The 55,284-nt window shown below is 67.0% G+C and carries 55 protein-coding genes, 1 pseudogene and 1 riboswitch (1 of these 57 only partly in view); of the genes and pseudogenes, 12 read left to right on the top strand and 44 right to left on the bottom strand.

All coding sequences use genetic code 11. From position 1 onward, the window contains the following. The 5 genes from ACOMG5_RS10745 to ACOMG5_RS10725 form a co-directional block, all read right to left on the bottom strand. Window positions 1-930, bottom strand: partial view of a PDR/VanB family oxidoreductase gene (locus tag ACOMG5_RS10745; protein ID WP_420343792.1) — the 5' portion only. 18 nt of this gene lie to the left of the window's left edge; the window shows 930 of its 948 coding nt (coding positions 1-930); its start codon is at window positions 928-930; its stop codon lies beyond the left edge, outside the window. Further along, on the bottom strand, window positions 927-1,529 hold the full coding sequence (locus ACOMG5_RS10740) for a dimethylamine monooxygenase subunit DmmA family protein (protein ID WP_420343791.1): 603 nt from the start codon (window positions 1,527-1,529) through the stop codon (window positions 927-929). The genes ACOMG5_RS10745 and ACOMG5_RS10740 overlap by 4 nt, the downstream gene beginning before the upstream one ends. Window positions 1,530-1,586: 57 nt before the next feature. Then, window positions 1,587-2,723, bottom strand: coding sequence for an aminomethyltransferase family protein (locus ACOMG5_RS10735; RefSeq protein WP_420343790.1), 1,137 nt, complete (start codon window positions 2,721-2,723; stop codon window positions 1,587-1,589). A gap of 21 nt (window positions 2,724-2,744) precedes the next feature. Then, window positions 2,745-5,102 carry a DUF1989 domain-containing protein gene (locus ACOMG5_RS10730; protein WP_420343789.1) on the bottom strand — a complete coding sequence of 786 codons (2,358 nt, stop codon included), beginning with the start codon at window positions 5,100-5,102 and terminating at the stop codon, window positions 2,745-2,747. Between the two features lie 73 nt (window positions 5,103-5,175). Beyond that, a complete protein-coding gene (locus ACOMG5_RS10725; RefSeq protein WP_420343788.1) occupies window positions 5,176-6,519 on the bottom strand; it encodes an NAD(P)-binding domain-containing protein in 1,344 nt (447 codons plus the stop codon). A gap of 184 nt (window positions 6,520-6,703) precedes the next feature. Between ACOMG5_RS10725 and ACOMG5_RS10720 the strand changes: the two genes are divergently transcribed. Beyond that, window positions 6,704-7,990 carry an ABC transporter substrate-binding protein gene (locus ACOMG5_RS10720; protein ID WP_420343787.1) on the top strand — a complete coding sequence of 429 codons (1,287 nt, stop codon included), beginning with the start codon at window positions 6,704-6,706 and terminating at the stop codon, window positions 7,988-7,990. Here the strand turns inward: ACOMG5_RS10720 and ACOMG5_RS10715 are convergent. From ACOMG5_RS10715 to ACOMG5_RS10690, 6 genes are all read right to left on the bottom strand, one after another. Further along, window positions 7,974-8,687: a FadR/GntR family transcriptional regulator gene (locus ACOMG5_RS10715; protein ID WP_420343786.1), complete on the bottom strand. Its 714-nt coding sequence runs from the start codon at window positions 8,685-8,687 to the stop codon at window positions 7,974-7,976. The genes ACOMG5_RS10720 and ACOMG5_RS10715 overlap by 17 nt on opposite strands. Window positions 8,688-8,786: 99 nt before the next feature. Further along, the gene (locus ACOMG5_RS10710; RefSeq protein WP_420343805.1) at window positions 8,787-9,458 is read right to left on the bottom strand and encodes a glycosyltransferase family 2 protein; all 672 of its coding nucleotides are present in this window, start codon (window positions 9,456-9,458) and stop codon (window positions 8,787-8,789) included. A gap of 2 nt (window positions 9,459-9,460) precedes the next feature. Beyond that, window positions 9,461-10,540 (bottom strand): ceramide glucosyltransferase, encoded by a 1,080-nt coding sequence (locus tag ACOMG5_RS10705; RefSeq protein ID WP_420343804.1) that lies wholly within the window; start codon window positions 10,538-10,540, stop codon window positions 9,461-9,463. Continuing rightward, complete coding sequence (locus tag ACOMG5_RS10700) at window positions 10,540-11,349, bottom strand: UDP-2,3-diacylglucosamine diphosphatase (protein WP_420343785.1); 810 nt, start codon at window positions 11,347-11,349, stop codon at window positions 10,540-10,542. The genes ACOMG5_RS10705 and ACOMG5_RS10700 overlap by 1 nt, the downstream gene beginning before the upstream one ends. A 156-nt stretch (window positions 11,350-11,505) precedes the next feature. Then, on the bottom strand, window positions 11,506-12,237 hold the full coding sequence (gene pssA, locus ACOMG5_RS10695; protein WP_420343784.1) for a CDP-diacylglycerol--serine O-phosphatidyltransferase: 732 nt from the start codon (window positions 12,235-12,237) through the stop codon (window positions 11,506-11,508). After that, window positions 12,237-12,935, bottom strand: coding sequence for a phosphatidylserine decarboxylase (locus tag ACOMG5_RS10690; RefSeq protein ID WP_420343783.1), 699 nt, complete (start codon window positions 12,933-12,935; stop codon window positions 12,237-12,239). Before ACOMG5_RS10690 ends, pssA begins: the two co-directional genes overlap by 1 nt. A gap of 166 nt (window positions 12,936-13,101) precedes the next feature. Here ACOMG5_RS10690 and ACOMG5_RS10685 point away from each other — a divergent pair. Continuing rightward, window positions 13,102-13,360 (top strand): annotated as a pseudogene (locus tag ACOMG5_RS10685) ((2Fe-2S)-binding protein); the annotation flags it as partial. Next, window positions 13,347-13,832, top strand: a complete 486-nt coding sequence (bfr, locus tag ACOMG5_RS10680; protein ID WP_420343803.1) for a bacterioferritin — start codon at window positions 13,347-13,349, stop codon at window positions 13,830-13,832. The pseudogene ACOMG5_RS10685 and the gene bfr, both read left to right, overlap by 14 nt. A gap of 27 nt (window positions 13,833-13,859) precedes the next feature. Here the strand turns inward: bfr and ACOMG5_RS10675 are convergent, their stop codons facing one another. From ACOMG5_RS10675 to miaB, 7 genes are all read right to left on the bottom strand, one after another. Continuing rightward, a complete protein-coding gene (locus ACOMG5_RS10675; RefSeq protein ID WP_420343782.1) occupies window positions 13,860-14,348 on the bottom strand; it encodes a DUF421 domain-containing protein in 489 nt (162 codons plus the stop codon). Between the two features lie 40 nt (window positions 14,349-14,388). Then, window positions 14,389-15,555: a methionine adenosyltransferase gene (metK, locus tag ACOMG5_RS10670; RefSeq protein WP_420343781.1), complete on the bottom strand. Its 1,167-nt coding sequence runs from the start codon at window positions 15,553-15,555 to the stop codon at window positions 14,389-14,391. Window positions 15,556-15,562: 7 nt separating this feature from the next. Further along, window positions 15,563-15,611: riboswitch (SAM-SAH riboswitch) on the bottom strand. A 9-nt stretch (window positions 15,612-15,620) separates the two neighbouring features. Next, window positions 15,621-17,084, bottom strand: a complete 1,464-nt coding sequence (gene lnt, locus ACOMG5_RS10665; protein WP_420343780.1) for an apolipoprotein N-acyltransferase — start codon at window positions 17,082-17,084, stop codon at window positions 15,621-15,623. Window positions 17,085-17,141: 57 nt separating this feature from the next. Further along, window positions 17,142-18,041 carry a CBS domain-containing protein gene (locus tag ACOMG5_RS10660; RefSeq protein WP_420343779.1) on the bottom strand — a complete coding sequence of 300 codons (900 nt, stop codon included), beginning with the start codon at window positions 18,039-18,041 and terminating at the stop codon, window positions 17,142-17,144. Between the two features lie 36 nt (window positions 18,042-18,077). Further along, window positions 18,078-18,584, bottom strand: a complete 507-nt coding sequence (gene ybeY, locus ACOMG5_RS10655) for an rRNA maturation RNase YbeY (RefSeq protein WP_420343778.1) — start codon at window positions 18,582-18,584, stop codon at window positions 18,078-18,080. Beyond that, complete coding sequence (locus ACOMG5_RS10650) at window positions 18,568-19,584, bottom strand: PhoH family protein (RefSeq protein WP_420343802.1); 1,017 nt, start codon at window positions 19,582-19,584, stop codon at window positions 18,568-18,570. Before ACOMG5_RS10650 ends, ybeY begins: the two co-directional genes overlap by 17 nt. 236 nt (window positions 19,585-19,820) lie before the next feature. After that, window positions 19,821-21,140 carry a tRNA (N6-isopentenyl adenosine(37)-C2)-methylthiotransferase MiaB gene (miaB, locus tag ACOMG5_RS10645; RefSeq protein WP_420343777.1) on the bottom strand — a complete coding sequence of 440 codons (1,320 nt, stop codon included), beginning with the start codon at window positions 21,138-21,140 and terminating at the stop codon, window positions 19,821-19,823. A 120-nt stretch (window positions 21,141-21,260) separates the two neighbouring features. On the opposite strand from miaB, the gene ACOMG5_RS10640 reads away from it, so the two are divergent. After that, a complete protein-coding gene (locus ACOMG5_RS10640; RefSeq protein ID WP_420343776.1) occupies window positions 21,261-22,115 on the top strand; it encodes a glycosyltransferase family 2 protein in 855 nt (284 codons plus the stop codon). Here ACOMG5_RS10640 and ACOMG5_RS10635 read toward each other — a convergent pair. Both ACOMG5_RS10635 and ACOMG5_RS10630 read right to left on the bottom strand, forming a co-directional pair. After that, complete coding sequence (locus ACOMG5_RS10635) at window positions 22,103-23,134, bottom strand: FUSC family protein (protein ID WP_420343775.1); 1,032 nt, start codon at window positions 23,132-23,134, stop codon at window positions 22,103-22,105. The two genes, ACOMG5_RS10640 and ACOMG5_RS10635, sit on opposite strands and share 13 nt — an antisense overlap. A gap of 7 nt (window positions 23,135-23,141) precedes the next feature. Continuing rightward, window positions 23,142-23,600: a GatB/YqeY domain-containing protein gene (locus ACOMG5_RS10630; RefSeq protein WP_420343801.1), complete on the bottom strand. Its 459-nt coding sequence runs from the start codon at window positions 23,598-23,600 to the stop codon at window positions 23,142-23,144. Between the two features lie 168 nt (window positions 23,601-23,768). Here ACOMG5_RS10630 and carA point away from each other — a divergent pair, with 168 nt between their 5' ends. Together carA and ACOMG5_RS10620 are read left to right on the top strand one after the other, a co-directional pair. Next, window positions 23,769-24,935 (top strand): glutamine-hydrolyzing carbamoyl-phosphate synthase small subunit, encoded by a 1,167-nt coding sequence (gene carA / locus ACOMG5_RS10625; protein WP_420343774.1) that lies wholly within the window; start codon window positions 23,769-23,771, stop codon window positions 24,933-24,935. Window positions 24,936-25,036: 101 nt separating this feature from the next. After that, the gene (locus ACOMG5_RS10620) at window positions 25,037-26,998 is read left to right on the top strand and encodes a glycosyltransferase family 2 protein (protein ID WP_420343773.1); all 1,962 of its coding nucleotides are present in this window, start codon (window positions 25,037-25,039) and stop codon (window positions 26,996-26,998) included. Window positions 26,999-27,010: 12 nt separating this feature from the next. Here ACOMG5_RS10620 and ACOMG5_RS10615 read toward each other — a convergent pair whose 3' ends face one another. Continuing rightward, window positions 27,011-27,652 (bottom strand): GntR family transcriptional regulator, encoded by a 642-nt coding sequence (locus ACOMG5_RS10615; protein ID WP_420343772.1) that lies wholly within the window; start codon window positions 27,650-27,652, stop codon window positions 27,011-27,013. A 108-nt stretch (window positions 27,653-27,760) separates the two neighbouring features. Between ACOMG5_RS10615 and ACOMG5_RS10610 the strand changes: the two genes are divergently transcribed. From ACOMG5_RS10610 to ACOMG5_RS10600, 3 genes are all read left to right on the top strand, one after another. Then, window positions 27,761-28,435, top strand: coding sequence for a pyrimidine 5'-nucleotidase (locus ACOMG5_RS10610; protein WP_420343771.1), 675 nt, complete (start codon window positions 27,761-27,763; stop codon window positions 28,433-28,435). A gap of 88 nt (window positions 28,436-28,523) precedes the next feature. Next, complete coding sequence (locus ACOMG5_RS10605) at window positions 28,524-28,706, top strand: hypothetical protein (protein ID WP_420343770.1); 183 nt, start codon at window positions 28,524-28,526, stop codon at window positions 28,704-28,706. Between the two features lie 63 nt (window positions 28,707-28,769). Beyond that, window positions 28,770-29,969, top strand: coding sequence for a UbiH/UbiF family hydroxylase (locus ACOMG5_RS10600; protein ID WP_420343769.1), 1,200 nt, complete (start codon window positions 28,770-28,772; stop codon window positions 29,967-29,969). On the opposite strand, the gene urtE is transcribed toward ACOMG5_RS10600, so the two are convergent. The 15 genes from urtE to ACOMG5_RS10525 all read right to left on the bottom strand — a co-directional run bounded on the left by urtE (window position 29,959) and on the right by ACOMG5_RS10525 (window position 42,606). After that, window positions 29,959-30,654: an urea ABC transporter ATP-binding subunit UrtE gene (gene urtE / locus ACOMG5_RS10595; protein WP_420343768.1), complete on the bottom strand. Its 696-nt coding sequence runs from the start codon at window positions 30,652-30,654 to the stop codon at window positions 29,959-29,961. The two genes, ACOMG5_RS10600 and urtE, sit on opposite strands and share 11 nt — an antisense overlap. A 1-nt stretch (window position 30,655) precedes the next feature. Next, entirely contained in the window at window positions 30,656-31,396 is a 741-nt protein-coding gene (urtD, locus tag ACOMG5_RS10590) for an urea ABC transporter ATP-binding protein UrtD (protein WP_420343767.1), read from the bottom strand. Next, window positions 31,393-32,619, bottom strand: a complete 1,227-nt coding sequence (gene urtC, locus ACOMG5_RS10585; RefSeq protein WP_420343766.1) for an urea ABC transporter permease subunit UrtC — start codon at window positions 32,617-32,619, stop codon at window positions 31,393-31,395. Before urtC ends, urtD begins: the two co-directional genes overlap by 4 nt. A gap of 3 nt (window positions 32,620-32,622) precedes the next feature. Then, a complete protein-coding gene (gene urtB / locus ACOMG5_RS10580) occupies window positions 32,623-34,602 on the bottom strand; it encodes an urea ABC transporter permease subunit UrtB (RefSeq protein WP_420343765.1) in 1,980 nt (659 codons plus the stop codon). A gap of 47 nt (window positions 34,603-34,649) precedes the next feature. Then, a complete protein-coding gene (gene urtA / locus ACOMG5_RS10575) occupies window positions 34,650-35,945 on the bottom strand; it encodes an urea ABC transporter substrate-binding protein (protein WP_420343764.1) in 1,296 nt (431 codons plus the stop codon). A 329-nt stretch (window positions 35,946-36,274) separates the two neighbouring features. After that, window positions 36,275-36,895 carry an urease accessory protein UreG gene (gene ureG / locus ACOMG5_RS10570; RefSeq protein WP_420343763.1) on the bottom strand — a complete coding sequence of 207 codons (621 nt, stop codon included), beginning with the start codon at window positions 36,893-36,895 and terminating at the stop codon, window positions 36,275-36,277. Further along, window positions 36,892-37,539: an urease accessory protein UreF gene (locus tag ACOMG5_RS10565; protein WP_420343762.1), complete on the bottom strand. Its 648-nt coding sequence runs from the start codon at window positions 37,537-37,539 to the stop codon at window positions 36,892-36,894. The genes ureG and ACOMG5_RS10565 overlap by 4 nt, the downstream gene beginning before the upstream one ends. Continuing rightward, complete coding sequence (locus tag ACOMG5_RS10560) at window positions 37,526-38,014, bottom strand: urease accessory protein UreE (protein WP_420343761.1); 489 nt, start codon at window positions 38,012-38,014, stop codon at window positions 37,526-37,528. Before ACOMG5_RS10560 ends, ACOMG5_RS10565 begins: the two co-directional genes overlap by 14 nt. 10 nt (window positions 38,015-38,024) lie before the next feature. Next, a complete protein-coding gene (gene ureC / locus ACOMG5_RS10555) occupies window positions 38,025-39,731 on the bottom strand; it encodes an urease subunit alpha (RefSeq protein ID WP_420343760.1) in 1,707 nt (568 codons plus the stop codon). 10 nt (window positions 39,732-39,741) lie between these two features. Then, entirely contained in the window at window positions 39,742-40,068 is a 327-nt protein-coding gene (locus ACOMG5_RS10550) for a lysozyme inhibitor LprI family protein (protein ID WP_420343759.1), read from the bottom strand. Window positions 40,069-40,109: 41 nt separating this feature from the next. Next, the gene (locus ACOMG5_RS10545; protein WP_420343758.1) at window positions 40,110-40,415 is read right to left on the bottom strand and encodes an urease subunit beta; all 306 of its coding nucleotides are present in this window, start codon (window positions 40,413-40,415) and stop codon (window positions 40,110-40,112) included. 17 nt (window positions 40,416-40,432) lie between these two features. Continuing rightward, complete coding sequence (locus ACOMG5_RS10540; RefSeq protein WP_420343757.1) at window positions 40,433-40,735, bottom strand: urease subunit gamma; 303 nt, start codon at window positions 40,733-40,735, stop codon at window positions 40,433-40,435. A gap of 61 nt (window positions 40,736-40,796) precedes the next feature. Next, complete coding sequence (locus tag ACOMG5_RS10535) at window positions 40,797-41,591, bottom strand: urease accessory protein UreD (RefSeq protein ID WP_420343756.1); 795 nt, start codon at window positions 41,589-41,591, stop codon at window positions 40,797-40,799. 101 nt (window positions 41,592-41,692) lie between these two features. Then, complete coding sequence (locus ACOMG5_RS10530; protein ID WP_420343755.1) at window positions 41,693-42,151, bottom strand: Lrp/AsnC family transcriptional regulator; 459 nt, start codon at window positions 42,149-42,151, stop codon at window positions 41,693-41,695. Further along, the gene (locus tag ACOMG5_RS10525; RefSeq protein WP_420343754.1) at window positions 42,148-42,606 is read right to left on the bottom strand and encodes an Lrp/AsnC family transcriptional regulator; all 459 of its coding nucleotides are present in this window, start codon (window positions 42,604-42,606) and stop codon (window positions 42,148-42,150) included. The genes ACOMG5_RS10530 and ACOMG5_RS10525 overlap by 4 nt, the downstream gene beginning before the upstream one ends. A 123-nt stretch (window positions 42,607-42,729) precedes the next feature. Between ACOMG5_RS10525 and ilvC the strand changes: the two genes are divergently transcribed. Then, on the top strand, window positions 42,730-43,752 hold the full coding sequence (gene ilvC, locus ACOMG5_RS10520; RefSeq protein ID WP_420343753.1) for a ketol-acid reductoisomerase: 1,023 nt from the start codon (window positions 42,730-42,732) through the stop codon (window positions 43,750-43,752). Window positions 43,753-43,855: 103 nt separating this feature from the next. Beyond that, window positions 43,856-44,224, top strand: coding sequence for a hypothetical protein (locus tag ACOMG5_RS10515; protein WP_420343752.1), 369 nt, complete (start codon window positions 43,856-43,858; stop codon window positions 44,222-44,224). Here ACOMG5_RS10515 and glmM read toward each other — a convergent pair. The 8 genes from glmM to ACOMG5_RS10475 form a co-directional block, all read right to left on the bottom strand. Then, window positions 44,221-45,564, bottom strand: coding sequence for a phosphoglucosamine mutase (gene glmM, locus ACOMG5_RS10510; protein ID WP_420343751.1), 1,344 nt, complete (start codon window positions 45,562-45,564; stop codon window positions 44,221-44,223). The two genes, ACOMG5_RS10515 and glmM, sit on opposite strands and share 4 nt — an antisense overlap. Beyond that, window positions 45,561-46,574 carry a dihydropteroate synthase gene (gene folP, locus ACOMG5_RS10505; protein WP_420343750.1) on the bottom strand — a complete coding sequence of 338 codons (1,014 nt, stop codon included), beginning with the start codon at window positions 46,572-46,574 and terminating at the stop codon, window positions 45,561-45,563. The genes glmM and folP overlap by 4 nt, the downstream gene beginning before the upstream one ends. 39 nt (window positions 46,575-46,613) lie before the next feature. Beyond that, on the bottom strand, window positions 46,614-47,525 hold the full coding sequence (locus ACOMG5_RS10500; RefSeq protein ID WP_420343749.1) for a dihydroneopterin aldolase: 912 nt from the start codon (window positions 47,523-47,525) through the stop codon (window positions 46,614-46,616). 89 nt (window positions 47,526-47,614) lie between these two features. Next, window positions 47,615-48,295, bottom strand: coding sequence for a cell wall hydrolase (locus ACOMG5_RS10495; protein WP_420343748.1), 681 nt, complete (start codon window positions 48,293-48,295; stop codon window positions 47,615-47,617). A gap of 225 nt (window positions 48,296-48,520) precedes the next feature. Continuing rightward, window positions 48,521-51,064, bottom strand: a complete 2,544-nt coding sequence (locus tag ACOMG5_RS10490) for a putative PEP-binding protein (protein ID WP_420343747.1) — start codon at window positions 51,062-51,064, stop codon at window positions 48,521-48,523. An 81-nt stretch (window positions 51,065-51,145) separates the two neighbouring features. Further along, a complete protein-coding gene (gene glyS / locus ACOMG5_RS10485; RefSeq protein ID WP_420343746.1) occupies window positions 51,146-53,476 on the bottom strand; it encodes a glycine--tRNA ligase subunit beta in 2,331 nt (776 codons plus the stop codon). Between the two features lies 1 nt (window position 53,477). Next, window positions 53,478-53,951 (bottom strand): DUF6446 family protein, encoded by a 474-nt coding sequence (locus tag ACOMG5_RS10480; protein WP_420343745.1) that lies wholly within the window; start codon window positions 53,949-53,951, stop codon window positions 53,478-53,480. Continuing rightward, the gene (locus ACOMG5_RS10475; RefSeq protein WP_420343744.1) at window positions 53,948-54,889 is read right to left on the bottom strand and encodes a glycine--tRNA ligase subunit alpha; all 942 of its coding nucleotides are present in this window, start codon (window positions 54,887-54,889) and stop codon (window positions 53,948-53,950) included. The genes ACOMG5_RS10480 and ACOMG5_RS10475 overlap by 4 nt, the downstream gene beginning before the upstream one ends. Before the next feature lie 290 nt (window positions 54,890-55,179). Here ACOMG5_RS10475 and ACOMG5_RS10470 point away from each other — a divergent pair. Next, window positions 55,180-55,284: biotin carboxylase N-terminal domain-containing protein (locus ACOMG5_RS10470; RefSeq protein ID WP_420343800.1), on the top strand; the 105-nt coding region annotated here is incomplete at its 3' end.

Below are 55,284 nucleotides of genomic sequence, written 5' to 3'. Positions count from 1 at the left end.
TTCCTGCCCCTCGAACCGCGAGACGCAGGGCATGATCTTGGTCTGGGCGGATTTTTCGTCATCGCTCAGCCAGTGGTCGTGATGCGCAATGCGGCCCTTGCAGGAGAGCACCGCCGTCTCGCACTGGCCGCAGGCGCCGCCGCGGCACAGCCAGGGCGCCTCCACCCGCGCGGCCTCCAGCGCCTCCAGCAGGCTTTGATGCGGGCCGACTTCCAGCGTAATGCCGGATTTCGCAAGGATCACGGTGAAGGGCTTGCCGGGGGCCGGCGCGAGGAAAGCCTCGGCATGCAGCGCCGCCTTCGGCCAGCCCAGCCGCGCGGCCGCATCCTCCACCGCCGAAATCAGCCCCTCCGGCCCGCAAGTGTATACATGCGTGCCCAGCGGCTGGCGCGCGAGTACGGCGCCAAGGTCCATCCGCCCGCCCTCCTCGGAGATATGCGCATGCACCTGCGGCAGCTCGGGCAGCAGCGCGAGCCCCGCCGCCTCCGCCCGCGAACGCGCCGCATAATGCAGCTCGAACGGCGCCTGCAGGCGCATCAGCTGGCGCAGCTGTGCTAGAAACGGCGTGATCCCGATGCCCCCCGCGATCAGCACATGCTTGCGCGCGCGCAGATCGAGCGCGAACAGGTTCACCGGCGCGCCCACGCGCAGAAGGTCCCCCTCCCGCACCTGCCTGTGCATGAACCGCGAACCACCCCGGCCCCGGTCCTCGCGCCGCACCGCGATTTCATAGCCCGAGCCATCCATAGGGTCCGATATCAGCGAATAAGCGTTGCGCCGCAGCGTGCCCTGATCGGGCATTTCCACCACGACATGCGCCCCCCCCGAGAACAGCGCCAAGGCCGCGCCCTCCGGATGCTCGAAGCGGAAACGGGTCACCAGCGGGCTCAGCGGCGTCACCGCCGCCACCCGCAGCATCTGGCCGGTCATGGTTTGATCTCCTGCGTTTCGGGGAGGATACCGGGGGTCTCGGCATCGACGCAGACGCCCTGGAAGGCGCCGAGCCGACGCGAGAAATGATCGCGCACGAAGAGGGTGAGCCCGCAATGGCCGCAGGTGAACGGGTCCGTGGTGACGTTCTCGGTGATGCCCTTGCAGTGTACGCATTGCATGCGCCGCGCGATGGAGCCGCGATGCTCGGTCTGGATCGCGCCTTCGGGCAGGCCCGCGGCCAGGGCCTCGGCCGCGGCCTGGCCGATCAGCCCCTCGGTCCCCGCGAGATAGAGCCGGGTGCCCATATGCGCATCGCCAAGTGCCTTGCGGTAGCGCTCCAGCGCCGCCGCGAAGCTCGGCGCCTCGTGATACATCTGCGCGCCCAGGGCCCGCAGCCGCGCACCATGGGCGGCCCCGGCAGGAATATAGATCAGATGGGCCAGGTCCATCACCGCGGCATCGGCCGCGGCAAGGTCGATCAGGGCCTCCGCGCCCTCGGCGTCGGCGAGCATGATCGCAGGTGTCGCGCCCTGCGAGACGAGCCCCGGATAGACCGGGCGGCTCGTGATCGAGGGGGTGAATTCGGTGCGTGGCATGGTGATTTCCCTGTTGGAACGGGCGGGGGCGTCTGACGCGCCCCCTGCCCCATGGCCTCAGCCCTTGACGGTGCGGCGCTTCTTCTCCGGGTCGTAGAAGGGCATCGGCGCGGTGGTGGCCGCGATCTCGCCCGCCTCCGGGCAGACCACGGTGAGCGCGGTGCCCGCATTCGCACAATCGACTGGCAGCCGCGCGATGGCGATGGTCCAGCCGTTCAGCGGCGAGTGCATCGCCTGGGTCACGACGCCCACCTCCACGCCATCGCGCAGGACCTTCGCGCCATTGCCCGGGGCGGTGTCGCCCGCGAGCTTCAGCCCCCAGATCTTGAAGCGCTCCTTGCCCTTCAGCCGGTAATGCTCCTCCGCGCCGCGGAAGCCGGTCTTGCCCGGGCTTACCGTGAAATCGAGGCCGAGCTCCCACAGGGTATCGCCGCAGGCCTCGGTCTCGAACGGGTACATCTCGGAATTGTCGTAGGGGAAGAACAGCAGGTAGCTTTCCGTGCGCAGCAGATCGAGCGTGGTGAAGCGGCAGGGGATGATGCCCATCTCCTTGCCCTCTTCGAGGATCCGGCCCCAGATCATCGGCGCGTCCTGTCCGCGCACGAACAGCTCGTAGCCGCGCTCACCGGTATAGCCCGTGCGCGAGATCATCGCCGGCACGCCGTAGAGCGACGTCTGCATATGCGCGAAATAGGGTAGATCGCGGATGCCGGGCACGTATTTGGCCAGGAAATCCACCGCCAGCGGGCCCTGCAGCGAGAGGTCGTGCAGATTGTCATCGAAGCGCACGGAGACGTCGCGGCCGGCGGCGGCCATGGTCAGCTGCTCGAAGCCCTGGCCCGAGCCATGCACCACCATGAACGCATTCGGCCCGGTGCGGTAGATGACACAGTCATCGACGAACTTGCCCGCATCGTTCAGCATGGCCGCATAGACCGAGCGCCCCGGCATCAGCTTTTCCATGTTGCGGGTGGTGGCGCGGTCGATCACATGGCTCGCCCCCGCCCCGGTGACATGGACCTTCTTCAGCCCCGACACATCCATCAGCCCCGCCTTCGTGCGTATGGCCAGGTATTCCGCCGCCGGATCGCCGTCATAGCTCCAGGCGGTGCCCATGCCCGACCAGTCTTCCAGCGCCGAGCCCAGCGCACGGTGCCGGTCCGCCAGCGTCGAAAATCTCCACGATGCAGTCATCTCGTCTCTCCTGTTGCCCGGTCAGGACCGGGGCCGTTCCTTTTTCGGGTCGTAATAGGGGAAGGGCGCCACGCGGGCGGCGATCCGCTTGATATGTCCGTCCAGCCGGCCGACCTCGACCGCGGTGCCCGGCGCGGCATGGGCCACGTCGATGCGCGCGAGCGCGATCCAGTCTCCGCTCCGGGGCGAGCGCATGGCCGAGCAGATCTCGCCCACCTGCGCGCGGCCGATGCGGATGCAATCGCCATGGCCGACGGGCTCCTGCCCCTCGATCTCCAGCCCGATGAATTTGCGCCCGGGCGTGACCTTGCGGCGCTGGAGCGCGTCGCGGCCGATGAAATCGGCGGCCTTGGATTTCAGCGGCACGGTAAAGCCGATACCCGCCTCGAACGGGTCGGTCTGATCCGAGAAATCATATCCGGCGAAGACGAGCCCGGCCTCGATCCGGCACAGATCGAGCCCCGCGAGCCCCATCGGGCGGATGCCATGCGCCTGCCCCGCGGACCACACGGCATCGAACACCGCCTTACCATCCTTCGGGTGGCAGAAGATCTCGTAGCCGAGCTCGCCCGTATAGCCCGTGCGCGAGACCACCACCGGCGCGCCCGTAGCCCCCCCGATCCGGCCCACGGTGAAGCGGAACCAGCCCATTTCGGCAATTGCGGCTTGGTGCGGCGCGGTCCAGATGATCTCGGCCATCAGATCGCGCGATTTCGGCCCCTGCACGGCGATGTTGTGCAGCTGGTCGGTGGAGGAGCGGATCATCACGTTCAGCCCGAGCTTTTCGGCCTGTTCGCGCATCCAGGCGCCGCCTTCATCGGACCCGCCGATCCAGCGGAAGTTCTGATCGCCGAGGCGGAACAGGGTGCCATCGTCGATCATGCCGCCGTGCTCGTAGCACATGGCGGAATAGACCACCTGGCCATGGCCGAGCTTCGAGACATCGCGGGTGAGCACCCAGTTCAGCAGCGCCTCTGCATCGGGGCCGGTGACCTCGAACTTGCGCAGCGCGCTCAGGTCCATCACCACCACGCCCTCGCGCGCGGCCCAGTAGCTTTCGACCGGATCGCAGCCCGGGAAGGAATTCGGCAGCCAGAAGCCCCGATACTCGACGAAATCGCGGGTCAGCTCCGCGAAACTGCTGTGGAAGGCGCTCTCGCGCGTCATGATCGGCTCCGCGTCGGGAAGGGGGCGCCAGGCGGAGGCGCGGTTGAACCGCTCCGTGGCCGCGTAGCTGCGCACATGGATATCGGTGAGGTGCCAGCCATTGGCGGGCGAGGTATCGTCCGGGCAGGCCGAGGAGACGCAGACGATATCCGTCAGCGCGCGCAGCAGCACATAATCGCCCGGGCGGGACCACGGCTCATCGGCGAACATCACGCCATGAGCGTCGATCCCGGTATTGAAGAAGAAGTTGGCCGCCATCCAGCCCGCGCGCGGCTCCACGCCATAGGCCGCCAGCGCGCCGTTGAAATTGTCGGAGCAGTTGGCATGGCCCGGGTAGCCGATATCGTCATAGTATTTCGGCGCGCAGGCGAGGCCGAACGTATCGTGCCGCCCGCAGGTATCCTGCACCACCTCGACCAGCGGCACCATGTCGTGGTCGAAGTATTTGGAATGCAGGCCAGGCATCGGATAATTGTGGCCCTGGATCGTGCGGGTCGTGGTCACATCCAGCGGATGCACGATGCCGCGGTCCAGCTTGCGCGCATCGAAGCACTGGAAATCCGTGCACTGGCGCCCGTCCACGTCGATGATCTGGATGTATTCGCCCGCCTTCACCACATAGGCCTCGGCCGTGGCGGATTTCACCCGGATGTCCTGCAGCGGATCCGCGAGCGGATCGGGCAGCGCGAACTGCCCCACCCGACGCGGCACCGCCCGGGTGATGCACAAGGTGAGCGGCGTCGCCGTATCCTGCGCTTCGGCATCCATCGGTCCGCCGGGCGCGGCCAGGATCAGCCAGCCCTTGCCCTGCGCGGTGAAGCCCGCGGATTCGCCTGCGCGTGAGGCCGCCCCGAACAGCCCGATCGCGCGCGCCTCCGAAACGTCGATCCCGCGCAGCGCGAGCGACAGCCGCAGCCTTCCCAGCCCCGCCAGCATCGCGCGCAGCCCGTCGGCCGCGCCATCCGCGCGCCAGCCGAGCAGACCGGCGTCGATGTGCCCATCCGGATGCGCCGCGATCAGCTCCGCGCGCTGGCCGCCCTCGTCATTGCTCACCGAGACGCGGTCTCCCGCCGCGATCTCGACCACCACCGCCGAGCCGCCCGGCACGGCATAGCGCTCCTCGTTGGGCGCGAGCCCGAAGGCCGCAGCCCGGCGCGGACGCGTGGGCCGCGGCGGACCCGGCCGCAGCAGGGTCTGGGTGAATTCCACCATCACGTCTCCCTCGTGATCGAAAAATGCGGGGGGAGGACAAGGACGCCGCCTCCCCCCAGTCGGGGAAGAGACCTCAGGCGCGGAGGTATGCCTCCATGGAATCGTCCAGCGCATCCTTCCACGGCGTGTGGTGCGGCGGCGCCATGGTCCCGGTCATGACCGATTTGTAGCTGTGGTTGCGGAAGGCCATGATGTCGACCTTCTTGTGGTGCTTCCACTCGAGGAATGCCTCAATGGCGCCATCCACGTTGAAGCTCGGGTAATCGGTGTCGGCGATCAGTTCCTTGACGTAGTCGCCCTGATACTTGATCGCGTATTTCACATCGTCCGAAGCCTCCTCGCGCGCCTCGCGCTCGGCCACATCGGCGATCAGCGCCTGCTTGTCGGCGGGCACGGCGATCCGGCCGAGGATGATGTCGCGCACATACCAGGCCTGGGCGTCGAACATGTTGAAGGTGAACCACTGGTCCTGCATGCCGATGTAGAACAGCTTCGGATTGTGGACATAGACGACCCCTTTATACAGGTCGGCCGTCGCCAGCCGGTTCGCCGTCTTCAGCCGCAGATCGTCGGGGAGGAACGGGAAGTAGTGCTTGTAGCCCGTGCACAGGATGATCGCGTCGATATGCTTGCTGCTGCCGTCCTTGAAGAAGGCGGTCTTGCCCTCGACCTTCACCAGCGCGGGTTTTTCTTCCCAGTTCGCGGGCCACTGGAAGCCCATCGGCGCCGAGCGGTAGCAGGAGGTGATGGATTTCGCCCCGTATTTCCAGCACTGCGAGCCGATATCCTCCGCCGAATAGGACGAGCCCATCACCAGCACGTCCTGGCCTTCGAATTCGCGCGCATCGCGGAAATCATGGGCATGGACGATGCGGCCATAGAACTGCTCGAAGCCCGGATATTCCGGCACGTTCGGGCTGGAGAAGTGCCCCGAGGCAACGATCACATGATCGAAGCGCTCCTTGTAGACACGATCGGCGACCATATCGTGGACGGTGATGGTGAAATCCTCGGCGTCCTGATCGTATTCGACCCAGCGGATCACCGAATTGAACCGGATCCAGGGCCGCACGCCCGCCTTGTTCACCCGGCCTTCGATGTAATCCATCATCACCGCGCGCGGCGGATAGGAGGCGATCTGCTTGCCGAAATGCTCCTCGAACGGATAGTCGGCGAATTCGAGCCCCTCTTTCGGGCCATTGGTCCACAGGTAGCGGTACATCGAGCCGTGAACCGGTTCCCCGTTCTCATCGACGCCGGTGCGCCAGGTATAGTTCCACAGCCCGCCCCAATTGGCCTGTTTCTCGAAGCAGACCACCTCCGGGATCTCCGCCCCATTGCGGGCGGCGGATTGGAATGCCCGCAGAGCGGCAAGACCGGAAGGACCTGCGCCGATCACGGCAACGCGTTTCGTCATTGTTGGACTCCCTGTTTTTGTTTCTTGATCCGGTTTGAACCAGATGTGGCAACTGGTTCTTTCGGCATGAACCAATCATGCGCAGGCGGTATGCTTCCCGGTCAATATTTTTTCTTGCGTGGAATGCTGCCTGTGCGAGAATTTGGGCATTCCGGGCGGTCCGAAACGGGTTGGGGATGATTTTATGAGCACAGCGTCATTCGCACAGAGGCTCGCGGTGACGGGTACGCTCCCCCGGCTGGAGGCGCGCAACCGCGCTCCGCTGCGGATCGGCTTCCTCACGCCGCTCTCGGGGCCCGAATCAGACTGGGGCAAACCGGGCCTGGACGGCTGCCGGATCTGGACCGACTGGATCAACGAACATGGCGGGCTGATGGTCGCCGGCCGGCGCCACCGGGTGGAGATCATTGCCCACGACAGCGCCGCAGGGCCCGCGCAGGTGCGCGAGGCCGCGCGCGATCTGGTGGAGAACCAGCGCGTGCGGATCGTGCTCACGCTCGGCGGCGACAGTTTCGCCCCGGCCCTGCCCTATCTGATGGCGCGCCGGGTGCTGGTGGCGACGCTGCTGCCATCGGATCTGTCGCCCGACACGCCCTATCTGATCGCGCCCGCCGAGGTGCATCCGCTGTTCAACGTCACCGGCGTATCCTGGCTCGCGCGCAACCGCCCGGCCGCGCGGCGGGTGGCGCTGTGCAGCCAGACCGACAGTCTGGGCCTGCCCTCGCTCGCCGTCTATCGCGCTGCCTTCGAGGCCGCGGGCATCGCGATCACCCGCGAAATCCGCTACGCCCCCGATGAGCGCGATGCAGACGGGCTCGTCTCGGCAATGCTGGAAAGCCAGCCCGAGATCCTGTGCTGGTGCTCCTCCGACCCGCCGATGATCGAGGCGCTGACGGAAGCTGCTTTCGCGCGCGGCTTCACCGGCGAGATCATCGCCTGCACCGCCGACGACTACGGCCGCATGATTGCGCGCACCGCACCCGAGTTCATGGCGCGCTATACCTTCCAGTTCCCGGATTTCGACGATCCGAAGCTCACCGATACCGCCTTCTTCTTCCGCCGCCCGAAGGCATTCTTCGACAGCTACAACGCCCGCTTCCCCCGCGAATGGACGGCGGTCAGCTGGGAATATGCCTCGATCCTCGATCTGTGGCACAATGCGGTGGAAATCGCCGATACGGTGGAGCCGGTCTCGGTGCTGGCGGCGATGAAGCGCGGCCAGCAGATGCCCCATGCCTTCGGCCCGGCGCGCTGGTGGGGGCAGGAAGTCTTCGGGATCGACAATGCGCTGGTGGGCGATTGGCCCGTGGTGCGCATCAGCGAGGGCCGGGCCCGCATCGTGGAATTCGGCTCGGTGACCGACTGGCTGGAGCGCCACGATGCGCTGCTGATCCGGCACATGCAGGAGCTCGGCCAGATGTGGCAGCAGCGGGTGCGGCTGCCCAGGCGCCGGGTCATTCCTCCTGCATGAGCAGCTTCTGGTCTTCGATCAGGCTCAGCTTCATGAATTCGCTGGCCGCCTCGATGTCGCGCGCGGCGATGGCGTTGAACAGGGCGTTGTAGCCGCGCTGATAGGTGGCGATGCGCGCGGGCGTCAGGTGGCGGCGGTACATCGCGGCGCGGAAGCTCTGCCGCCGCGCGTCGATCACCAGGTTGTAGCAGGCCACCAGCAGCGGATTGCCGGTGCCCTCGGCGATCTGGCGGTGGAACTCTTCTTCGAGCCGCATGAACGCGCCGATATCGGTGCTCACCGCCTCCAGCTGCGAGAGCGTCTCGCCGAGCGCCTCGATCTGCCGCGGCGGCATGGAGATGATCGCGAGCCGCACCATCTCCGGCTCCAGGATCCCGCGCATCACCTGAAGCTGCAACGGCCCGGTCTCCGCCGCGACGGGCGCGACGGAACGCGCCGTCCCCTCCGGATCCCAGATCACGAACGAGCCAGACCCCGCCCGGCGCCGGATCATGCCGCGCTCCTCGAGCTGATCGAGCGCCTCGCGCACCGTGTTGCGCGCAACGCCCAGGTCCTGCGCAAGCTGGCGCTCCGCCGGCAGGCGCTCATCGAGCCCGTATTCCTGCGCCACGATCCGCGTCGTCAGCGTATCGATCACATATTGCACCGTCGATCCGGGGATCGGCGCGGCATCGGTTCTACGCGGAGAGACGGGCATGGCGCTCCTTCGGGTCGCCCGGAAAATAGGCACAGCGCGAATAAACCGCAGATGGCGGCGAAAATCCAGTGCCGCCGGCGCTGCGGCGCGGAAAATGCCTCAGCTGCGCAGGCGGCGCATGGCCATGATCTGCGCCGCGGCAGCATGCGGCGGGATGGTGTGGAACATGTCGGAGAGCATCCGCGCATCGGCCTTGACCCCGGCCCAGCGGCCGCGCTTCGCCCCTTTCCAGGGGCTCGCGACCCCGGGCCAGCGCACGACGGCGATCCGGGCCTGCTTCGCGATCAGACGCCGGTTCATATAAACCTCGAGGCCGAAGCGCGGCAGTGCGCGCAGCGCCTCGGGCGGGCCGAGGAGCGCCTTCGGCACCACCCGCTCGCCCGAGATGTAATCGAGCCCGATCGCGCGCCAGGGCCAGGGCGAATTGCCGCGCAGGCTGATCGATACATCGGAGCGCCCCGCCCGCACCGGCGCCACCAGCGCATCGAGCGCCTCCGCGCCAAGGCCGATCAGATCACTGTCCAGCAGCATCACATGCTCATGTGCCGCGGCCTCGATGCCCACCGAAACCGCCCAGCTCTTGCCCCGGTTCTGCGGCATCGCGATCAGCCGCGCCTCCGGCACCCGTGCCGCCACCGCCGCCGTGCCGTCGGAGGAGCCATCGTCCACCACCAGCACCTCGTCGATCGCCGGATGGCCGATGACGGAGCGCAGCACCGCCTCGATCCGTGGCGCCTCATTATAGGCCGGGATCACGCAGCTGAGGCGCAGGCTCATTTCACCGCATCCATCGCCGTGCCGCGCCACTCGAACCCCTTGCGCGCCCAGGTGGCGCACCAGAGCGGCTGCAGCAGCAGATCGCGCAGCCCCATCGCCGCCAGATCGCGGCCGCCCGCAGGCCAGCCCGCAATACGGCAAAGCCCCCATTCCACCGCATACCAGAGCGCCACGAACGGCAGCACCCAGCCCCAGGCGCCGCCCAGAATCAGCGCCAGCACCGGCGGCACCGGCCCGAGCAGCAGCTCGGCCACAAACAGCCCCGGAAACCCCGCCCGCCGCACGCGGGACCAGCGCAACTGCCTGTCCCAGACGGCGCGGAAGGCGCGCAGCCCGATCGGCTGGGCGAAGGCGCGGCGGGTGAGCCGCACCCGCAGCCCCTGCCCGCGCACGACCTTGGTGGAGGCGACATCCTCGGCCAGATCGCGGCCCAGAGCCCCCGGCCCACCGGCCCGCTCCAGCACATCGCGACGCCAGACCAGGTTCTTGCCCTGCGCGAAGCCAAGGCCGAGCTGATCCGCCGCCAGCTGCCAGCGCGCCTGCATCCCGTTCAGGAAGGCGCATTCGACCGCCCCCCACAGATCCTCGCCGCGGATCCCCACCGGCGGGCTGGTCACCAGCCCGGTCTGCGCATCGAATGCCGCCATTACTTGCGCCAGATAATCCGCAGGCAGCAGCACATTTGCATCGACCATCGCCACGATGCCGCCCGCGCTTTCGCGCCAGCCCTTGACCACATTGTTGAGCTTCGGATTGCCGCTGATCAGGTCCTCGCCGATCAGCAGCCGCGCGCGCCGCGCCGGATATTCGGTGATCAGGCGGCGCACCAGCGGCACGGCGGCATCCTCCGCCCGCGCGGCGCAGAACAGGATTTCATACTCCGGCCAGTCGAGCGTGAAGGTGCTGCGCAGCGTTTCCTCATCGTAGCGGTCCAGCCCGCAGACCGGGCGCACGATGCTGACGAAGGGCCGCTCCGCCCCCGCCACGCGCCCGGGCACGAGATAGCGCCACCCGGCCAGACCGGCCGAAGCCACATGCAGCCCCATCGCCGCGACGGCAAACCCTTCGGCGAGCATCACGACCGCGACCAGATCCGCGCGCGGGCGGGCTCCGGGGTCCAGACCTCGGCGCTCTGGGTCTCACCCGACCATTCCAGCACCTGCATCGTGCCATCGGCGGTTTCCACCAGCGCAGTCTGGTTATCCACCCAGTCGCCGCAATTCGCATAGACGACGCCATCGCGCATATGCAGCGCGGCCTTGTGATAGTGGCCGCAGATCACGCCCTCATGCCCCCCAGCCCGCGCCAGCGCCGCCAGCCGCTCCTCGAACCGGTTGCCCACCAGCATCAGCGCATTCACCCCCATGATCGCCAGCTCGAACAGGCCCCGCTCCGCGCCATGCGGCAGGCGCTGCTTAAGCCATTGATCGGCCAGCCGCAGGATCGCATTGCCGCGGCTGCCGATCCGGGTCATCACATGCCAACGGAAAATCCGCGCATCGCACTGATCCCCGTGCAGGACCAGATAGGTGGTGCCGTCCGCCGCCGCATGAACGGCCGTCTCGCGCAGCTCGAATTCGGAAAACTGGGGGCTGTCGATCTGGCGCACGACATCGTCGTGATTGCCGGGAAGGTAGACGACCCGCACCCCCGCCCGCGCCCGCGCCAGCAGATCCTCCACGATCTCGTCATGCACGGCGCCCCAATGCACCCGCCCGCCATGCCAGACATCGAAGATATCGCCCACGAGGTAAATCGTCTCGGCCTCGGTATGGCGCAGGAATTCGCGAAACCGCGCGGCGCGGCTGCCCCAGGCCCCCAGATGCAGATCCGACACGAAGAGACTGCGATATCTCTTGCGGCGCGGATGTGCAGGCTCGGCCATGACGGATCCCCTATCTTGCAGCAGCATAATGCGCCTCGGCGGGAACAGGTTTCCCCCGCCTTGCCAAAAAATATGTGACAGCAGCGCACTTGCTGCAAATGCGAAACGAACGCTCCGGGGAAACTGTGGCGCAAAAACCGCGAATATTGACTAGCCTCAGCGCAAAATGCGCCCGCGGCTGCGCCAGAGCGCCGGCAGCAGGGTGGCCACATAGATCAGGTCGATCAGCACCATGAATGCCCAGAACCGGCTGAAGATCAGCCCCATCCCGATCACGGTGCCCATGAGCAGCGCGCCTACCCCCCAGCGGGGCACACGCATCGCCTTCGGCGAGAGCGTCGGCAGGCGCGAGATCATCAGCACGCCGATGATGCCGAGCCAGACCGCCGCCGCCATCGGCCAGTGCCGCACATCGACCACATCCGACAGCGTCAGATAGACCGGCAGCAGCGCCAGCATCGCGCCCGCAGGGGCCGGTACGCCGGTGAAATGGGTCTTGCCCGCGCCATCTTCGCCGCGCATGACGTTGAACCGCGCGAGCCGGAGGCAGCAGGCCGCCGCATAGACCAGCACGAAGACCCAGCCGAGTGCATTGCCCTCGCCCATCGCGAAGCGATAGACGAGAACCCCCGGCGCCACGCCGAAGCACAGGAAGTCCGACAGGCTGTCGAGCTCGGCGCCGAACTCCGACGTCGCCCGCAGGCGCCGCGCGATCAGCCCGTCCATCCCGTCGATCAGCGCCGAGAGCAGGATCAGAACCACGGAAATCTCGAACCGCCCGACCATGGCGAAACGGATCGCCGTCAGCCCGAGGCACATCCCCGCGATCGTCACCAGATTCGGCAACAGCAGCAGGAAGGGCATCTGATCGCGGTTCTGCGGCGACATCAGCGGATCCCTCCCAGCCGCGCAGGCTCCTCGGAGGCCATATCGGCGATCACGGTCTCGCCCGCGACCATGGTCTGCCCGATCACCACGAGCGGCGCCACGCCATCGGGCAGATAGATGTCCAGCCGCGAGCCGAAGCGGATCAGGCCGAAGCGCTCGCCGGTCATCAGCTGCTGGCCCGGAGCCACCTCGCACAGGATCCGGCGCGCAACCAGACCCGCGATCTGCACCACGCCGTAGCGGCGGCCGTCTGTCGTCTCGACCGCGAGGCCGTTGCGCTCATTGTCAGAGGACGCCTTGTCCAGCGAGGCATTCAGGAACTTTCCGGGCCGGTAGGCCACCGCAAGGATACGCCCGGCCAGCGGCAGCCGGTTCACATGGCAGTTGAACACCGACATGAACACCGACACCCGCATCATCGGCCGGTCGCCGAGGCCCAGCTCCGCCGGCGGCACCGCCGCCTCCAGCAGCGACACGATCCCGTCCGCGGGAGAGACCATCAACCCCTCGCGCGTGGGCGTCACCCGCGCCGGATCGCGGAAGAAGTAATAGCACCACACCGTCAGCCCGAGCCCGATCCAGCCCAGCGGCGCCCAGATCACGAAAAGGACCAGCGCGATCCCCGCGAAGATCGCGACGAATTTGCGCCCCTCCCGGTGCATCGGCTTGACGAAAGTGGACAGCATCGAAACGGACATGGGTGCCCCTGCTCAGTTGTTTTGCCGGAACCTAACGCAACTCGCCCCGCATGGAAACGCCTGCCCGGCAAGAGATCGTGATCGGGAGCCATTTCCTAGCGAATTTGTCGGATTGACTTTCCTGACGGATTTGGTCACTTATGAAGCATAAGCCCGAGGGTCCATGATGATCGTCTGCCACTGCCAACGCATCTCCGACACCGACATCCACGCCGCCATCGACTGGATGCGCGCCTCGGACGCGCACACCATCATCACCCCCGGCAAGATCTATCACGCGCTCGGCAAGCGGGCCGATTGTGGCGGCTGCATGCCGCTTTTCCTTTCCACCATGCGTGCGAATGATAATCTGGAGGTGCCGATGGAACTGCGCGGCCTCCGGCTGCGCGCGCATGGAAAGGAAAAGAGGGCATGAAAGGCGACGCCAAGGTCATCGAATACCTGAACGCAGCACTTCGCTCCGAACTCACCGCGATCTCGCAATACTGGTGCCACTTCCGGATGCAGGAAGACTGGGGCCTGGCGAAGATGGCGAAGAAATCGCGTGCCGAATCGATCGAGGAAATGGGGCATGCCGACAAACTGATCGCGCGCATCCTGTTCCTGGAAGGGCATCCGAACCTGCAAAAGCTCGACCCGCTGCGAATCGGGGAAGGCCCGCGCGAGACGCTGGAGTGCGATCTCGCGGGCGAGCATGATGCGCTGAAGCTGTACCGCGAGGCGCGCGACTACTGCGATTCCGTGCGCGATTACGTGTCGAAGAACCTGTTCGAAGCACTGATCACCGATGAGGAAGGCCATGTGGACTTCCTCGAAACCCAGCTCGACCTCTATGACCGGCTGGGCGCCGCGAATTACGCGCTCCTCAACGCAGCGCCGATGGACGAGGCGGAATAACCGCAAAGGGCGCCGCAGGGCGCCCTTTCACCTCTGGCGCGCGGGGCGCTCCAGTTCGATGGTGATATGGCCGTTCGTCTCCAGCGTCGCCCGGCGCACATCGGCAATATCGCTGCAGCCCGTCAGCCGCATCGCATTCAGAAAATCTTCCTCGCTCACCAGCTCGCGCCGCAACATCCGGTGATCGAGCCGCCCATGCTCGGCCAGAAGCACCGCCCGCCCCTCCACCAGCCAGCGAAAGTCGCGCCACCGCGCCGAGCCCCAGGCCACCGCCAGGTTCAGCCCGATCAGCGTACCGGCCATGATCACCGCCCCGGTCAGCGAATTGTCTCCGCCGTTGATTCCGTTCTGCACCGCATTGCCGATCAGGATCAGCAAGATCATGTCGAACGGCGTGAACTGCCCCATCGCGCGCTTGCCGGAGACCCGCATCAGCACCGTCACCAGCACATAGATCGCAACGCCGCGGATGACAAAATGCCACCAGGGCGCGGAGAGATTCCACAGATCGGTCATGCTCCCCCCGAATGCAAACGGGCCCCGCAGGGCCCGTGGCTCACAGCGCTTTCTTCAGAACTTCTGTAAGGTCGGTTCGTTCCCAGCTGAAGCCGCCATCCGCCTCCGGGGCGCGGCCGAAATGGCCATAGGCGGCGGTGCGCGCATAGATCGGGCGGTTCAGGTCCAGATGCGTGCGGATGCCGCGCGGCGTCAGGTCCATGCAGCGGGCCACGACGCGCTCGATCTCCTCATCGGGGACGATGCCGGTGCCATAGGTATCCACATAGATCGAGAGCGGCTTGGCCACGCCGATGGCATAGGAGACCTGGATCAGGCAGCGCTTGGCCAGCCCCGCCGCGACCACGTTCTTCGCCAGATAGCGGGCGGCATAGGCGGCCGAGCGGTCGACCTTGGTCGGGTCCTTGCCCGAGAACGCCCCGCCCCCGTGCGGCGCAGCACCGCCATAGGTATCGACGATGATCTTGCGCCCGGTCAGCCCCGCATCGCCGTCCGGCCCGCCGATGACGAAGGTACCCGTCGGGTTCACCCACCATTCGGTTTCCGGCGTGATCCAGCCTTCGGGCAGGGTTTCGCGGATATAGGGCTCCACGATGGCGCGGATATCGTCCGAAGTCTGGCTTTCATGGATATGCTGGGTGGAGAGCACAATCGAGCTCACGCCGACCGGCTTGCCGCCCTCGTAGCGCACGGAAAGCTGCGATTTGGCATCCGGGCCGAGCGTCGGCTCCGCACCCGATTTGCGCGCCTCTGCCAGGCGGCGCAGAACCGCATGGGCATAGAGGATCGGCGCCGGCATCAGCTCCTCGGTCTCGTCGGTCGCATAGCCGAACATGATCCCCTGATCGCCCGCGCCATCCTTGTCCACGCCCTGGCTGATATGAGCCGATTGCGGATGCAGGAAATTGGTGAAGCGCAGCGTCTGCCAGTGGAAATGCTCCTGCTCGTAGCCGATGTCGCGCACGCAGTCCCGGACGATCCCGTCGACGTGATGCAGGAAATCATCGAGCCGCGCCTTGTCCGCCAGGCCGACCTCGCCGCCGACCACGACCTGATCGGTGGTCGCAAAGGTCTCGCAGGCGACGCGCGCATTGGGCTCCTGCGCGATCAGCGCATCCAGAACGGCATCCGAAATCCGGTCGCAGACCTTGTCGGGGTGCCCTTCCGAAACGGACTCGGAGGTAAAAACGTAATTCTGACGGGACATTGAGGAGTGCTCCATTGGTTGTACCCCATCCCGCCAGGAAGCCGTTGGGAGGGTTCTGCTCACAGCTAGACCCGCCGCACCATGGGGTCAACGCGATTGTTGCGGCGAAGCGCAAGAATGATCAGCCCCAGCAGCACAGTTGCCGCAACGGCAGGCCAGTCTCCGCTGCGGGAATAGGGCGTCGGCGGCAGGGAAGCGGGCAGCGCCGAGTCGATCACGCCCATTTCGCCCATGCCCAGATGCGCGCCGATCCGGCCATAGGCATCGATCATCGCGCTGACGCCAGTGTTGGCAGCCCGCGCCACCGGCAGCCCATATTCAATCGCCAGCAGCTGCGCCTGCGCCAGATGCTGCCAGGGGCCGGACAGCTGCCCGAACCAGGCATCGTTGGTGACCAGCATGATCCAGTCCGGACGCTGCGCCACCCGGCCGACATCCTGCGGGAAGATCGATTCGTAGCAGATCAGCGGCTGCGCCTTGCCGAGCGGCCCGAGGTCGAGCACCTCCTCGCCCTGCCCGGCGCTGTAGCCGTTGCCATGCTGCGCCGCGAAGGCGGAGATGCCGATCCGCGCCAGCGCATCGCCGAAGGGCATGTATTCGCCAAAGGGCACCAGATGCACCTTGTCATAGACATGCGACACGATGCCCCCGGCGCCGATCATCGCGAGGCTGTTGTAGTAGCGCGCCCCTTCGGAGCGCTGGATACCGATGGCCACCGGCACGCCGCCGGCCGCATCGGAGGCCATCCGCAGCCCGTCGCCCGGATCGTTCAGCAAGAACGGCACCGCAGTTTCCGGCCACAAAACCACATCCGGCACAGGCTTGCCCGGCACCGGGGCCTCAGCGGTCAGGTCCAGATGCCGGTAGAAGAATTCGAGCGAATAGCGCGGATCCCATTTCAGCGCCTGCTCGGCATTGGGCTGCACGATACGGACGTTCACCGGCGCCGCGCGCGGAGCTTCCGGCGCGGAGAGCCGCAGGCTCCCCGCCCCCCAAAGCGCCGCCAGAACCGCCAGCGCCAGCGGCAGACCGCGCCGCAAAGGCAGCATCGCAGGGAGCGCCGCGAGAAGCAGCGTCACCAGGCTGAGACCGATCGGCCCGATCCAGGCCGCGGCCTGCGCCACCGGGGTGCCGATCCACAGATGTCCGAACAGGATCCATGGAAAGCCGGTGAAGGCATGGGAGCGGAACGCATCCATCGCCACGAGGCCAACCGCAACCCCGCCGATACGCGCGGCGCGGCCGCGCCCCAGCCGCGCCCCCTGCGCGCCTGCGGCCCAGAACGCGCCCATGCCCGCCGCCATGAACACCAGCGCGAAAGGCGCCATCCAGCCATAGACATCGGGCTCCACCATGAACGGCTCGACGATCCAGAACATCCCGGCCAGTGCATAGCCGAAGCCCGCGGCGAAGGCCGTCCAGCCCGGTGCCGCCGCGGCGCGCCACAGGATCAGGCCGAGCGCGGGCAGCGCCACATACCAGAGCCCGACCGGCGCCTGCCCGGCAGCGACCAGCGCCCCAAGGACCACGGCCGCAAGGAGGCTCCGCCATCGCGGACGCGTGCTCAGAAACCGTTTCAGATGCATCTATTCCGCGACAGTCATACCCGGCAACCGGACTCGCATGCGCTTGATCCGGCGCGGATCGGCATCGACGATCTCGTACTCGATCCCGTTTTCGCCCTTGATCACCTCGCCGCGCGCAGGCACCCGGCCGATCTGCATGAACACCAGCCCGCCCATGGAGTCGATCTCCTGCTCCTCCTCGGGCTCGACCAGCGCCATCCCGGCCTCCGCCTCGAAGTCCTTCACCGGCGCGCGCGCCTGCACCAGCCACTGGCCGGGCGCCTCCAGCTTCCAGAAGCCGCCTTCGGCCTCGTCATGCTCGTCCTCGATCTCGCCGATGACCTGTTCGATCAGGTCCTCCAGCGTGACCAGGCCATCGACCCCGCCATATTCGTCGATCACCAGCGCCATGTGGATGCGCTGCACCTGCATTTTCTGCAACAGCACCCCGATCGGCATCGACGGCGGCACATAGAGCAGCGGCCGCAGCAGCTTGCGCACGGAGAACCGCCCTGCCGCCGCCCCGAAGCCGTATTCCAGCGCCAGGTCCTTCAGGTGCACGAGGCCCAGCGGCGTATCCAGCGTGCCCTTGAAGACGGGCAGCCGCGAATAGCCCTCGCGGCGAAACACCTCGACCAGCTCGTCCTTGGAAATGCTGGAAGCCACGGAGATGATCTCGACCTTGGGGATGGAGACATCGCCCACGCGCATCTTGCGCAGGTTGCCGATCCCGGGCAGGGCCGCGGCGGTCGTCTCCTCGGCATTCGCCTCGGCCGGAGCATCCTCATCATTGGAACCGGAGCCGAAGGCCCCGAAAATACGCCCGAGAAACCCTCGCGAGTGGGGTTCGGAACTGTCGCCCGCGTCGTTGTCCGACGATGGCGCGGTGGCGGAGCTCGCTCCGTCAGCGACTTGTGCCATTGGTCCTTTCCAGATCATGCGGCCGGATCGGCCGCGTCAGGATTCATATGGGTCGGAAATTCCCATCCGGTCAAGCACCCGCACCTCGGTCCCCTCCATCAGTGCGGCATCGCCCTCCCGAATGTGATCGTAGCCAAGCAGATGCAGGATGCCATGCACGATCAGATGCAGCACATGATCGTGCAGGCTCTTGCCCTGCTCCTCCGCCTCGCGCGCGCAGGTCTCCCAGGCGATAGCAATATCGCCGAGCGATTCGCGCTCATCGGGCAGGAACGGTTCGGGCAGATCGGGCCGCGTGCCCTCGGCTTCGGGCGCCAGATCCTGCGAGGGCCAGCTGAGCACATTGGTGGGCGCAGGCTTGCCGCGGAACTCGGCATTCAGGACCGCGATCCGCGCATCGTCACAGCCGAGCAGGCTGACCTCGAACGCCGCCGGGTCCAGCCCCTGATCGGCGAGCACCGCTTGCGCGGCGGTTTCGGCAAGCGCGGGCAGGAGGTCCTGCCAGCGCTCGTCTTCGATGATTATATCAACCAGCGGCTCCATCGGCGCGGTCATAGGCGTCAATGATGCGCGCGACAAGGGGGTGCCGGACGACATCGGCCGCGGTGAAATAATTGAAGGCGATGCCCTTCACCCCGTCCAGGATCCGCTCTGCATCATGCAGCCCCGAGACGACACCGCGCGGCAGGTCGATCTGCGAGCGGTCGCCGGTGATCACCATGCGCGAGCCCTGCCCGAGCCGGGTGAGGAACATCTTCATCTGCATGGTCGTGGCGTTCTGCGCCTCATCGAGCACGACGAAGGCATTCGCCAGCGTACGGCCACGCATGAAGGCCAGCGGCGCGATCTCGATGCGCTTTTCCTCCATCAGCTTCTGCATCTGCTTCGCGGGGAGGAAATCGTTCAGCGCGTCGTAGAGCGGCTGCATGTAGGGGTCGACCTTCTCCTTCATGTCGCCGGGCAGGAAGCCGAGACGCTCGCCCGCTTCCACCGCGGGGCGGCTGAGGATGATCTTGTCGACATGCCCGCCGATCAGCATCGTCACGCCCACCGCGACGGCAAGATAGGTCTTGCCGGTACCTGCCGGGCCGATGCCGAAGGCCAGTTCGTTCTCGAACAGCGCCTTCACATAGGCCTTCTGCGCCTCGGTGCGCGGCTCCACCTGCTTCTTGCGGGTACGGATCTCGTATTTGCCGGCGGCAAACATCTCGAGCTGCTCGTCCACGGTCATCCCCGCATTGCCGAGATCGGCCATCCGCATCGCGGCGTCGATCTCGCCTGCGTCGATGGCCTTGCCCTGTTCGAGCCGCTGATACAGCTGGTGCAGCACGCCGGTCGCGGTCATCTGCGCTTCAGGCGCCCCCACGACGGCAAGCTGGTTACCGCGGCGCAGGATATGCACGGAAAGCTTGTGCTCGATCTGAGCCAGATTGCGGTCAAACTCACCGCACAAATCGATCAACAACCGGTTGTCGGGGAACTCAAGCAACGCTTCGAAGGTCTCTTGAGTACGAGGCGGGGGTGTGATCGCGCTGAAGCCCAATAACGTCTCCCTTGGCTTGGCTGGTAAAGATATGGTGCCAAGCACCCCCGTTTCGCGCAAGCACTGGTTTTCGGAACGCCCTTTGCGCGCGCAGAATTCACCGAACTGCAACACTTCGGGGCAGGAAACTCAAAGATGGGGCGCAATGCCCAAAAATCAAGCACGCCAGAAAGCGGCGCCCCGGGAAACCGTTGCAAGAGGGTTAACGGGACAGGGCCCGCGCCAGCCCCTTCGCGCTACAGAAGTTCGCCCGCGAGGGAGTTCTGCGCGCTCGATGTGATTCGAACCCGAACCAGATCCCCCTGCCGCGGCCCTTCCGCGGCGACGAAAACCGAATGCAGGTAATCGGATTTGCCGATCCACTGCCCGGGCAGGCGCCCCGGCTTTTCAAACAGCACGCTCACCTCGCGGCCCACCATCGCCTCCTGCGTGGCATGCTGCTGGCGCGAAATCAGTGCCTGCAGCTCCTGCAGCCGCCGGTCCGCCGTCTCCGCATCCACGCCGGAGCGGTCCGCCGCCGGGGTGCCCGGGCGCGGCGAATACTTGAACGAGAAGGCCGATCCGTAGCCCACCGCGGCGATCAGCGCGAGCGTGTCGCGGTGGTCCTGCTCGGTCTCCCCGGGGAAACCCGAGATGAAATCCGACGATAGCAGGATATCGGGCCGCGCGGCGCGGATCCGCTCCACCAGCCGCAGATAGGCTTCGGCGGTATGCTTGCGGTTCATCAGCTTCAGGATCCGGTCGGAGCCCGACTGCACTGGCAGATGCAGATAGGGCATCAGCTTCGGCTCCTCGCCATGCGCCGCGATCAGATCGTCGGTCATGTCGTTGGGATGCGAGGTGGTGTAGCGGATGCGCTCCAGCCCGGGGATCTCCGCCAGCGCCCGAACGAGCCGCCCGAGGCCCCAGACCCCCTCCGGCCCCGCGCCATGGTAGCCGTTCACGTTCTGCCCGAGCAGCGTGATCTCCTTCACGCCCTTCGCCACCAGCTTTTGCGCCTCGCCCAGGATCCGCTCCACCGGGCGGCTCACTTCGGCGCCGCGGGTATAGGGCACCACGCAGAAGGCGCAGAACTTGTCGCAGCCCTCCTGCACTGTCAGGAAGGCGGTCGGGCGCGCGGCCATCGGGCGTTCGGGCAGATGCTCGAACTTGTCCTCGACCGGGAATTCGATATCGACGGGCCGCTCGCCGCGCTCCACCGCCTCCACCATCTTCGGCAGGTGATGATAGGCCTGCGAGCCGACGACCAGATCCACCAGCGGCATCCGGCGCATGATCTCCTCGCCCTCGGCCTGCGCCACGCAGCCCGCGACGCCGATTTTGAGATCCGGCTTCGCATCCTTGAGCGGGCGCAGCCGCCCGAGGTCCGAATAAACCTTCTCGGCCGCTTTCTCGCGAATGTGGCAGGTGTTCAGCAGGACCATATCCGCTTCCGCTGGGTCATCCGTCAGCGCATAGCCCTTGGCGCCCATGGCCTCGGCCATGCGCTCGCTGTCATAGACATTCATCTGACAGCCATAGGTCTTGATGTGCAGCTTCTTGACAGCGTCGGTCATGGCGGCCCCCTGCGCGGTTCAAGCCCGCCTGATACGGCAAAACCGCCCTGCGGCGCAACCGCGCAGGCCTTGCATTCGCACGGGTCTTGCGTTCGCTCGGGGCCTCGGCAAGATGCGGGCATGGAGCATTCCCTGCCAAAGCCGCTGCCTCCGGGCCCCCTCGCGCTGATCTTCGCCGAGGACGCGGTGGAGATCGACAGCACCATCCGCCACCACCTGCAAGCAGGGTTCCGCCGCGTTCTGCTGTTCGCGCCGGAGGGCATCGGGCCACTGGAGGCGCATGGCGCACAGCTCCGGTGCATCGTCTGGGATCCCTTCGCCCCCGAGGCGCTCGCGCGCGCGGTGAACCGCGTGATCGCCGCCCTGCCCGCGGGCGAATGGGTCTATTATGGCTATAACGCGGAATATCTGGTCCACCCCTTCTGCGAGAGCCGCTCCCTGCGCGACATGCTGAGCTTCCATATGGAAGAGCGCCGCGCCGCGATGCTGACCTATGTGATCGACCTTTATGCCCCAGACCTGCAGCGCAACCCGGATGCGGTGAACCTCGCGGAGGCGATGTTCGACCGCGCGGGCTATTTCGCGCTTGCCCGCCACGATGCACAGGGCGCCCCGCGCGAGCGGCAGCTGGATTTCCACGGCGGGCTGCGCTGGCGCTTCGAGGAGCATGTGGCCCCCGAGCAGCGCCGGATCGACCGGATCAGCCTGTTCCGTACCGCGCCCGGGCTGCGGCTGCGGCTGCGGCTGCGGCCCGATCACACCCTCAGCATTGAGGAATACAACACCTACGCCTGCCCCTGGCACAACAACCTGACCGCGGCGGTCATGTCGTTTCGCGCGGCCAAGGCTCTGCGCCGCAACCCGGGTTCGCGCCATGCGATCACCGATTTCCGCTGGTATAATTCAGTGCCGTTTTCCTGGCGCAGCCAGCAACTGATGGAGCTTGGCCTGATCGAACCCGGTCAGTGGTTCTGATCGGGCAGCTCCAGCAGCGCATGCCCCGCATCGGTCAGCGCGACGGCGAGCTGCGCCATCGCCTGCCAGTGCTGCGTTTCCGGATCGGCGCGCCCGAGGAGCGAGGCGAAGCGCGCCCGGTCGATCCCGGGGGCATGATCCGGATCGGCAAGGCACTGCGCCACATGATCGAGCAGCTCCGCCATGCCCGGTGCCGCGCGCCCCGGCTCGTCGCGCAGCGCATGGAACAGCTCGTCGCCGAGGATCATCGCCTGAGCATAGATCCGCACCGCATGGCGGTCGTAGCGGTCCGCCATGGCGGCGAGCCCCGGCCCCGCCCGCAGGCCGCGCAAGGACCAGCGCGCATTGTCGCGCGCAAGCGCAATGCCGCCATCGAGCGCAACCAGCCTGCCCCGCGCGGCGCCGAGGATGCGCGCAGCCTCCTGCGCCTCCGGCAGCGCGCCGCTGCGCACCGCCTTCGCAGCGACGGAGACGCCAAGCGCCAACTCGCCGAGAAGGCTGCGCGCCGAAGCTTCGAGGTTGCGCTTCGGATCGGGTGTGAGCAGGACCTGGCTCAGCGCCAGCCCGACCGCGGTACCGATGCCCACGTCGATGAGCCGCTCAGGCCCCGCAGCAACCGGGCCCATGGTGAGCACCATGAGCGCCGACACCCCGGACTGGATCGCCGTCACCGGCCCCTGCGCCCAGAGCGCCCCACCGACGATCGCCAGAAACGACACCACCGCCAGCCGCAGCGCCGCCGGGCCATAATCATGCATGCCGATCGGCACCAGAAGGCTGAGCTCGCCGATCACGATCCCGGTCAGCACGCCCATCAGCATGGAAATCGCCTGCCGCCCATGGTTGGGAAGCCCGGGCGCAAGGCAGATGACGCAGGTGACCACCGCGAACATCGGGCGCTCATGGCCCGCGAGCCACCGCGCCAGCAGCCAGGACAGGGCCACGGCCACCGCGCAGGCGAGTGCATCGCCCGCGGCCGCGCGGGCACGTCCGATCAGCCGGTGCAGCGCGGCCCCCATCGGCGCTTCAGCCCAGCCGTTCCTTGACCCTCGGCCCGACGGCGCCAAAGTCCATCTGCCCGGTATACTGTGCCTTCAGCTCGGCCATGACCCGGCCCATATCGCGGATCGACGTCGCGCCGAGACGCGCCACCGCCGCGTCGATCGCCGCCGTGACTTCCTCCGGGCTGAGCTGGCGCGGCAGGAACTCCTCGATCACCCGGATTTCGCCCTGCTCCTTCTCGGCCAGCTCCAGCCGCCCGCCCTCTTCATAGGCCCGCGCCGATTCCTGACGCTGCTTCACCATCTTGCCCAGAATCGCCAGGATCTCGGCGTCGCCCACCGTCGCGCCCTCGCCCTCGCCACGCATGGCGATCTCGCGGTCCTTGATTGCGGCATTGATGAGCCGCAGCGTCGACAGACGATCCGCCTGCTTCGCCTTCATCGCATCCTTCAGAGCCGCGGCAAGCCGCTCGCGCATCTGCATCTGCATTCTCCAAGATTGGTTCAAGGCGCCACAATAACCCGGATCAACCCCTCAGACAACCAATGCAACATATTGAAATATATAGAAAAGAAGTTTTCCCCCAAGCCCCTTGACCCCGGAGGGAAGCGCTCGTAGGTTCCGGCAGATTTTGCCCCGGGGAGTCGCACCATGCCTGTCAGCCACCAGTCATCGGAAAAACCCACCGCGCTGATCGCGCTGGCGGATGGGCAGCTGTTCTACGGCAAGGGCTTCGGCGCGACCGGCACCACCGTCGCCGAGCTGGTCTTCAACACCGCGATGACCGGCTATCAGGAAATCATGACCGACCCGAGCTATGCGGGCCAGGTCGTCACCTTCACCTTCCCCCATGTCGGCAATGTCGGCGTGAACGCTGAGGACGACGAGACCAGCGACCCGGTCGCGGCCGGGCTGGTGGTGAAATGGGATCCGACGGAGCCTTCGAACTGGCGTGCGGCCGGGGATCTGGTCGCCTGGCTCGAGAAGCGCGGCCGGATCGGCGTCGGCGGGATCGACACCCGCCGCCTGACCCGAGCGATCCGCCAGCAGGGCGCGCCGCATGTGGCCCTCGCCCATGATCCGGACGGCAATTTCGACATCGAAGCGCTGGTGCGCCGGGCGCGCGAATGGAAAGGCCTCGTTGGCCTCGACCTCGCGAAGGACGTGACCTGCGCGCAGAGCTACCACTGGGACGAAATGCGGTGGGCCTGGCCGGATGGCTACCAGAAGCGCGAAACTGCGGGCTTCAAGGTCGTCGCCATCGACTACGGCGCGAAACGCAACATCCTGCGCTGCCTTGCCTCGGCGGGCTGCGATGTGACCGTGCTGCCCGCTACCGCGACCGCGGAGGACGTGCTCGCGCTCAACCCGGAAGGCGTTTTCCTCTCCAATGGCCCCGGGGATCCGGCGGCGACCGGCGCCTATGCGGTGCCGATGATCCAGGGGATCCTCGGCAAGGACCTGCCGGTGTTCGGCATCTGCCTCGGGCATCAGATGCTCGCGCTCGCGCTTGGCGCCAAGACGATCAAGATGAACCACGGCCACCACGGTGCAAACCACCCGGTGAAGGACCTGACCACTGGCAAGGTGGAGATCACCTCGATGAACCACGGCTTCGCCGTGGATGCCCAGACCCTGCCCGCCGGCGTCGCCGAGACCCATGTCTCGCTGTTCGACGGCTCGAACTGCGGCATCGCCGTCGAGGGGCGCCCGGTGTTCTCTGTGCAGTACCACCCGGAAGCGAGCCCCGGCCCGCAGGACAGCTATTATCTGTTCGACCGTTTCGCCGAGGCGATGCAGTCGCGCCGCAACAGCTGACATCGGCGGATTTTCGCTTAACGCTCTGTTAACCACCTTCAGCGAATCCTCCAGCCAAAGATCCGGTCAAAGACCGGGATTCGGACGGCTCGGGGATAGCGATGGACGACAGGTCGGGGCAGATTGTCAGCTTGATGGCGCGGCGCGACGCAGCGCGCGGCGCGGCCACCGCGCTCGCCACGCGGCCGGGCACGCGCGAGAAGACGCCCGACCGGCTGCCGCTCGGCCCGATCCTGTTGCAGCGTGGCGCCGTCGACCCCGGGAACCTGCTCAAGGCTGCCGCGATGCGGACCCGGGGCGAAGCCCGCCTCGGGGAGATCCTGCTGGCCCATGGCTGGGTGCAAGAGGCGGATCTGCTCGATGCGCTGGCGAGCCAGCACAAATCTTCAGCTGTGGATCTCGAGCGTGATCGCCCCGATCCGCGCCTGATCGACGCGATCGGAGCGGAGCTCTGCCTGAAGGAGGCCATCGCGCCCTGGCGCCGCATCGGCGGCACGACGGTGATCGCCGTCGCCCGCCCCGAGGAGTTCAGCAGAATTGCCGCCCTGCTGCCGCAGGAAGAAGGCCCCTACCGCATGGTCGTCGCCTCCGAACGCGCCGTCCATGAGGCGGTCGTGCAGCGGCGGCGCACCGCGATGATCCGCCGCGCCGAGGCCCGCGTCGCCGCCGAGGAGAGCTGCCGCAACAGCGATCCGGCGGTGGCCTCGAACATCGCCCTCGGCGCGATCCTGGCGGTGACGCTCGGAATGCTGACGATGCCGCTGGCCACTTTCACCGTGATCTTCGCCTGGGCCGTGCTCACACTCTACGCGACCATGGGCCTGAAGCTCTTCGCCTGGATCGCGCAGGTCCGCGCCGTCGCCCGCAGCGCGCGTACCGAGGCCGAACCGGTGCCGATCCGGCTGCCGACGATTTCCGTTCTGGTCCCGCTGTTCAATGAACGCGACATCGCTGCCCGCCTCGTGCAGCGGCTCGGGCGGCTGAATTATCCGCGCGAGCTGCTCGATATCCTCCTCGTCGTCGAGGAGACCGACGACACCACCCGCGAGGCGCTGGCAGGAGCCAGCCTTCCGCGCTGGATGCGCGTCGTCACCGTGCCGCGCGGCCCGATCCAGACGAAACCGCGCGCGATGAACTATGCGCTCGGCTTTTGCCGCGGGTCGATCATCGGCATCTATGACGCCGAGGACCGCCCCGACCCCGAGCAGCTGAACGTCGTCGCCCGCCGCTTCGCCGCAGCGCCGCCGGAGGTGGTCTGCCTCCAGGGGATCCTCGATTACTACAACCCGCGCACGAACTGGCTCGCGCGTTGCTTCACCATCGAATACGCCGCCTGGTTCCGCGCCATGCTTCCCGGCCTCGCCCGCCTCGGCTTCGTGGTGCCGCTGGGCGGCACCACGCTGTTCTTCCGCCGTGACAAGCTGGAGGAACTCGGCGGCTGGGATGCCCATAACGTGACAGAGGACGCCGATCTCGGCCTGCGCCTCGCGCGCCACGGCTACAAGACCGAGCTGATCGACACCGTGACGCAGGAAGAAGCGAACTGCCGTGCGCTCCCCTGGGTCAAGCAGCGTTCGCGCTGGCTGAAGGGCTATGCCATGACCTGGGCCGTGCATATGCGCGATCCGCGGCGGCTGTGGCGCGAACTGGGGCCGCGCGGCTTCATCGGGGTACAGATCCTGTTCCTCGGCTCGCTGTCGCAATATCTGCTCTCGCCGATGCTCTGGACCTGCTGGCTGATGGCCTTCGGGCTGCCGCATCCGGTGAGCGCGGTGATGCCCACGCCGATGGTGATCGCGCTGATCGGCAGCTTCGTTCTGAGCGAGGCGGTGAACATCATGGTCGGTATTTGGGCGACCCGCGGCAGCCAGCACCGCCACCTGATCCCCTGGGTGCCGACCCTGCATTTCTACTTCCCGCTGGGCGCGCTGGCAGGCTGGCGCGCGATCTACGAGGCGGTGACCCGCCCGTTCCACTGGGAGAAGACCGCGCATGGCATTTTCGACCATGTCGCCGAGGCAGAGCCCGTCACCGGCCCGGGCTCCGAGGGCGCCCCGGTCTGAGGCGGTCCCGCCTCAGACCCAGTCCTTCGCGCCCTGCGCTGCCGCATCGAGCTTCAACCGCGTCTCGAAGGCCTTTGAGATATGCGCCCGGAGCGCCGCAGAGGCCGATTTCTCGTCTCCGGCCCGGATTGCATCGACGATCGCCTGATGTTCGCGCATCGCCGCATCGCGCCGCCCCTCCGCGGCGAGCGAAGTCGTCGCGAGCAGCATCATCGACCGGTGCAGAAGATCCAGCTGCTGCACCAGATAGCGGTTGTGCGAGGCGAGATGGATCTGCCGGTGGAACAGCTTGTTCGACCGCGCCAGAGCGATCGGGTCCTCGCCCTTGGCCATATCCTGATCGACCATCTCCTGCAGTACCTGCACCTCTTCGGGCGCCGCGTGCTTGGCCGCAAGGCCCGCCGCAAGCGCCTCCAGCTCGGCGCGCACGACATAGAGCTCCGCCAGCTGGTTATGGTCGAGCGAGGCCACGATCAGGCTGCGTCCGTCCCGCGCCAGCATGCTCTGCGTTTCCAGACGCTGCAGCGCCTCGCGCACCGGCGTGCGCGACACCCCCAGCCGTTCCGCAAGCTCGGATTCCACCAGACGATCTCCCGGGCGATAGACCCCGGCGTCGATCGCCTCGAGGATCATCGAATAGGCATCTTTCTGCATCGTGGCTCCCTGTCTGCCGGAAGACAGGACCTTAGGAGCGTGGCTCCGCGCTGGCAAGCCTCTCTCCCTGCAGTTGCGCCTGCGGGCGGGCGGCGCTAAGCTCCTCTCATGCCAGACAAACACAGCCCCGCCCAGGATTTCAGCCATGTCGAGGACTGGGTCTTCGATCTGGACAATACGCTTTACCCCCCCGAGATGCGCCTGTTCGACCAGATCGAGGTGCGGATGACGGCCTATGTGATGCGCGCGCTCGGCGTCGCGCAGAGCGAGGCGGACCGGTTGCGCACCCATTACTGGGAGCTTTACGGCACCACCCTCGCCGGGCTGATGCACGAACATGGCCTCGACCCGGTGCCCTATATGGCCGATGTCCACGACATTTCCTTCGCGCCGCTGACGCCGGACCCTGCGCTGCGCGCGGCCATCGGCGCGCTGCCCGGGCGCCGGATCGTCTTCACCAACGGCTCCGCGCCCTATGCGGAAAAGGTGCTGGAGGCGCGCGGCCTGAGCGGCCTGTTTGAGGCTGTATACGGCGTGGAGCACGCCGATTACGCACCGAAGCCCCGCGCCGAGGCCTTCGAGAAGGTGTTCGGCAAGGCCAGAATCCGCCGCGACCGCGCCGCGATGTTCGAGGATGATCCGCGCAACCTCGCGGTGCCCCATGCCATGGGCCTGCGCACGGTGCTTGTGGCCCCGGCCCGGATCGAGGCGCCCCATATCGGCCATCACACCGACGACCTCGCCCGCTTCCTGACCAGCCTGCGGCATCCGCGTCACGCCTAGCCGCTGCGACCTTTCGTCCTGCGCCGCGATACTTTCCCGAAACGCCGCGCCGGTGTATCCAGTGAAGACCAGCATCAGGGAGACGCCTATGACCATCGACCACGCCGGAACCAAGGACCACACGGGCTTCATGTGGCTCATGGCCGTCATCGTGATCGCGCTTCTGGCCGGCTCGATCGCCTTCATGGGCCTCGGCGGGCTCATCCTGTTCGGCGTCGGCGCGACCTGGCTCATCCTCGCGCTGCTGGTGTTCATGACGGCGGGCGGCTGATCCGCGGGCTCTGGCAATCGCCCCGCCCCGCGCGGTAGACTGCGCCCCGACGCGGAGGAAGCCATGGCCCAGCACACAGATATCCTGATTTCCGGCGGCGGAGTCGCGGGCCTGTCTGCGGCGTGCGCCTTCGCCAGCGCAGGCTTCACCGTGACCTGCGTCGATCCCGCCGCCCCGGTGACGGCAGAGGCAGCCGAAGGCGCGGACATGCGCTCCACCGCCTTCCTGCAGCCTTCGCGCAGCGTTCTGGAGCGCGCGGGTCTCTGGGCGCGGCTGGCGCCGCATGCGGCGCCGCTGCGGGTCATGCGCATCGTGGATGCCGGCGGGGCCGAGCCCGTCGCGCGGCTCACCCGCGATTTCGACGCGGCCGAGCTTTCGGATGCGCCCTTCGGCTGGAACTTCCCGAACTGGCTTTTGCGGCGCGAAATGGTGGCGCGGCTTAAGGAGCTGCCGCTGGCAGATTTCCGCCCCGGCGTCGCGGTGAACGGGCTTCTCACACGCGAAAGCGGCGCGGAGGTGAGCCTCACGGATGGCAGCCGCATCCGCGCGCGCCTCGTGGTCGCGGCCGACGGGCGCGCCTCCTTCGTACGCGATGCGGCCGGGATCGGTGTAAAGACCACCCGCTACGGCCAGAAGGCGCTGGCCTTCGCCGTGACCCACGACCTGCCGCATGAGAATGTCTCGACCGAAATTCACCGCTCCGGCGGGCCGTTCACGCTGGTGCCGCTTCCCGATCGGGAGGGAAAGCCTTCCTCGGCCGTGGTCTGGATGGAGCGCGGGGCCGAGGCCGAGCGCCTGGCCGCGCTGCCCGTGCCCGAATTCGAAGCCGCGATGACGCAACGCTCCACCGGGATCCTCGGTGATCTGCGGCTCGTCACCCGCCGCGCGCTCTGGCCGATGATGACGCAGATCGCGGATCGGTTCAGCGCCGAACGGGTCGCGCTCCTCGCCGAGGCCGCGCATGTGATCCCGCCGATCGGGGCGCAGGGGCTGAACATGTCGCTCGCCGATCTGGGCTGCCTGCTCGATCTGTGCGCGAAGGATCCGGCGCAGATCGGCGCCCCCGCGATGCTTGCGGCCTATCACCGCCGCCGCTGGCCCGAGGTGAAGGCGCGCGAGATCGGGATCGACTTCCTGAACCGTACCTCGATGGTTGGCGCCCGCCCGCTGCGCGACCTGCGCGCGGGCGTGCTCGGTGCGCTCTATGGCCTCGCGCCGGTGCGCCGCACGCTGATGCGCGCGGGCCTCGGCGTCAGACGCTGACCACCTCGCGCAGGGCCTCGCGGGTGAGCGAGGTCTTGGTGCCCTGCATCGCCACCTGACCGCGCTTCAGCACATAGAACCGGTCGCCCAGATCGTGAGCGAAGTCGAAATACTGCTCCACCAGAATGATCGCCATATCGCCCTTCTCGCGCAGATAGCTGATCACCCGGCCGATCTGCTGGATGATGTTGGGCTGGATCCCCTCTGTCGGCTCATCGAGCAACAGCACCTTCGGCTTCATCAGCATCGCCCGCGCGATCGCCAGCTGCTGCTGCTGCCCGCCCGAGAGGTCGCCCCCGCGGCGATGCAGGAATTCCTTCAGGATCGGGAACAGCTCATAGATCTCATCGGGGATGAACCGCTCGGAGCGCGGCAGCAACGCGAAGGCCGTCTCCATGTTCTCCTTGACGGTGAGCAGCGGGAAGATCATCCGCCCCTGCGGCACATAGGCAAGCCCGCGCCGCGCCATGCCCTGCGGCGGCACCCGCGGCACCGCGGCACCATCCAGCACCACCTCGCCGCCCGAACGCGGATGCCAGCCTGATATCGCCTTGAACAGCGATGTCTTGCCCACGCCATTGGTGCCCATGATGCAGGTCACCTCGCCCGCCTTCGCCTCCATGTCGATGCCATAGAGGATCTGCGAGCCCCCGTAATGCAGCGTCAATCCCTTTGTTTGCAGCATGTCAGCGCCCCAGATAGACTTCGATGACCCGCGGGTCCGATGTGACGTGATCGAGCGAGCCCTCGGCCAGGACGGAACCCTCGTGCAGCACCGTGACCCGGCAGTTCAGGCGGCGCACGAATTCCATATCGTGCTCCACCACCACCACGGCGCGGGTTTTGGAAAGCTCCACCAGCAGCGCGGTGGTCTGCTCGCGCTCGGCCAGGGTCATGCCCGCGGCGGGCTCATCCACCAGCAGGAGCTTCGGCTCCTGCGCGAGCAGCATGCCGATCTCCAGCCATTGCTTCTGCCCATGGCTCAGCTCGCCCGATTTGCGCGCGAGCTGATCGCCAAGGCCCACCTGCGCGGCCAGCGCCTCCACCCGCGCGAAATCCGGCGCGACCGGGCGCCAGAACAGCACCTTCCACGGGCTGCGGTCGTGCTTCAGCGCCATCATCAGGTTTTCCCGCACGCTCTGGTCCTCAAAGACCGTCGGGCGCTGGAACTTGCGGCCGATGCCGATGCGGGCGATGCGGGCCTCGTTCAGGCGCAGCAGGTTGATGGATTTCTCGCCCCAGAGCACCTTGCCCTCGTCGGGCTTGGTCTTGCCAGTGACGATGTCCATGAAGGTGGTCTTGCCCGCCCCGTTCGGCCCGATCACCGCGCGCAGCTCCTGAGCCCCGATCGAGAACGACAGGTTGCGGATCGCGCGGTAGCCGTCGAAGGTGACGGAAATCCCCGAGACTTCCAGCAGTTGGCTCATGCCTCCGCCTCCTTCTCCTGCAGGCTGCCGTCATCGGGGCCGAGCGGCTCGCCGCCGCGGTCCGGATTGCGCCAGCCGGTGAACAGGTCGATCAGCCCGGAGAGCCCCTGCGGCGCGAACAGCGTCACCAGCACGAAGCTGAGCCCGAGGAGCACCTGCCACCAGTCCACCCAGTTGATCGTGTAGAAGCCGAGGTTGATGTTCGGCACCCGGCCGCCGGTGAACCAGCTGGAGATCAGCGAGACGAAGGCCGCCCCGACCACCGCACCATAGAGCCGCCCGCGCCCGCCGATGGCGACCCAGACCGCGAGGTAGATGGAGGCGATGGGCGCCATTTCGGCGGGGTTGACGATGCCCGCCTGCGGGTAATACAGCGCGCCTGCAATCGCCGCGATCACCGCGGTGAGGGTGAAGACGAAGAGCTTGTAACCCTCCACCGAATAGCCCAGGAACCGCACGCGGGCCTCGTCGTCGCGGATGCCGCGCATGACCGAGCCGAACTTCCCCGAGACGATGAAGGCCGCGACCACATAGCCGAGCCCGAGCGCCAGCGCCGAGACCCAGAGGAACCAGACCGAGAGCGCATCCTGCCCCGCCGCGATGCCGGGGACGTTCTGCAGGCCGGAGAGGCCGTTGTTGCCGCGCAGGCCGGAATCGTTCTGGAACAGGTAGAGCGAGAGCGCGAGCGTCATCGCCTGGGTCAGGATCGACAGATAGACCCCCGTCACCCGCGAGCGGAACGCGAGCCAGCCGAAGGTGAAGGCCAGCACCCCGGGCACCAGCACCACGAACAGCAGCTGCATCGGCAGCGATCCGGCAAAGAACCAGATCGGCGGCAATTGCGAGGAGCCGACCACGCCGAAGACCTGCGTGGCGATGGCGTCGTTCACCTCCTGGGGCGTCATCGGCAGCGCGCCCGAGGCCGAGGCCAGCACGATCTCCTTGGTACGCGCATACATCAGCCACATGCCGATCATGTAGCCGCCAAGCCCGAAGAAGGCGAAATGGCCGAGGCTCAGGATACCCGTATAGCCCCAGATCAGGTCCATCGCGATGGCGATCAGGCACAGGCACAGCGTCTTGCCCAAGGTCTTGACCATGGAGGTGGAGATGAAGCCGGTGCCATAAGCATTCGACAGCAGCGTCACCCCCAGCGTAAACAGCGCGAGGATCAGGATGAACCACAGCACCGAAGGGTTTTTTGCGATAAAGCCGGGTTTCATGGCTCAGTCCCCCGCCGCGCGGCCTTTGAGGGCGATGATGCCCCGCGGCCGGAACTGGATGAAGATGATGATGAAGAGGATCATGTAGGTCTGCGCGGCGAGCGTGTTCGAGGGGTTCACCGCCTCGATCAGCTTTTGCAGCGTACCGACCAGCGCCGCCCCCGCGAGCGTGCCGAAGATATTGCCGACGCCGCCTACGACCACGGTCATGAAGCTCTGCACGATATAATCGGAGCCGAGCTCCGAGGTGACCTTGGCGAAAAGCCCGATCGCCACGCCCGCAATCCCCGCAATGCCCGAGCCGAAGCCGAAGCACAGCATGTTGATGCGGTCGGGGTTGATGCCCATGGAGGCCGCCATCGAGGGGTTCTGCGTGACCGCGCGCACCTCGAGCCCGAGCCGGGTGCGGTTCATCACGAAGAGGAACACGCCGAGGAAGATCATCGCCAGCACGAAGATCGCGATCCGGATATAGCTGATCGAGACGATATCGTTCAGCGCCCAGGCACCATCCAGCCAGGACGGCGCCGTGAGCGGGCGCGCCTGGGTGCCGAAGATGTTCTTGAACAGCTGCTGCAGCGCGATGGATATGCCGAAGGTGGCCAGCAGCGTCTCCAGCGGGCGTTTGTACAGATGCCGGATCACCAGCCGCTCCATCGCGACGCCGGCGAGGAATGTCACCGCGAAGGCCAGAGGCAGCGCCACGATGATGGAGGTGGTGTAATCGCTGATGTAGCTCTGCACCACATAGCCGGTATAGGCGCCCATGGTGATGAATTCGCCATGCGCCATGTTGATCACCCGCATCACCCCGAAGGTGATCGCAAGGCCGATCGCCGCCAGGAAATAGATAGAGGTGAGCGAGAGCGCATCGAGCCCGAGATCGAGCCCGTACATCGCATCCACCTTCAGCGAGACGGATTTCAGCGCCGCCGCCGCCGCCTCGGTGACGGCCTCGGAGGGCTCTGCATAGATATCCGCGTAGCGATGCGCGGCGATGGCCGCCGAAACCTCGTCGTCGGTCGCGGCTTGGGGCACCTGGCCTGCGGCCTCGAGCGCCGTATAGGCGCGGTCGCGCGCGGATTGCTCGGCCAGCTCGGCCACCGGGATCCCGCCCACCGCGCCATCCGCGATATGGGCCTCCAGCGCCGCGCGCTGCTCCGCATGCGTGAGCCGCTTCGGCGCAAGCCCCGCCGACACCAGCAGCGCATAGGCCTCCTCGGCATCGATCCCCTGCCCGGGCTTCAGCTCGCGCGCAACGTTGCCCTCGGGCGCCGCGGCGAAGGCCTTGCGCGCCACCGCCAGGATCGGGTTCAGCGTGGCACGGTAATCGAGCCCCATATCGCCCCCGAAGCTCTGGATCGCGTCGACGCGCTCCTCCGGCGTCTCGCCGAAGCGGATCGTGAGCAGCCGCTCCACCCGCTGTTTCTGCGCCTTGATGGCGGCATCGGGCTCATCGTCGATCGCCGCGCGCAGCGGCGCCAGGTTCTCGGCCGTCGCCTCGCGCGCCAGCGTATCGAGCGCCGCGCGCCGCTTCGCCGGATCCGGGTCCGAGAGCTGGAACTGCACCAGCGCCCCGGCGATCAGCCCCTGCACCCCGGCATTCGGCTTGATCTCGGAGATATCGGCGCGCGCGGCAGTGCCGGCATCCGCGCCGGTGAGCGGATCGGCCAGCCGGTAGCCATCGCCCGCCTTCTCGATCCGGAAAATGGCGCCATCGGATTTGCGCTGCCCGAGGGTCCGGTCGGTCCAGCTACGCAGGAAATCGCGCACGCCCGGATCCGCCGTCGCGGTGATGGCGGCGATGACTGGCCCAATGGTCTGGCGCGAGGGCTTGGCGATGGCGTCAGCATGGCCTGCGATGACACCGGCGAGGCCGGAGATCGTGCTCTCGGCGGCAGGCGGGGCCGGCGGCGCATCCTGCGCCTGCAGCGGTAGCGCGAGGCAAAGGCTTGCCGTCAGCGCCAGAATGAAACTGCGCATGGCTGCTCCCGAAGATGAGGAAGAAGGGGGCCGCAGCCCCCCTCAGATCAGTAGTTCGATTTCAGCTGCACGCAGGTCTTGCTGTCCTTGTTGTACATGCCGCATTTCAGCGTCTTCCAGTCCGAGTCCAGCACCGCCGATTCCGGCAGGAAATCCGTCCAGGCATCGCCCGGCACCGGTTCGGTCTGGCTGATGATGTCGAACTGGCCATCGGCCTTGATCTCGCCGATCAGCACCGGCTTGGTCAGGTGGTGGTTCGGCAGCATTTCCGCCTCGGTCCCGGTCAGGTTCGGGAACTTCTGGCCGATCATCGCATCCGAGACCTTGTCCACATCGGTGCTGCCTGCGGCGGTCACCGCGTTCACCCACATGTTGAAGCCGATATAGGTGGCTTCCATCGGGTCATTGGTCACGCGCTTGTCGTTCTTGGTGAAGGCGTGCCATTGGTCGATGAACGCCTTGTTGGCCGGGGTGTCGGCGCTCTCGAAGTAGTTCCAGGCGGCGAGCTGGCCCACCAGGTTCTTCAGGTCGCCCTCGCCCAGGCCGGAAAGCTCCTCTTCGCCCACCGAGAAGGCCACGACCGGGATCTGCTCCGCGGTGATGCCCGAAGCGGCCAGCTCCTTGTAGAAGCCGATGTTCGCATCGCCGTTGATGGTGGAGATGACGCCCACCTTCTTGCCATCCGCGCCGAGCGCCTTCACATCGGCCACGATCTTCGACCAGTCCGACTGGCCGAACGGGGTGTAGTTCACGAAGATGTCGCTCTCCGGGATCCCCTTCGATTTCAGATAGGCCGCGAGGATGTTGTTCGTGGTGCGCGGATAGACATAGTCGGTGCCCAAGAGCGCGAATTTCTGCACGCCCAGCTCGTCGATGAAATAATCCGTCGCCGGGATTGCCTGCTGGTTCGGCGCCGCGCCGGTATAGAACACGTTCTTCGAGGATTCCTCGCCCTCATACTGCACCGGATAGAACAGCAGCCCGTTCAGCTCCTCGATCACCGGCAGCACCGATTTGCGGCTGACGGAAGTCCAGCAGCCGAAGATCACATCCACCTTGTCCACGGTCAGCAGCTCGCGCGCCTTTTCCGCGAACAGCGGCCAGTCCGAAGCCGGATCGACCACCACCGCCTCGAGCTTCTTGCCGTTGATGCCGCCCTTCTTATTCTGTTCGTCGATCAGCATCAGGACGGTGTCCTTCAGCGTCGTTTCGGAAATCGCCATCGTTCCGGAAAGCGAATGCAGCACCCCGACCTTGATCGTGTCGCCCTCGGCAAAGGCTCCTCCGGCCGAAAGCAGCGTGGCAAGCGTGGCGCCGAGCAGGTAGTTACGCATCCCTGTCATCTTTTTCCCTATGGTTTGTTACCGGGGTTGTTCCTGCGCCCATGGCGCCGCCGCGTCCCCTTCGCGGCCCTGAAGGTCCCCTGCGGCCAGTGAACCGGGCGCGGAGACAGGCGGCAAGTTCGCGCCGCATGCGCCCGGGCGCTTCGCAACGCAGCCGTCAAAAATGCACAAAAAACGCGCAGCATTGCCGCATCGGCCTGATTTCAGAGCAAATGCCTGATCGCGCCTGCGTGAACGCCCGGCCACCATGCCGAAAGCGGCGCATTGGGTGCCGAAGGCGACGGCGGGCCGGCCGCCCGCCATCGCCGCAAAACCGTGCCCTCCGGGGCTCAGACAGTCGCGAGCGCGAGCCCGCCTTCGGTTTCCAGAAAGCGCACCACATCGGCGACGCCCACACCCTTGCGCAGCTGCGCCATGATATAGGGCCGGCTGCCGCGCGCGCGCTGCGTGTCCTGCTCCAGCAGCACCGGATCCACCCCCACATAGGGCGCGAGGTCGGTCTTGTTCACGACCAGAAGGTCCGAGCGGCTCACTCCGGGGCCTCGCTTGCGCGGAATGTCCTGCCCGGCTGCGGTATCGATCACATAGATCGTCAGATCGGCCAGTTCGGGGCTGAACGTCGCGGCCAGATTGTCGCCCCCCGATTCGATCAGCACCAGATCCAGATCCGGGAACTGCCGGTTCAGATCGGCGATCGCGGCGAGGTTGATCGAGGCATCCTCGCGGATCGCCGTATGCGGGCAGCCGCCCGTTTCCACCCCGCGGATCCGCTCCGCCGGCAGCACCTGCGCCCGCATCAGCGCCTCGGCATCCTCGCGGGTGTAGATGTCGTTCGTGACCACCGCCATCGAGCAGCGCCCCGCCAGCGCCCGGCACAGCTGCTCGGTCAGCGTCGTCTTGCCCACGCCCACCGGCCCGCCGATTCCCACCCGCAAAGGCCCGTTCGTCATGTCTTGAAGATCCTCACATCCATCGTTTCATGCGCCATCGCCCCGAGATCGGCGCGGAAGGCGGAGCTCGCCAGATCCTCGCGCGTGGCCAGCAGCGCCCGCTCCGCCAGAATCCCGATCAGCGGATGCAGCGCCGCCAGAACCCGCTGCCCCGCCGCCTGCCCGAGCGGCACGAAGCGCACCGCGGCAGAGACCAGATTGGCCGCGAAGGAATGCAGGAACAGCGCGATCACCTGCAGATCCGGCAGCGCGAGCCCCTGCGCCGCCCGCGCCACCGCGAGCGGCAGCGGCAGGGAGCCCGCCAGCTCCCCAGTCATCCCGGCCCGCGCCTCGGTGAAGGCCGCGCCCTGCTCTTCGGTCTCGCGCAGCCGCTCCATGGACCCGGCCAGCGCCCGGGCGATATCCGACAGCTCCTCCAGCGCCTCGCCGCGCAGCGCGCAGGCCATCAGCACCGCATCGTTCCACCCCGCCCCGCAGGCCAGAATATCGGAGAGCCATTCCTCCAGATCCTGCTCGGTGGTGATGTCTTCGGCGGCAATGGCTTGCTCCAGCCCGTGGCTATAGGCGAAGGCGCCGGTCGGGAACGCGGGCGACAGCCATTGCACCAGGCTGAGCAGCGCATGCATCTGCTCAGAGGTGGACATGGAACTGCCCCGGCCCATGCGCATGGCCATGCTCGTGGCCCATGGTGCGGCCCATGCCATAGGCGCCGCCTTCCGGCCGGAACGGCTCCACCGAGGCCGTGACCCGCGCGCCGAGCTGGCGCAGCATCGCCTCCAGCACATGATCGGCCCGGATCACCAGCCGCCCCGGCTCGATCTGGCAGGGCGTATGCCGGTTGCCGATGTGCCAGGCGAGCCGCACCAGATCGCCGGTGATGGAGAGCACCGGCTCCAGCCCGCAGCGCACCTCTATGAGCCGCCCGTCCTCCAGCGCGAAGGCCTCCCCGCCGCTGAGGTTCGCAACTTCCGGCAGATCCACCAGGAACGCGAGCCCTTTCGCCGTGACCAGCCGCTTGCGCCGCAGGAACCGCCCCTCGTAATCCAGCGCGATACTCTCCGCAGCGCCCTGCCACGCGCCCTTCGGCAGGACCCGGCCCGCGCGCGCAATCTCCGTCATCCGCGGCCCCTCAGTACAGGAAATAGCGCTGCGCGAGCGGCAGGCTGCGCGCGGGTTCGCAGGTCAGCAGCACGCCATCGGCGCGCACCTCGTAGGTCTCGGGATGGACCTCGATCTTTGGCAGGGCGGCGTTCAGCTTCATGTCGGCCTTGCCGATGCCGCGCGTGCCCTTCACCGCCAGCACCTGGCGCCCGAGGCCGAGCTGTTCGGCCACCCCCGCCTCGATCGCTGCCCCCGAGACGAAAGTGGCCGTATTCGCCGGGAGCGCACGGCCATAGGCGCCGAACATCGGCCGGGTGTAGAACGGCTGCGCCGGGATCGAGCCGTTCGGATCGCCCATCTGCGCCGCGACGATCATCCCGCCCATCAGCACCATCTCAGGCTTTGCCCCAAAGAAGGCCGGCTCCCAGAGCACCAGATCGGCGCGCTTGCCGGGCTCGACCGAGCCGATATGCTGCGACACGCCATGCGCGATCGCCGGATTGATCGTATATTTCGCCACATAGCGGCGCACGCGCATGTTGTCGTTGTCGCCGGTCTCCTCGGAGAGGCGGCCGCGCTGCTTCTTCATCTTGTCGGCGGTCTGCCAGCAGCGGGTGATCACCTCGCCCACCCGGCCCATCGCCTGACTGTCGGAGGAGATGATCGAAATCGCCCCCATGTCGTGCAGGATGTCTTCGGCCGCGATGGTTTCCTTGCGGATCCGGCTTTCGGCGAAGGCCACGTCCTCGGGCACCTTGTTGTCCAGGTGATGGCAGACCATCAGCATGTCGAGGTGCTCTTCCAGCGTGTTGCCGGTATAGGGCCGGGTCGGGTTGGTGGAGGACGGGATCACATTCGGCGCCCCCACCACCTTCAGGATGTCGGGCGCATGGCCGCCGCCCGCACCTTCGGTATGGAAGGCGTGGATGGTGCGGCCCTTGAACGCGGCCAGCGTGTTTTCCACGAAGCCCGATTCATTCAGCGTGTCGGTGTGGATCATCACCTGCACGTCCATCTCGTCGGCCACGCTCAGGCAGCAGTCGATCGCGGCGGGCGTGGTGCCCCAGTCCTCGTGCAGCTTCAGCGAGGAGGCCCCCGCCGCCACCATCTCCACCAGCGCCTCGGGCAGCGAGGCATTGCCCTTGCCAGAAAGCGCGAGATTCATCGGGAAGGCCTCGAAAGATTGCAGCATCCGCCCGATGTGCCAGGGCCCCGGCGTGCAGGTGGTGGCAAGCGTGCCATGCGCGGGGCCGGTGCCGCCGCCGAGCATGCAGGTCACCCCGGAATAGAGCGAATCCTCGATCTGCTGCGGGCAGATGAAATGGATATGCGCATCCATGCCGCCCGCGGTCAGGATCTTGCCCTCGCCCGCCAGGATTTCAGTGCCCGGGCCGATGATGATATCCACGCCCGGTTGCGTATCGGGGTTGCCGGCCTTGCCGATCTTCGCGATCAGCCCGTCGCGCAGGCCGATATCGGCCTTGTAGATGCCCGTGTGGTCGAGGATCAGCGCATTGGTGATGACCGTGTCCATCGCCCCGCCCGCGCGGGAGATCTGGCTCTGGCCCATGCCGTCGCGGATGACCTTGCCGCCGCCGAACTTCACCTCCTCGCCATAGGTGGTCAGGTCGCGCTCGACCTCGATGATCAGCTCGGTATCGCCAAGCCGGACCTTGTCGCCGGTCGTGGGCCCGTACATGTCGGCATAGGTGCCGCGCGAGATTTTGGTAGCCATGCCGTTCCTCTCAATTCGACAGATAGGCCGCGCGCAGATCCTCGGTGCGCCGCTCGGTCAAAGTCTTCATGCAGTTCGCCTGCACCAGCGGCTGCATCGTGCCGTCCGCGTAAAGCCCCGCCTCCGCCGCGCAGGCCGCATCGCGGTAGCCGATCCAGGCGCGCTGCGCCGCCAGCAGCTGCGCGGGCGCCTCGCCGCCCGATAGCCTGGCCGCAGCCGCCGCCTGCTTGTACACGCCGTTCAGCCGGTCATCTGCGCCCTGATAGGCGGCCGCGGCACAGGCGTTCATCTCGGTCTGTGTCGTGGCGGTGGCGCAATCCTGCGCCGCTGCGGGCAAAAAAGCCCCTACGCACAGCAGCAGAGACAGCGCGCGCCACCTCACAGCGCGCCCATCACGGCCTGGTTGAATCCATAGACCTTGCGGCCGCCGCGATAGGGCACCAGCCGGACCTCGCGCGTCTGCCCGGGCTCGAAGCGCACCGCGGTGCCGGCCGCGATGTCGAGCCGCATCCCCCGCGCCGCGTCCCGGTCGAAGCTCAGCCCGGCGTTGGTTTCGGCGAAATGGTAATGCGAGCCCACCTGGATCGGCCGGTCCCCGGTATTGGCTACGCTCAGGGTGATGGCCTCGAGCCCCTCGTTCAGGGATATATCGCCTTCCGCGGGAAAAATCTCACCTGGAATCATATCATTGCCCTCCGAAGTTAACGTATCGGATGATGTACGGTGACGAGCTTGGTGCCATCCGGGAAGGTGGCCTCGATCTGGATCGAATGGATCATCTCGGGGATGCCCTCCATGCATTGCTCGCGGGTGATGACCTGCGCGCCCGCCTCCATCAGATCGGCGACGGTGCGGCCATCGCGCGCGCCCTCCACCACGAAATCGGAAATGATCGCGATCGCCTCGGGGTGGTTCAGCTTCACGCCGCGGCTCAGCCGGTTGCGCGCCACGATGGCGGCAAGGCTGATCAGCAGCTTGTCCTTCTCGCGCGGGATCAGGTTCATCGTCGTCCTCTCGTCGCTGCCGCCCGTGCGGCGCCTTCCGTTTGCCGCCCGTCGCGGCGCGTTACAATTGCCAGACCCGCGGCGGGGCAGCGCTTCGGCGCAGTGCCGCCATCAGCGCGAGGATCTGCTGGCGCAGCGGCCAGCCATCCGCCGCCAGCAGCCGCACCACGCATTTCCCGTCCCAGCCGGAGGCCGCGGCCTCCACCCCCGGAACCGTCAGTGCGCCGCGCGCCGCGGCCACCGCATCCTCCGCCCCGCGCGCGCACAGAACCAGCGTCGCGAAGGCCCGCGCAGCCCCGAGGAGCGCATGCCGGGGCTGCGGAGCCGAAAGCGTCAGCGGCTCCAGAAACACCGGCCGCCCGGCCCGCTCGATCCGCCGATGGTCGCGAAAGCGCAGCGCGCGCACCGTTTCGCCCATCGCCGCCCGGCCCAGCACCACCGCCTCCAGCATCAGGCAGCCCGCCTCTGGCCCAAGCGAGATCACCGTCTCGCGGTCCAGATCCGCCCGGTCGAACAGGATGGTTTCCTGCGGCAGCCAGTCGAGCCAGCCCGCCCCCTCTACCCGGTGCCGCACGCTGACCTTCGCAGGCCCGTGATCGGCGCGGTAGGCGCGCTCGGCCGCCTGGGTCGTCGCGACCATCCGCGCATCCGTTTCAGTGGCATAGGACAGCCGGTCCCCCGAGGTGAGCCCGCCCGATGTGTTCAGGAACACCACCTCCGGCACGCCCCGCACCCGCGGCAACAGCGCCTTGGCCGAGCCCTGCTGGCGCAGCCCGCGCAGGCGCCCGCCCGCAAAGGCCGCCGAGGCCTCGCCCTGGCTGCGCTGCATGCGGATCTGGTCGGATGTGTCGAACATGGCTTCCCCTTGCCCCGATCTAACCGCCGATCCGGCGCAAGGTCCATCCCGGGCGGGGGCCACGGCTCGTACTCTCCGATTATTGCCGAAAAATCAGGCAGTCAGCCCAGGGGCCCCGCCAGCCGCTCCTCCGAGAGCAGCACATTCGCCTCCACCTGCCCAAGGCCAGGCAGCGTCATGATCCGCCGCCGCAGCACGCGCTCGAAATCGGCGATGTCGCGGGCGCGCACCTTCACCCGGTAGTCGAACAGGCCCAGGACGTGCTGCACCACCTGCACCTCGGGGATCGCGGTCAAAGCGCGCTCGAAATCCTCGAAACTCACCCGCCCCTTCGCGGCGAGCTTCACGCCAAGGAATACCGTCACCCCGAATCCCACCGCCGCATGATCCAGCACCAGCCGCCGCCCGGCGAGGATGCCCTCCTCCTCCAGCCGCCGGATCCGGCGCCAGCAGGCCGGCTGAGACAGCCCGAGCCGCCGCCCGAGCGCCCCGGCGGTGAGCGTGCCATCGGCCTCCAGCGCGCGCAGGATCGCCCGGTCCAGATCGTCGAGCGCGATCACAGCGGCAGCTCCTCGGTATCCTTCAGGGTAGAAATCAGCATCAGCGCCTCGGTATCCTGAATATGCGGCAGGGTCAGGATCCGGGCGCGGTAAATCTCCTGCCAATGCGCCATGTCGCGGGCGATGGCGTTCAGGCGCACATCCGTCTGGCCGAGGAAGGTCTGGATCTCCAGCACCTCGGGCACCTCGCGCGCGGCCGCGAGGAACTCATCGAAGGCGCGGGGGTTGGTCTTGTCCAAGGTGAAGCGCAGGCTGACCTCCACCTCCCAGCCGAGCCGGCGCCAGTCAATCACCGCCTGCGCGCCGCGGATCACCCCAGCCTCGCGCAGCTTCTCGATCCGGCGCCAGCAGGTGGCGGTGGTGAGGCCCGCGCGCTCGGCCAGATCGGCCGTCGCCATGCCCGGCTCCGCCAGTAGATGCCGCAGGATACGCCGGTCGGTATCGTCGATCTGCATGATTTTCTCACCAATGCAAAATATCACGCATGATCCTTACCCACCGATGCGCAATTTATCAAACTTTGATCTGAGAGTTTTTGCCAGACGCCTATCCTGACGGCAGCAAAACCGGAGGAACCGATGCGCGTTTATTATGATCGCGATTGCGATGTGAACCTGATCAAGGACAAGAAGGTCGCCATCCTGGGCTACGGCTCGCAAGGCCACGCCCATGCGCTGAACCTGCGCGATTCGGGCGCGAAGAACGTCGTTGTCGCGCTGCGCGAGGGTTCGCCCTCGGCGAAGAAGGCTGAAGCCGAAGGCCTGAAGGTCATGGGCATCGCCGAAGCGGCCGCCTGGTGCGACCTGATCATGTTCACCATGCCCGACGAACTGCAGGCCGAGACCTACAAGAAATACGTTCATGACAACCTGAAGGAAGGCTCCGCCATCGCCTTCGCCCACGGGCTGAACGTGCATTTCGGCCTGATCGAGCCGAAGAAGGGCGTCGACGTGATCATGATGGCGCCGAAGGGCCCGGGCCACACCGTGCGCGGCGAATATGTGAAGGGCGGCGGCGTGCCCTGCCTCGTGGCCGTGCACAACGACGCGACCGGCAAGGCGATGGAAATCGGCCTGTCCTACTGCTCCGCCATCGGCGGCGGCCGTTCGGGCATCATCGAGACCAACTTCCGCCAGGAATGCGAAACCGACCTGTTCGGCGAGCAGGCGGTGCTGTGCGGCGGCCTGGTGGAGCTGATCCGCATGGGCTTCGAGACCCTGGTCGAGGCGGGCTACGAGCCCGAGATGGCCTATTTCGAATGCCTCCACGAAGTGAAGCTGATCGTCGACCTGATCTATGAAGGCGGCATCGCGAACATGAACTACTCGATCTCGAACACCGCCGAATATGGCGAGTATGTCTCGGGCCCGCGCGTCCTGCCCTACGCGGAAACCAAGGCGCGGATGAAGGAAGTCCTGCAAGACATCCAGAACGGCAAGTTCGTGCGCGATTTCATGCAGGAAAACGCCGTCGGCCAGCCGTTCTTCAAGGCCACCCGCCGCCTGAACGACGAGCACCAGATCGAGCAGGTCGGCGCCAAGCTGCGCGCGATGATGCCCTGGATCGGCAAGGGCAAGCTGGTCGACAAAGACCGCAACTGATCCTTCGCCCCCCGTGGCGCGGGCACGGCTCCTCCGGGAGCCGCGCCTTTTCGTTTGCGGCCGCGCGCGGTTGTTCCTACCCTGCCCCGCGAAGGAGACCCCGATGCCCGATCCCAGCCCTGAAGAGCTCGCCCGTATCCAAGCCGACCGCGCCCGGATCTTCCACGGGCAATGGTTCCGCGACCTGATCTCGGGGCGGCTCGGCTTCGGCGATACGTTCTGGCTCGGGAATTATGGCATCCTGCTGGCGGTGGTGCCGGTTCTGGTGCTGCTGGGCGGGCTGGTCTATGCGCAGGCGCCCGAAGCGCTGGCGCCGCTCCTGCGCGGGGCGGCGCTGTTGCTGGCCCTATGGCGCGGCGTCGTGCTGCGCGCGCTCCTTCGGCTGCGCGCACGGGGCGGCTGGGCCATCACCGGGCTGATCTGGACGGGCATTGAGGCCCTGGCCGCGCTGCGCTACGGCCTCGCGCTCTAGACCGCCGCCTCCACCGCGGCGACGATCTCGCCGACCACGGCATTCAGCACGGCCTCGTCGCCACATTCCGCCATCACCCGGATCAGTGGCTCGGTGCCGGATTTGCGGATCAGGAGCCGCCCCTGCCCTTGCAGCCGCGCCTCGGCATCGGCAATCACCTTCTGCACGCTCTCGGCCGCCAGCGGCTCCTGCCCCGCGCCGTAGCGCACGTTCTTCAGCAATTGCGGCACGGTATCGAACTGCTTCGCGAGCTCCGAGGCCGGGCGCCCGGTCTCGGCCATTGCCGCCAGGAACTGCAGCCCCGCCATCAGCCCGTCGCCGGTGGTGGCGTAATCGGTCATCACGATATGGCCGGATTGCTCGCCGCCAAGGTTGAACCCGCCCTCGCGCATCCGCTCGACCACATAGCGGTCACCGACCTTGGTGCGCTCCAGCCGGAGCCCGCGCCCGGTCAGGAACTGCTCGAGCCCGAGGTTCGACATCACCGTGGCCACCAGCGCGCCGCCGCGCAGGCGCCCCTCCTCGGCCCAGCGGCGCGCGAACAGCGCCATGATCTGGTCGCCATCGGCGACCTCGCCCTTCTCGTCAATGATCATCACCCGGTCGGCATCGCCATCGAGCGAGATCCCGAAATCCGCGCTGTGCCAGACCACCGCCTCCGAAGCGGTGCGGGTGAAGGTGGAGCCGCATTTCTCGTTGATGTTGTGGCCATTGGGCGCGACCCCGACCGGGATCACCTCGCAGCCCAGCTCCCACAGCACCTCGGGCGCCGCCTTGTAGGCCGCACCATTCGCGCAATCGATCACCACCTTCATCCCGGAAAGGCGCCCGCGCGCCGGGAAGGTCGTCTTGGCATATTCCACATAGCGGCCCATTCCATCGTCGATCCGCTTCGCGCGGCCGATGTTCTGCGGCTGCGCGAGGCGCACCTCGCCCGCGACCATGGCCTCGATCTCGGCCTCGGCCTCATCCGAGAGCTTGAACCCGTCCGGGCCGAAGAACTTGATCCCGTTGTCGCGCGCCGGGTTGTGGCTCGCGGAGATCATGATCCCGAGATCCGCCCGCATCGAGCGGGTCAGATAGCCCACCGCCGGGGTCGGCACCGGGCCGAGCAGCAGCACGTTCATCCCCGTCGAGGTCAGCCCGGCGGTCAGCGCATTCTCCAGCATGTAGCCCGAGAGCCGCGTGTCCTTCCCGATCACCACCCGGTAGCCATTGCCGGAATCGCGCCGGAAATACCGCCCCGCCGCCGCGCCGAGCTTCAGCGCCATTTCGGCGGTCATCGGCCAGCTGTTCGCCTCGCCGCGCACCCCATCCGTGCCGAAAAGCTTCCGCGTCATGCCGCACCCTTTCTGATCGCTTCCCAAAGCCGCAGCCCCTGCACCACCTCGGCCACATCATGGACCCGGTGAATCTGTGCGCCCTGCGCCACCCCCGCCAGCGTGACCGCGAGGGTGCCGGGCATACGCTCGCGCGCCACCTCCACCCCGGCGAGCGCGCCGATGAACCGTTTGCGCGACACCCCGAGCAGGATCGCGCAGCCCAGCCCGTGAAACAGGCTCAGCCCCCGCAGCAGCGCGAGATTATGCGCCACCGTCTTGCCAAAGCCGATGCCCGGATCCACGAGGATCCGCGCGCGCGCAATGCCCGCCGCCTCGGCCTCCGCGACGCGCGCCTCGAGGTAATCGTAAACGTCGAGCAGCACATCGTCATAGGCCGGCGCGGCCTGCATCGTCTGCGGATCGCCCTGCGCATGCATCAGGCAGATCGCCGCCCCCGCCGATGCGACGACCCCGGTCATGCCTGGGTCGAATTCCATCGCGGCCACATCGTTGACGATCTCCGCCCCGGCCGAGAGCGCCGCCCGCGCCACCGCGGATTTGCGCGTATCGATCGAGAGAGCCACCCGCGCGCCCGCCGCGCGCAGGGCGATGATCGTCGGCGCGGTGCGGGCGATTTCCTCGGCCACCGGCACGTCCTGCGCGCCCGGCCGGGTGGATTCACCCCCCAGATCGAGCACATCCGCCCCCGCCGCGATCATCTCCTGCGCATGGCTGAGCGCCGGCGCCAGATCCTTGTAGAGCCCGCCGTCGGAGAAGCTGTCCGGGGTCAGGTTCAGGATGCCCATCACGCGGGGGGAATCCATGCCGAGCCCGGCAATCTCCGAGCGCGGCTCCGTCAGCCGCGCCCGAACAGGCTGGGGCAGATCCCCGGCCGCAATGCGCGCCCGCCCGCCCGCGCGGTCCAGCACCTCCACCGCATCGAACCAGCACCACCCGCCCGCAAGCGGCAGCGCGCCTTCGGGGCGGACAGGGTCGAACTGGGCGATGGGGCGGTAGTATTGCTTCATGCAGGTGCTATCGCGCGCCACGGCCCGATTGACAAGCCTTCAGGCCCCGCAGGCGATCACCGGCACGCGGCTTCCTGCCGGGACCGAAACATCGCCGTGAAGCTCCAGCCGCTCCGCCGCCATCTGTTCGGCGAGCCACAGCGCCAGCGCGATGGAATCGCGCGCAGGCCCCTTCGGCCCGTCCACCGCATCCAGCACGATCTTGGAGGGCGCCCAGACCACCATCTGGCCATGCTTCATCGCCCAGTCGATCTCGGTCCGGGTCGCGACGACGACACAGCGCCGGTCGCGCGCGGCGAGCATCCAGGCGTTCTGCTCGATCGCCAGCAGGTCGATGCGCCGCTGCGTCGGCTTCTGCCCGGTTTCGGGCACCGGGGCATCGGGCAGGCCCACCGCCAGGATCACCGGCGCGCCCGAGGCCTGCAGCCGATCGAGCCGCGCGGCGAGGCCCGGCGCCGCGATCGCTTCATTGGAAATCCAGGCCACCACCGGATGCAGATCGGCCTGCCCCCCGATCGCCGCCACCGGCACCGCGGCGCGCGCGCGCACGATCTCGACGCCCAGAGCCCCGGGCCCGCGGTCGAGCTTCTCGATCCGCACGAAAACGCGCATCGCCTGCGGCTCCGCCAGGATCCGCTCCGCCACGCGCTCGGCCAGCGTTTCGAGCAGGTTCAGCCGCTCCGCCGCAAGCTCGGCCGCGATGGCCTCGGTGATGCGGTCGTAGGAGAGGATCCGGTCGACGTCATCCTCCAGCGGCGCGGGCGCGGGGCGCACCTCCACCACCACGTTGAACCGCAGCCGCTGGCCATGGCCGCGCTCCTGCTGGAAGGCGCCAATGTCGGCGCTGACGATGTGGTCGCGCAGGCTGATCCGGTCGCGCGGGTCCGCAGGCGCCGAAGCGACGGCGCGCTCCTCGGGATGCGCGAAGGCGAGGGAAGTGTCGGTGGTCATCGGATCCGGTCCAGTTTCGCCCCAAGGATATAACGACGGGGTGGACCCAAGCCCACCCCGAAACGTCACAACCCGACCGTCAAGCGACCTCAGTTGGAGGCAGTCTGCACCGATTTGCGGTAGAACAGATGCGCCCCGATCCGGGTGGTATTCTCGAACCGGCGCGACCAGCTCGGGCGCACCGATACGGTGTGGAAATAGGTGGCGCCATCGGTCAGGGTCCGCGGAGCGCCATCGAGCATCGCCCGAGCGAGCTTCTCGGCGCGGCGGTAGGCGGCCATGTTGCCCGGCGCGTCGGAGCGGCCATCGCAGACATAGCTGAACTGGCAGCTCCGGCCCGAGCGCTGGTTCACCACGCCGCAGACGGTCTTCGGGAAGGCGACGTCATCCACCCGGTTGAGAACGACCTCGCCCACCGCGCGCTGCCCGGCGACGCCTTCGCCGCGCGCTTCGTGATACATCGCCGAGGCGAGGCACTGCACCTGCGCATCCTGATCCGGCACCGGCTGCGCATCGAGCCAGGCCTCGGTCAGACGGCCGGTGCCGTCTGCCCGGTTGGATCCTTCTGCAGGATCCGCCACGAGCGCGTTCATCCGCGCGCCCGACACCGACCCCAACGCCGCCCGCTCTTCGCCAAGCAACGACACAAGCCCCGATTCCGCCTCTGCGCCGGGATCGTTCGACTGGCTTACCGTAACTTCGGCACGCAAGCCTCCGGCAAGGGCAAGGAGGACAATCGCGCCCCCCGTCCAGCTTTTCAGCACTGACATGTAGGCCTTCCGATAAGGACAATCGCCCCGGCACATGGCCGGGACCCGAGGCGGTTAATCGAAATTAACGCCGCCTGTCCACATATCGATTCAAAAATAGGCGAAATTCAGCCGTTTAGCGGCGGAAATTCGCGCAGATGCAACCCGACTCACGGCCGGATCACATCTTCGATATCTATTTCCAAGCAACTCAAAACGCCAGAGGAATCATTACGTCAAGATGGTTCAGATACCGCCCCGGCCGCGCGGCGCCAGAAGCGCGAAATGCGCCGCCGCCAAACGGGCGACCGGCACCCGGAACGGCGAGCAGGAGACGTAATCGAACCCCGCCGCCCGGCAGAAGGCGATTGATTCGGGGTTACCACCGTGTTCACCACAGACGGAAATAGTGATATTTTGCCGGGCATTACGCCCTCTTCCGGCACCAATCAGCAGCAGTTCCCCAACGCCTTCGACATCGAGAATGTGGAACGGATCCTCGGCATAAACGCCCTGTTTGACGTAATTGTTCATGAATCTGCCCGCGTCATCGCGCGACAATCCGTAGGTCATCTGCGTCAGGTCATTGGTCCCGAAGGACAGGAAATCGGCGTGCTCGGCGATTTCTCCGGCGCGCAGGGCCGCGCGCGGCGTCTCCACCATCACCCCGAGCCGGTAGGTGAAGCTCGCCTTCATCTCGTTGCGCACCGCCGCCGCCACGGCGTCGATGCGGGTCTTCACCAACTCCACCTCGCGTGCGGCCGAGACCAGCGGGATCATCACCTCCGGCACCACCGGGGCGCCACGCCGGCGCGCCTCCACCGCCGCCTCGAAGATGGCGCGGGCCTGCATGTCGTAGATCTCGGGGATGGTCACCCCGAGCCGCACGCCCCGCATCCCGAGCATCGGGTTGAACTCGCGCAGTGCCTCGCAGCGCCGCGTCACCTCCGACAGCGGCCGGTCCAGCGCCTCCGCAAGCTCCCGCATCCCCTCGCGGTCATGCGGCAGGAATTCGTGCAGCGGCGGGTCGAACAGCCGGATGCAGACCGGCTGCCCCGCCATGATGTCGAACAGAGTGATGAAATCCGCCCGCTGCATCGGCAAGAGCCGCTCCAGCGCCACGCGCCGGTCGTTCGGCGTATCGGCGAAGATCATCTCGCGCATCACCGTGAGCCGGTCCTCGTCGAAGAACATGTGCTCGGTGCGGGCGAGCCCGATGCCCTCGGCCTCGAACATCCGCGCGGTGCGGGCGTCTTCGGGGGTATCGGCATTGGCGCGGATGCCGATGTCGCGCACATTGTCGGCCCAGTGCAGCAGCGTGCGGAAGCCGTCGTCCAGCGCGGGCTCCAGCATGTCGGCCGTGCCAGCCAGCACCTCGCCGTTGGTGCCATCCACGGTGATCACATCGCCTTCGCGGAAGCTGCGCCCGTCGGCCGCGGTCATCACCCGGTCGCGGGTGTTGATGGAAATCTCGGCGCAGCCCGCGATGCAGGGCAGCCCGAGCCCGCGCGCGATCACCGCCGCATGGCTGGTCATGCCGCCGCGCTCGGTCAGCACGGCCACCGCCGCATGCATCCCGCGCACATCCTCGGGCACGGTCTCGCGCCGCACCAGGATGCAGGGCTCGTCGCGCGCGGCCGCGGCCTGTGCCGCTGCGGCCGAGAACACGATCTTGCCCGTTGCCGCCCCCGGCGAGGCGGCGATGCCGCGCGCCAGATGGTCGCGCGGGCCGCGCGGATCGACCTGATAGTGCAGAAGCTCGGTCAGCGCGCGCGGCTCCACCCGCAGCAGCGCATCCTCGCGGCTGATCACCTCGTCGCGCGCCAGCGCCACCGCGATGCGCACCGCCGCCCGCGCCGAGCGGGTGACCCGGATCGCGTCGATCACGGCGAGCTTGCCGCTCTCGATGGTGAATTCGAGCTGCATCTCCTCGCGCAGTTTCTCGCGGCAGCGCCCGCCATCGCGGATCAGCTGCGCGAAGATCTCCGGGTCGGCCTCTTCGAGCGAGGCGCCGCGCGGATCGCGCGTCAGGTACAGCGTCTCGACCGAGGCCTTGCGCCCCTGGCTCTGGCCACGAAAGCGCCCGGTGATGCGCGGCCCGCCGGTCACGGAATCCACGAATTGCATCGTCCCCGAGCCCGAAAACCCCGGCCCGATCCCAAGCGCCATCCGCTGCACCACGAGCCCGAGCACCGCCTCCGCGGGCGCGCCCTTCGCCTGGCGCAACAGCCGCGCGGTCGTGCCCTCCCAGGCGCGCGCCATGGAGCGCAGCACCTCGCCCAGCTGCCGCGCGGGCGATTGCGGGAAGTCCTCATCCGTCTCGGCGCGGTAGGTGGCCAGCGCCGCGCGCAGCGCCCCCGGCCCCGGATCGTCGTGGAACATGTCCGGGTCGAGCCGGGCCACGTTCGTCGCATAGCCCTGCACGAAGCGCAGATAGAGCGCATCCGCCGCCTCGCGGCCATGGCTTTCGGCCAGCCGCGCATGCACCGAATCGTTGATGCCCACGTTCAGCACCGTACCCGGGCCGCCCCATTCGGGGTTCTCCGGGCTGGAGCGGACGGAGACCAGAAAATCGCTCCCGAAGATCTCGGCGATGCGCTGCGTATCGGGCATCTGCCCGGCCGCAATCGCGCGCACCGTTTCTGTCGGCAGCGCGACCGTCTGCGGCACCGGCAAATCCAGCCGGATCAGCCGCTGCAGGCATTTCGCCCGCCAGCCATGCCGCGCCTTGGAGATCTCCGCGATGGGCGTGATCTCGGTGAATTCGGCGAAATCCGCGTATTTCTGCATCGCAGCGATCCCTCGGGTTGAGAGCAGGATAGGCCGAACCGCGGCTTTCGCAAGTGTGACGATGGTCGGGGAACCGAGGGCTCAGCCCTCGATCCGGGTCAGATCGGCAACGCTCAGGCAGATCTGGCGGATGCGCGACAGCAGATTGAGCCGGTTGCGACGGACGATCTGGTTCTCGGCATTGATCTGCACCGCGGTGAAGAAGGCGTCGATCGGGGCGCGCAGCGCGGCCATCGCAGCCATGGCGGCTGCGAAATCCTCGGCCTGCATCGCCGGGCCGATCGCGGCCTCCGCCGCATCCAGCGCGGCGAACAGCGCGGCCTCCTCCGCCCCTTCGACGAATTTCGGATCGGCGCCGAAGCTGTATTCGACGCCGTCCTTCGCCTCGGCCTGCGCGAGGATGTTGTTCGCGCGCTTGAAGCCCTGGATCAGGTTGGTGCCGTCGTCCGTCTTCAGGAAGGCCGCGAGCGCCTCCGCCCGCTTCACCACCAGCGTCAGGTCGTCGCTCCCCGGCATCGCCAGCACCGCGTCGATCACGTCATGCGGGATGTTCTGGTCGCGCAGATAGACCTTGAGGCGGTCGTGGAAGAAGGAGAGGAGGTTCGGCATAAACTTGAATTGTGGAACTGTGATAATCCAGTCGTCATTCTGGCCAGTAACCTTGTTGCCGCCGAATGAAAACTTCTTGGAGCTGTCGAAAGCAGCTTCCGGATTTTCTGATCGGATCGCCCAAACAGTATCACACGCGACATCAATGTCCGCGTCGGCAGGATAAATTCGGAACTCAGAACGCCAATATGGAACGCCCTTGATTCCAGTATCGGCATCATCGACATGTTCCATAGCAATAAAAACGTTGAAACGTTCGCTCCAATACTGTCGGTACGGGACATGCGCCTTGCCAATTAGTTGCAGCAACCCAACCCGCAACCCATTCCCCAGCACCAGCCGGATCACCCCCAGAGCCGCGCGGCGGAGCGCGAAGGGATCCTTCGATCCGGTCGGCTTCTCGTCGATCGCCCAGAAGCCCGTCAGCGTGTCGAGCTTGTCGGCCAGCGCCACGGCCACCGTCACCGGCGCGTTCGGCACCGCATCCGAGGGCCCGAGCGGCGAATAATGCCCGCGGCAGGCCTCGGCCACCGCTTCGGGCAGGTCCGCGGCGCGCGCGTAATAGCTGCCCATCAGGCCCTGCAGCTCGGGGAATTCGCCCACCATGGCCGAGCGCAGATCGGATTTCACCACCCGCGCGGCTTCGGCCGCGAGGTCGGGCGCAGCCCCCGTCAGCGGCGCGATCTCGCGCGCCAGCGCCTCGATCCGGTCGATCCGCGCCTTCTGCGAGCCGAGCTTGTTGTGGAAGGTCACCTGCGCGAGCCCCGCGCCCATGCCCTCCAGCCCCTCGGTCTTCACCACCCGCAGGTCGTGCTCCCAGAAGAATTTCGCATCCGACAGCCGCGCCGAGAGCACCTTCAGGTTGCCCTTCAGGATCGTCGCGCCATGATCGGCCGTCTCGCGGTTCGCGACGGTGACGAAGCCCTCGATCCGCCCGGTCTTGGGGTTCTTCACCGAGAAGAACTTCTGATGCTCCTTCATCGAGGTCTGCAGCACTTCGGGCGGCAGCCCGAGGAAGCCCTCGGCAATATCCCCCATCAGCGCCACCGGCCATTCGACCAGCCCCGCCACCTCGGCCAGCAGGCCCTTGTCCTCCACGAGCTCCAGCCCGCGCGCGAAGGCCAGCGTCTTCGCCTCGTTCCAGATCGTCTCCTCGCGCTCGGCGCTGTCGAGCACGACCTTCGCCGCCTTCAGCTTCGCCGCGTAATCCTCAAAGGAGCTCACCGCGAACTCGGCCGGCGCCATGAAGCGGTGGCCGCGCGTGGTCTTGCCCGCAACGATGCCCTCGACCGTGAGCGGCACCACCTCGGCGCCGGCCTCATCGCTCAGGATGCACAGGATCGAATGCAGCGGGCGCACCCACCGCAGGCTGCCCGCGCCCCATCGCATGGATTTGGGCCAGGGGAAGGTGCGGATCGTGCGCTCCAGCACCTCGGCGACAATCTCGGGCGCCTTGCGGCCGGGCTTCGTCACCACCGCGAAATAGACCTGGCCCTTCTTGTCGTCGCGGATCTCCAGCTGATCGAGCGTGAGCCCGGTCGAGCGCAGGAAGCCCTCCACCGCCTTTTCGTTGGCGCTGGTCTGCGGGCCCTTGCGCTCCTCGCGCAGCGTCGGGCTTTCGGCGCTCAGCCCTTCGATCGCGAGCGTGAGCCGACGCGGCGTAGAAAAGGCCGCGGCATGGCCATAGCTCAGCCCCGCCTCCACCAGCCCGTCGGTCACCAGCTTCTTCAGCGCCTCGCGGGCGCCGGGTTGCATCCGCGCCGGGATTTCCTCGGAGAAGAGTTCAATCAGCAGATCGGGCATGTCACTCCCCCGCCTTGTCATTCAGTTGCTGCCAGGCATAAGCCCGGCCATCGGGATAGATCGCCACCACGCGGTCGACACCGGGGTGGACATTCATTTCGGACAGGAAGGCCACCGCGCGGCCCGCCTCCAGATCGGCGCCGATCCGGCCCGCATCGAAGCAGCCAAACCAGGAGGGCGCGGTGAGCGGCGTCGGGTGTTCATAGACCTTGTAGGTCTCGGTCAGCGTCGCGATCGACACGCTGGTGCGGAAGCAGCCGCGGAACCGCAGCGGCGAGCTGCCCGCGTCGATCCCCTCGAACCCGGTCGTGGCCACCGGCTCCTCGGCCCCGCCGAGCGCGGTCAGCCGGATTTCGGCCGCAGGCGTCGCGGCATCGACCGTGTGGTAATAGCCATAGACCTGCGCATACCAGACGCCGGCCCCGGCGATCAGCGCACCGAGCACGATCCCCCCTCCGACCAGCTTGCCATTCACGCCGCATCCCCTGCAGGGGTCCAGCCGCCCGCCGTGGTCTGCACGAAGGCATCGGCGCATTTCTTCGCCAGCGCGCGCACGCGGCCGATATAGGCCTGCCGCTCCGTCACCGAGATCACGCCGCGCGCATCCAGCAGGTTGAACAGGTGGCTGGCCTTGATGCACTGGTCATAGGCCGGATGCGCCATGACGATGCGCTTGCCCGAATTCGGGTCTTCGGCCGGGAAGGCCAGCAGGCGCTCGCATTCGGCCTCGGCATCCTCGAAATGGCGCAGCAGCATGTCGGTATTGGCCGCATCGAAATTGTGGCGGCTGTATTCTTCTTCGGTTTGGCGGAACACATCGCCATAGCTCAGCGCGATCGGCGCGTCCGGGTCGTTGAACGGCATCTCCATCACATGGTCGATGCCCAGCACATACATCGCAAGCCGCTCCAGCCCGTAGGTCAGCTCGCCCGAAACCGGCTTGCAGTCATGCCCGCCGACCTGCTGGAAATAGGTGAACTGGCTCACCTCCATCCCGTCGCACCAGACCTCCCAGCCAAGACCCCAGGCGCCGAGCGTCGGGCTCTCCCAGTCGTCTTCCACGAAGCGGATGTCGTGCAGGCCGAGGTCGATGCCGATCGCTTCCAGCGAGCCGAGATACAGCTCCTGCAGGTTTGCGGGCGAAGGTTTGATCAGCACCTGATACTGATAGTAGTGCTGCAGCCGGTTCGGGTTCTCGCCATAGCGGCCATCCGTCGGGCGGCGCGAGGGCTGCACATAGGCCGCGGCCCAGGGCGTGGAGCCGAGCGAGCGCAGCGTGGTCGCCGGGTGGAAGGTGCCCGCGCCGACCTCCATATCGTAGGGTTGCAGCACCGCGCAGCCCTTCGAGGCCCAATAGCTCATCAGACGCAGGATGATTTCCTGGAAAGAACGGGGGGCTGCGAGGTTCGACATGGGTTACTCCTGCACAAGGCGCCCCCTCTCCTAGGCAAGTGCCGCGCAAGGGTCAACGGGGCCTCGCGCAGGCCGGTCTCCGCAAAGCGGATTTTCTGCGCGGACGCGGCGCGATGCACCCCGGACGCATTCACACGGAGAAGCGTCGCATCAGGACGTGCCTTTTCCAGGGTTTGCAAAACCACGCCCGAAGCAGGTGTTAATTTGCTATGGTTTTCATTTTCCCGCTTGCGCCGCACTGCGGCAGAGATAGGGTTTCGCGATCACCTGACATGGGAGAGGGGAAGTCCATGTTCCGCAAGATATTGGTAGCGAACCGTGGCGAGATAGCGATCCGTGTGATGCGTGCTGCGAATGAGCTGGGGAAGCGCACGGTTGCGGTTTATGCGGAAGAG

Source organism: Paenirhodobacter sp. (assembly GCF_041916475.1).
Classification (GTDB): Bacteria; Pseudomonadota; Alphaproteobacteria; order Rhodobacterales; family Rhodobacteraceae; genus Rhodobacter.
The sequence above is the reverse complement of the archived record's forward strand: the minus strand, read 5'-3'. Positions and strand labels throughout refer to the sequence as shown.

Excerpts from the sequence above, each read along its gene's own strand:
- ACOMG5_RS10740 (WP_420343791.1), bottom strand. The coding sequence starts at position 1,529 with ATGCCACGCACCGAATTCACCCCCTCGATCACGAGCCGCCCGGTCTAT.
- ACOMG5_RS10735 (WP_420343790.1), bottom strand. The coding sequence starts at position 2,723 with ATGACTGCATCGTGGAGATTTTCGACGCTGGCGGACCGGCACCGTGCG.
- ACOMG5_RS10730 (WP_420343789.1), bottom strand. The coding sequence starts at position 5,102 with ATGGTGGAATTCACCCAGACCCTGCTGCGGCCGGGTCCGCCGCGGCCC.
- ACOMG5_RS10725 (WP_420343788.1), bottom strand. The coding sequence starts at position 6,519 with ATGACGAAACGCGTTGCCGTGATCGGCGCAGGTCCTTCCGGTCTTGCC.
- ACOMG5_RS10720 (WP_420343787.1), top strand. The coding sequence starts at position 6,704 with ATGAGCACAGCGTCATTCGCACAGAGGCTCGCGGTGACGGGTACGCTC.
- ACOMG5_RS10715 (WP_420343786.1), bottom strand. The coding sequence starts at position 8,687 with ATGCCCGTCTCTCCGCGTAGAACCGATGCCGCGCCGATCCCCGGATCG.
- ACOMG5_RS10705 (WP_420343804.1), bottom strand. The coding sequence starts at position 10,540 with ATGCTCGCCGAAGGGTTTGCCGTCGCGGCGATGGGGCTGCATGTGGCT.
- ACOMG5_RS10700 (WP_420343785.1), bottom strand. The coding sequence starts at position 11,349 with ATGGCCGAGCCTGCACATCCGCGCCGCAAGAGATATCGCAGTCTCTTC.
- pssA (WP_420343784.1), bottom strand. The coding sequence starts at position 12,237 with ATGTCGCCGCAGAACCGCGATCAGATGCCCTTCCTGCTGCTGTTGCCG.
- ACOMG5_RS10690 (WP_420343783.1), bottom strand. The coding sequence starts at position 12,935 with ATGTCCGTTTCGATGCTGTCCACTTTCGTCAAGCCGATGCACCGGGAG.
- bfr (WP_420343803.1), top strand. The coding sequence starts at position 13,347 with ATGAAAGGCGACGCCAAGGTCATCGAATACCTGAACGCAGCACTTCGC.
- ACOMG5_RS10675 (WP_420343782.1), bottom strand. The coding sequence starts at position 14,348 with ATGACCGATCTGTGGAATCTCTCCGCGCCCTGGTGGCATTTTGTCATC.
- metK (WP_420343781.1), bottom strand. The coding sequence starts at position 15,555 with ATGTCCCGTCAGAATTACGTTTTTACCTCCGAGTCCGTTTCGGAAGGG.
- ACOMG5_RS10660 (WP_420343779.1), bottom strand. The coding sequence starts at position 18,041 with ATGGCACAAGTCGCTGACGGAGCGAGCTCCGCCACCGCGCCATCGTCG.
- ybeY (WP_420343778.1), bottom strand. The coding sequence starts at position 18,584 with ATGGAGCCGCTGGTTGATATAATCATCGAAGACGAGCGCTGGCAGGAC.
- miaB (WP_420343777.1), bottom strand. The coding sequence starts at position 21,140 with ATGACCGACGCTGTCAAGAAGCTGCACATCAAGACCTATGGCTGTCAG.
- ACOMG5_RS10640 (WP_420343776.1), top strand. The coding sequence starts at position 21,261 with ATGGAGCATTCCCTGCCAAAGCCGCTGCCTCCGGGCCCCCTCGCGCTG.
- ACOMG5_RS10635 (WP_420343775.1), bottom strand. The coding sequence starts at position 23,134 with ATGGGGGCCGCGCTGCACCGGCTGATCGGACGTGCCCGCGCGGCCGCG.
- ACOMG5_RS10630 (WP_420343801.1), bottom strand. The coding sequence starts at position 23,600 with ATGCAGATGCGCGAGCGGCTTGCCGCGGCTCTGAAGGATGCGATGAAG.
- carA (WP_420343774.1), top strand. The coding sequence starts at position 23,769 with ATGCCTGTCAGCCACCAGTCATCGGAAAAACCCACCGCGCTGATCGCG.
- ACOMG5_RS10620 (WP_420343773.1), top strand. The coding sequence starts at position 25,037 with ATGGACGACAGGTCGGGGCAGATTGTCAGCTTGATGGCGCGGCGCGAC.
- ACOMG5_RS10615 (WP_420343772.1), bottom strand. The coding sequence starts at position 27,652 with ATGCAGAAAGATGCCTATTCGATGATCCTCGAGGCGATCGACGCCGGG.
- ACOMG5_RS10610 (WP_420343771.1), top strand. The coding sequence starts at position 27,761 with ATGCCAGACAAACACAGCCCCGCCCAGGATTTCAGCCATGTCGAGGAC.
- ACOMG5_RS10605 (WP_420343770.1), top strand. The coding sequence starts at position 28,524 with ATGACCATCGACCACGCCGGAACCAAGGACCACACGGGCTTCATGTGG.
- ACOMG5_RS10600 (WP_420343769.1), top strand. The coding sequence starts at position 28,770 with ATGGCCCAGCACACAGATATCCTGATTTCCGGCGGCGGAGTCGCGGGC.
- urtE (WP_420343768.1), bottom strand. The coding sequence starts at position 30,654 with ATGCTGCAAACAAAGGGATTGACGCTGCATTACGGGGGCTCGCAGATC.
- urtD (WP_420343767.1), bottom strand. The coding sequence starts at position 31,396 with ATGAGCCAACTGCTGGAAGTCTCGGGGATTTCCGTCACCTTCGACGGC.
- urtC (WP_420343766.1), bottom strand. The coding sequence starts at position 32,619 with ATGAAACCCGGCTTTATCGCAAAAAACCCTTCGGTGCTGTGGTTCATC.
- urtB (WP_420343765.1), bottom strand. The coding sequence starts at position 34,602 with ATGCGCAGTTTCATTCTGGCGCTGACGGCAAGCCTTTGCCTCGCGCTA.
- urtA (WP_420343764.1), bottom strand. The coding sequence starts at position 35,945 with ATGACAGGGATGCGTAACTACCTGCTCGGCGCCACGCTTGCCACGCTG.
- ureG (WP_420343763.1), bottom strand. The coding sequence starts at position 36,895 with ATGACGAACGGGCCTTTGCGGGTGGGAATCGGCGGGCCGGTGGGCGTG.
- ACOMG5_RS10565 (WP_420343762.1), bottom strand. The coding sequence starts at position 37,539 with ATGTCCACCTCTGAGCAGATGCATGCGCTGCTCAGCCTGGTGCAATGG.
- ACOMG5_RS10560 (WP_420343761.1), bottom strand. The coding sequence starts at position 38,014 with ATGACGGAGATTGCGCGCGCGGGCCGGGTCCTGCCGAAGGGCGCGTGG.
- ureC (WP_420343760.1), bottom strand. The coding sequence starts at position 39,731 with ATGGCTACCAAAATCTCGCGCGGCACCTATGCCGACATGTACGGGCCC.
- ACOMG5_RS10545 (WP_420343758.1), bottom strand. The coding sequence starts at position 40,415 with ATGATTCCAGGTGAGATTTTTCCCGCGGAAGGCGATATATCCCTGAAC.
- ACOMG5_RS10540 (WP_420343757.1), bottom strand. The coding sequence starts at position 40,735 with ATGAACCTGATCCCGCGCGAGAAGGACAAGCTGCTGATCAGCCTTGCC.
- ACOMG5_RS10535 (WP_420343756.1), bottom strand. The coding sequence starts at position 41,591 with ATGTTCGACACATCCGACCAGATCCGCATGCAGCGCAGCCAGGGCGAG.
- ACOMG5_RS10525 (WP_420343754.1), bottom strand. The coding sequence starts at position 42,606 with ATGCAGATCGACGATACCGACCGGCGTATCCTGCGGCATCTACTGGCG.
- ilvC (WP_420343753.1), top strand. The coding sequence starts at position 42,730 with ATGCGCGTTTATTATGATCGCGATTGCGATGTGAACCTGATCAAGGAC.
- ACOMG5_RS10515 (WP_420343752.1), top strand. The coding sequence starts at position 43,856 with ATGCCCGATCCCAGCCCTGAAGAGCTCGCCCGTATCCAAGCCGACCGC.
- glmM (WP_420343751.1), bottom strand. The coding sequence starts at position 45,564 with ATGACGCGGAAGCTTTTCGGCACGGATGGGGTGCGCGGCGAGGCGAAC.
- folP (WP_420343750.1), bottom strand. The coding sequence starts at position 46,574 with ATGAAGCAATACTACCGCCCCATCGCCCAGTTCGACCCTGTCCGCCCC.
- ACOMG5_RS10500 (WP_420343749.1), bottom strand. The coding sequence starts at position 47,525 with ATGACCACCGACACTTCCCTCGCCTTCGCGCATCCCGAGGAGCGCGCC.
- ACOMG5_RS10495 (WP_420343748.1), bottom strand. The coding sequence starts at position 48,295 with ATGTCAGTGCTGAAAAGCTGGACGGGGGGCGCGATTGTCCTCCTTGCC.
- ACOMG5_RS10490 (WP_420343747.1), bottom strand. The coding sequence starts at position 51,064 with ATGCAGAAATACGCGGATTTCGCCGAATTCACCGAGATCACGCCCATC.
- glyS (WP_420343746.1), bottom strand. The coding sequence starts at position 53,476 with ATGCCCGATCTGCTGATTGAACTCTTCTCCGAGGAAATCCCGGCGCGG.
- ACOMG5_RS10475 (WP_420343744.1), bottom strand. The coding sequence starts at position 54,889 with ATGTCGAACCTCGCAGCCCCCCGTTCTTTCCAGGAAATCATCCTGCGT.